This window comes from Pseudomonas sp. LJDD11 (genome assembly GCF_024584215.1).
In the GTDB taxonomy this organism is placed as follows: domain Bacteria; phylum Pseudomonadota; class Gammaproteobacteria; order Pseudomonadales; family Pseudomonadaceae; genus Aquipseudomonas.
Window position 1 is genome coordinate 434,429 of the sequence record NZ_JANJFL010000002.1, and the last position, 57,671, is coordinate 492,099.

At 61.5% G+C, this 57,671-nt stretch carries 46 protein-coding genes and 4 tRNA genes (2 of these 50 running past the window's edge); 26 read left to right on the forward strand and 24 right to left on the reverse strand.

Annotated features, from left to right (window positions below):
* The 4 genes from NRB16_RS04640 to NRB16_RS04655 all read right to left on the reverse strand — a co-directional run.
* A protein-coding gene (locus tag NRB16_RS04640; protein WP_045489063.1) for a PAS domain-containing hybrid sensor histidine kinase/response regulator crosses the window boundary here: on the reverse strand, positions 1-2,783 show its 5' portion. It extends 691 nt beyond the left edge of the window; the window shows 2,783 of its 3,474 coding nt (coding positions 1-2,783); it begins with the start codon at positions 2,781-2,783; its stop codon lies off the left edge, out of view.
* 211 nt (positions 2,784-2,994) lie between these two features.
* Positions 2,995-4,503, reverse strand: coding sequence for a tripartite tricarboxylate transporter permease (locus NRB16_RS04645; RefSeq protein WP_045489064.1), 1,509 nt, complete (start codon positions 4,501-4,503; stop codon positions 2,995-2,997).
* Complete coding sequence (locus tag NRB16_RS04650) at positions 4,503-4,964, reverse strand: tripartite tricarboxylate transporter TctB family protein (RefSeq protein WP_045489066.1); 462 nt, start codon at positions 4,962-4,964, stop codon at positions 4,503-4,505. Before NRB16_RS04650 ends, NRB16_RS04645 begins: the two co-directional genes overlap by 1 nt.
* Positions 4,952-5,905, reverse strand: a complete 954-nt coding sequence (locus tag NRB16_RS04655; RefSeq protein WP_045489069.1) for a tripartite tricarboxylate transporter substrate binding protein — start codon at positions 5,903-5,905, stop codon at positions 4,952-4,954. Before NRB16_RS04655 ends, NRB16_RS04650 begins: the two co-directional genes overlap by 13 nt.
* A 470-nt stretch (positions 5,906-6,375) precedes the next feature.
* On the opposite strand from NRB16_RS04655, the gene NRB16_RS04660 reads away from it, so the two are divergent.
* Together NRB16_RS04660 and NRB16_RS04665 are read left to right on the forward strand one after the other, a co-directional pair.
* On the forward strand, positions 6,376-7,686 hold the full coding sequence (locus tag NRB16_RS04660) for an OprD family porin (RefSeq protein ID WP_253115146.1): 1,311 nt from the start codon (positions 6,376-6,378) through the stop codon (positions 7,684-7,686).
* A gap of 299 nt (positions 7,687-7,985) precedes the next feature.
* Entirely contained in the window at positions 7,986-9,860 is a 1,875-nt protein-coding gene (locus NRB16_RS04665) for an MFS transporter (RefSeq protein ID WP_045489072.1), read from the forward strand.
* Here NRB16_RS04665 and tyrS read toward each other — a convergent pair.
* The 3 genes from tyrS to rdgC form a co-directional block, all read right to left on the reverse strand.
* On the reverse strand, positions 9,857-11,089 hold the full coding sequence (gene tyrS, locus NRB16_RS04670; RefSeq protein WP_045489076.1) for a tyrosine--tRNA ligase: 1,233 nt from the start codon (positions 11,087-11,089) through the stop codon (positions 9,857-9,859). The genes NRB16_RS04665 and tyrS overlap by 4 nt on opposite strands.
* A gap of 164 nt (positions 11,090-11,253) precedes the next feature.
* Positions 11,254-12,216 carry a bile acid:sodium symporter family protein gene (locus tag NRB16_RS04675; RefSeq protein ID WP_253115143.1) on the reverse strand — a complete coding sequence of 321 codons (963 nt, stop codon included), beginning with the start codon at positions 12,214-12,216 and terminating at the stop codon, positions 11,254-11,256.
* A 70-nt stretch (positions 12,217-12,286) separates the two neighbouring features.
* Complete coding sequence (gene rdgC / locus NRB16_RS04680) at positions 12,287-13,207, reverse strand: recombination-associated protein RdgC (RefSeq protein WP_045489083.1); 921 nt, start codon at positions 13,205-13,207, stop codon at positions 12,287-12,289.
* A gap of 157 nt (positions 13,208-13,364) precedes the next feature.
* On the opposite strand from rdgC, the gene NRB16_RS04685 reads away from it, so the two are divergent.
* Both NRB16_RS04685 and NRB16_RS04690 read left to right on the forward strand, forming a co-directional pair.
* A tRNA-Val gene (locus tag NRB16_RS04685) sits at positions 13,365-13,440 on the forward strand.
* 12 nt (positions 13,441-13,452) lie between these two features.
* A tRNA-Asp gene (locus NRB16_RS04690) sits at positions 13,453-13,529 on the forward strand.
* Positions 13,530-13,635: 106 nt separating this feature from the next.
* Here NRB16_RS04690 and NRB16_RS04695 read toward each other — a convergent pair.
* From NRB16_RS04695 to NRB16_RS04710, 4 genes are all read right to left on the reverse strand, one after another.
* Positions 13,636-14,580 carry a LysR family transcriptional regulator gene (locus NRB16_RS04695; RefSeq protein ID WP_045489086.1) on the reverse strand — a complete coding sequence of 315 codons (945 nt, stop codon included), beginning with the start codon at positions 14,578-14,580 and terminating at the stop codon, positions 13,636-13,638.
* A 112-nt stretch (positions 14,581-14,692) separates the two neighbouring features.
* Positions 14,693-16,216: a tripartite tricarboxylate transporter permease gene (locus tag NRB16_RS04700; protein WP_045489088.1), complete on the reverse strand. Its 1,524-nt coding sequence runs from the start codon at positions 16,214-16,216 to the stop codon at positions 14,693-14,695.
* Positions 16,213-16,743 carry a tripartite tricarboxylate transporter TctB family protein gene (locus NRB16_RS04705; protein WP_257105565.1) on the reverse strand — a complete coding sequence of 177 codons (531 nt, stop codon included), beginning with the start codon at positions 16,741-16,743 and terminating at the stop codon, positions 16,213-16,215. Before NRB16_RS04705 ends, NRB16_RS04700 begins: the two co-directional genes overlap by 4 nt.
* 69 nt (positions 16,744-16,812) lie before the next feature.
* Entirely contained in the window at positions 16,813-17,823 is a 1,011-nt protein-coding gene (locus NRB16_RS04710; RefSeq protein ID WP_045489095.1) for a tripartite tricarboxylate transporter substrate binding protein, read from the reverse strand.
* A 260-nt stretch (positions 17,824-18,083) separates the two neighbouring features.
* On the opposite strand from NRB16_RS04710, the gene NRB16_RS04715 reads away from it, so the two are divergent.
* From NRB16_RS04715 to NRB16_RS04780, 14 genes are all read left to right on the forward strand, one after another.
* Positions 18,084-19,409: an MFS transporter gene (locus NRB16_RS04715; RefSeq protein WP_045489098.1), complete on the forward strand. Its 1,326-nt coding sequence runs from the start codon at positions 18,084-18,086 to the stop codon at positions 19,407-19,409.
* Complete coding sequence (locus tag NRB16_RS04720) at positions 19,402-20,361, forward strand: amidohydrolase (protein ID WP_253140044.1); 960 nt, start codon at positions 19,402-19,404, stop codon at positions 20,359-20,361. Before NRB16_RS04715 ends, NRB16_RS04720 begins: the two co-directional genes overlap by 8 nt.
* Complete coding sequence (locus NRB16_RS04725) at positions 20,358-21,374, forward strand: 4-hydroxythreonine-4-phosphate dehydrogenase PdxA (protein ID WP_257105566.1); 1,017 nt, start codon at positions 20,358-20,360, stop codon at positions 21,372-21,374. Before NRB16_RS04720 ends, NRB16_RS04725 begins: the two co-directional genes overlap by 4 nt.
* Positions 21,375-21,462: 88 nt before the next feature.
* Positions 21,463-22,638, forward strand: a complete 1,176-nt coding sequence (locus tag NRB16_RS04730) for an L-rhamnonate dehydratase (protein WP_045489106.1) — start codon at positions 21,463-21,465, stop codon at positions 22,636-22,638.
* Positions 22,639-22,853: 215 nt separating this feature from the next.
* Positions 22,854-22,929: transfer RNA gene (locus NRB16_RS04735), tRNA-Val, on the forward strand.
* Positions 22,930-22,941: 12 nt separating this feature from the next.
* Positions 22,942-23,018 (forward strand) — tRNA-Asp (locus NRB16_RS04740).
* A gap of 666 nt (positions 23,019-23,684) precedes the next feature.
* Entirely contained in the window at positions 23,685-26,138 is a 2,454-nt protein-coding gene (locus NRB16_RS04745) for a TonB-dependent siderophore receptor (RefSeq protein WP_253140046.1), read from the forward strand.
* A gap of 44 nt (positions 26,139-26,182) precedes the next feature.
* Positions 26,183-27,154 (forward strand): amino acid ABC transporter permease, encoded by a 972-nt coding sequence (locus tag NRB16_RS04750; RefSeq protein WP_257105567.1) that lies wholly within the window; start codon positions 26,183-26,185, stop codon positions 27,152-27,154.
* Complete coding sequence (locus tag NRB16_RS04755) at positions 27,147-27,917, forward strand: amino acid ABC transporter ATP-binding protein (protein WP_045489111.1); 771 nt, start codon at positions 27,147-27,149, stop codon at positions 27,915-27,917. Before NRB16_RS04750 ends, NRB16_RS04755 begins: the two co-directional genes overlap by 8 nt.
* A gap of 70 nt (positions 27,918-27,987) precedes the next feature.
* The gene (locus NRB16_RS04760) at positions 27,988-28,941 is read left to right on the forward strand and encodes an ABC transporter substrate-binding protein (RefSeq protein ID WP_045489114.1); all 954 of its coding nucleotides are present in this window, start codon (positions 27,988-27,990) and stop codon (positions 28,939-28,941) included.
* Positions 28,942-28,956: 15 nt separating this feature from the next.
* A complete protein-coding gene (locus tag NRB16_RS04765; RefSeq protein WP_257105568.1) occupies positions 28,957-30,564 on the forward strand; it encodes an FAD-dependent oxidoreductase in 1,608 nt (535 codons plus the stop codon).
* 2 nt (positions 30,565-30,566) lie between these two features.
* Complete coding sequence (locus NRB16_RS04770; RefSeq protein WP_257105569.1) at positions 30,567-31,001, forward strand: RidA family protein; 435 nt, start codon at positions 30,567-30,569, stop codon at positions 30,999-31,001.
* A gap of 129 nt (positions 31,002-31,130) precedes the next feature.
* Complete coding sequence (locus tag NRB16_RS04775) at positions 31,131-33,470, forward strand: TonB-dependent receptor (protein WP_257105570.1); 2,340 nt, start codon at positions 31,131-31,133, stop codon at positions 33,468-33,470.
* A 3-nt stretch (positions 33,471-33,473) separates the two neighbouring features.
* Positions 33,474-34,691 (forward strand): dipeptidase, encoded by a 1,218-nt coding sequence (locus NRB16_RS04780; protein WP_257105571.1) that lies wholly within the window; start codon positions 33,474-33,476, stop codon positions 34,689-34,691.
* Between the two features lie 115 nt (positions 34,692-34,806).
* Here the strand turns inward: NRB16_RS04780 and NRB16_RS04785 are convergent, their stop codons facing one another.
* Complete coding sequence (locus tag NRB16_RS04785; protein WP_257105572.1) at positions 34,807-35,859, reverse strand: tartrate dehydrogenase; 1,053 nt, start codon at positions 35,857-35,859, stop codon at positions 34,807-34,809.
* Positions 35,860-36,446: 587 nt separating this feature from the next.
* Here NRB16_RS04785 and NRB16_RS04790 point away from each other — a divergent pair.
* The 4 genes from NRB16_RS04790 (at position 36,447) to NRB16_RS04805 (ending at position 38,810) form a co-directional block, all read left to right on the forward strand.
* Complete coding sequence (locus NRB16_RS04790; protein ID WP_045489127.1) at positions 36,447-37,208, forward strand: FKBP-type peptidyl-prolyl cis-trans isomerase; 762 nt, start codon at positions 36,447-36,449, stop codon at positions 37,206-37,208.
* 303 nt (positions 37,209-37,511) lie between these two features.
* The gene (locus NRB16_RS04795; RefSeq protein ID WP_045489130.1) at positions 37,512-37,961 is read left to right on the forward strand and encodes a YkvA family protein; all 450 of its coding nucleotides are present in this window, start codon (positions 37,512-37,514) and stop codon (positions 37,959-37,961) included.
* Positions 37,962-38,088: 127 nt separating this feature from the next.
* Positions 38,089-38,424: a helix-turn-helix transcriptional regulator gene (locus NRB16_RS04800; protein WP_257105573.1), complete on the forward strand. Its 336-nt coding sequence runs from the start codon at positions 38,089-38,091 to the stop codon at positions 38,422-38,424.
* Positions 38,421-38,810 carry a hypothetical protein gene (locus NRB16_RS04805; protein WP_045489136.1) on the forward strand — a complete coding sequence of 130 codons (390 nt, stop codon included), beginning with the start codon at positions 38,421-38,423 and terminating at the stop codon, positions 38,808-38,810. The genes NRB16_RS04800 and NRB16_RS04805 overlap by 4 nt, the downstream gene beginning before the upstream one ends.
* 178 nt (positions 38,811-38,988) lie before the next feature.
* On the opposite strand, the gene NRB16_RS04810 is transcribed toward NRB16_RS04805, so the two are convergent.
* The 9 genes from NRB16_RS04810 to NRB16_RS04850 form a co-directional block, all read right to left on the reverse strand.
* Positions 38,989-40,092 (reverse strand): hypothetical protein, encoded by a 1,104-nt coding sequence (locus NRB16_RS04810; protein WP_257105574.1) that lies wholly within the window; start codon positions 40,090-40,092, stop codon positions 38,989-38,991.
* A 111-nt stretch (positions 40,093-40,203) separates the two neighbouring features.
* Complete coding sequence (locus NRB16_RS04815) at positions 40,204-41,319, reverse strand: HBL/NHE enterotoxin family protein (RefSeq protein ID WP_253140050.1); 1,116 nt, start codon at positions 41,317-41,319, stop codon at positions 40,204-40,206.
* A gap of 13 nt (positions 41,320-41,332) precedes the next feature.
* Entirely contained in the window at positions 41,333-42,466 is a 1,134-nt protein-coding gene (locus NRB16_RS04820; RefSeq protein WP_144403268.1) for a hypothetical protein, read from the reverse strand.
* A 433-nt stretch (positions 42,467-42,899) separates the two neighbouring features.
* Entirely contained in the window at positions 42,900-43,265 is a 366-nt protein-coding gene (locus NRB16_RS04825; RefSeq protein ID WP_045489148.1) for a cupin domain-containing protein, read from the reverse strand.
* 30 nt (positions 43,266-43,295) lie between these two features.
* Positions 43,296-44,594, reverse strand: coding sequence for an FAD-binding oxidoreductase (locus NRB16_RS04830; protein WP_257105575.1), 1,299 nt, complete (start codon positions 44,592-44,594; stop codon positions 43,296-43,298).
* A gap of 105 nt (positions 44,595-44,699) precedes the next feature.
* A complete protein-coding gene (locus NRB16_RS04835; protein WP_253117914.1) occupies positions 44,700-45,461 on the reverse strand; it encodes an SDR family oxidoreductase in 762 nt (253 codons plus the stop codon).
* On the reverse strand, positions 45,461-46,249 hold the full coding sequence (locus NRB16_RS04840; protein WP_257105576.1) for an SDR family NAD(P)-dependent oxidoreductase: 789 nt from the start codon (positions 46,247-46,249) through the stop codon (positions 45,461-45,463). Before NRB16_RS04840 ends, NRB16_RS04835 begins: the two co-directional genes overlap by 1 nt.
* On the reverse strand, positions 46,242-47,066 hold the full coding sequence (locus NRB16_RS04845) for a molybdenum cofactor biosynthesis F family protein (RefSeq protein ID WP_045489159.1): 825 nt from the start codon (positions 47,064-47,066) through the stop codon (positions 46,242-46,244). The genes NRB16_RS04840 and NRB16_RS04845 overlap by 8 nt, the downstream gene beginning before the upstream one ends.
* A gap of 83 nt (positions 47,067-47,149) precedes the next feature.
* Positions 47,150-47,809 (reverse strand): helix-turn-helix transcriptional regulator, encoded by a 660-nt coding sequence (locus NRB16_RS04850; RefSeq protein ID WP_045489161.1) that lies wholly within the window; start codon positions 47,807-47,809, stop codon positions 47,150-47,152.
* Between the two features lie 168 nt (positions 47,810-47,977).
* Between NRB16_RS04850 and NRB16_RS04855 the strand changes: the two genes are divergently transcribed.
* Positions 47,978-49,150: a Bcr/CflA family multidrug efflux MFS transporter gene (locus tag NRB16_RS04855; RefSeq protein WP_257105577.1), complete on the forward strand. Its 1,173-nt coding sequence runs from the start codon at positions 47,978-47,980 to the stop codon at positions 49,148-49,150.
* A 135-nt stretch (positions 49,151-49,285) separates the two neighbouring features.
* On the opposite strand, the gene NRB16_RS04860 is transcribed toward NRB16_RS04855, so the two are convergent.
* From NRB16_RS04860 to NRB16_RS04870, 3 genes are all read right to left on the reverse strand, one after another.
* On the reverse strand, positions 49,286-50,686 hold the full coding sequence (locus NRB16_RS04860; protein ID WP_045494483.1) for a VOC family protein: 1,401 nt from the start codon (positions 50,684-50,686) through the stop codon (positions 49,286-49,288).
* 46 nt (positions 50,687-50,732) lie between these two features.
* Positions 50,733-51,983, reverse strand: coding sequence for an aspartate aminotransferase family protein (locus NRB16_RS04865; RefSeq protein WP_045489163.1), 1,251 nt, complete (start codon positions 51,981-51,983; stop codon positions 50,733-50,735).
* A gap of 197 nt (positions 51,984-52,180) precedes the next feature.
* Positions 52,181-53,080: a LysR family transcriptional regulator gene (locus NRB16_RS04870; RefSeq protein WP_045489166.1), complete on the reverse strand. Its 900-nt coding sequence runs from the start codon at positions 53,078-53,080 to the stop codon at positions 52,181-52,183.
* 213 nt (positions 53,081-53,293) lie between these two features.
* Between NRB16_RS04870 and NRB16_RS04875 the strand changes: the two genes are divergently transcribed.
* From NRB16_RS04875 to NRB16_RS04885, 3 genes are all read left to right on the forward strand, one after another.
* Positions 53,294-54,787 carry an aldehyde dehydrogenase family protein gene (locus NRB16_RS04875; protein ID WP_045489169.1) on the forward strand — a complete coding sequence of 498 codons (1,494 nt, stop codon included), beginning with the start codon at positions 53,294-53,296 and terminating at the stop codon, positions 54,785-54,787.
* A 234-nt stretch (positions 54,788-55,021) separates the two neighbouring features.
* A complete protein-coding gene (locus NRB16_RS04880) occupies positions 55,022-56,314 on the forward strand; it encodes an FAD-binding oxidoreductase (protein WP_045489170.1) in 1,293 nt (430 codons plus the stop codon).
* A gap of 258 nt (positions 56,315-56,572) precedes the next feature.
* Positions 56,573-57,671: the 5' portion of an amino acid permease gene (locus NRB16_RS04885; RefSeq protein WP_253140057.1), read on the forward strand. Its footprint extends 302 nt past the window's final position; only the first 1,099 of its 1,401 coding nucleotides appear in the window; its start codon is at positions 56,573-56,575; its stop codon lies off the right edge, out of view.

The window sequence follows — 57,671 nt, forward strand, 5'->3', positions numbered from 1 at the left end:
TTGGCATAACGGAAGGCGTTGGTCAGGAAGTTCTGCAAAACCCGGCGCAGCAGCTTGATATCACTGTCGACCCGCAACGCGCTGCCCCGCACCCTGAACTGGATGCCTTGGTCCTGAGCCAAAGCCTTGAACTCGGTGCCGAGTGTGTCAAACAGGCTGTTGAGGGCAAAGGGCTGACGATCCGGGGCAATCTTGCCGTTTTCCAGGCGCGAAATATCCAGCAGATCGCTGATCAGGTCTTCGGCTGAGCGCAATGAGCTGTCCAGGTGCTGGATCAGTTGCTGAGCGTCGCAGGAAATGCCTTCCTGCTGCGCCGACAGCGCGGCGGAAAACAGCCGCGCAGCATTGAGCGGTTGCATCAGGTCATGGCTGACGGCGGCCAGAAAGCGGCTTTTCGATTCGTTGGCCGACTCGGCATGTGCCTTGGCCTCGCCCAGTGCCTGGTTGAGCTGTGACAGTTCATGGGTGCGCTCGGTGACCCGTTGTTCAAGGCTCTCATTGACGTCCTTGAGGACCTTTTCCGCCTCGCGGTACGCGGTGATGTCGGTAAAACTCATGACGAAACCGCCGCCGGGCATCGGGTTGCCGATCAGTTCGATCACCTGACCATTGGGGAACAGCCGTTCGGAGGTGTGCGCACGGCCCTGGCGCATCCAGTGCAGACGCCTGGCCACGTGGACTTCGGCCTCGCCAGGGCCGCACAGGCCGCGCTCGGCGTTGAAGCGAATGATGTCGGCAATCGGCCGGCCGACCCCGATCAAACCCTCGGGGTAGTCGAACAGCTCCAGGTAGCGACGGTTCCAGGCCACCAGGCGCAGCGACTGGTCGACCACACTGATGCCCTGGGTGATGTTCTCGATGGCGCCTTGCAACAGGGCACGGTTGAACTCCAGCACTTCCGAGGCTTCGTCGGCGATGCGCACCACGTCCTCAAGTTGCATCTCGCGGCCTTCGATGGCTGCCTTGACCACCGCGCGTGCCGAGGATGTGCCCAGCACACCGGCCAGCAGGCGTTCGGTATGGGCGATCCATTCGCCGTTGGCGTTCTGGCCAGGGTTGAAGTCCTGGCCCTGGGTGAAGGCGAAGCGCAGGAAGCTTTTGTGCGCCCGGTCGTCACCGACGAAGCGCGACGACAGATGCAGCAGGTCTTCAACTTGCACCGACAGCAGCGAACGGCTGCCGGAGCGGGCCTGGGTCTGCTGGCCGATGAAGCGCCCGGCCTGCCAGTGTTCGGTGACCCGTGGGCGCGAGAGGATCGAGACCCAGGCGAACAGGATGCAGTTACCGGTCATCGACAGCACCACACCCTGGGTCAGCGGGCTGATCGGCAGATTAAAGGGGTTGTTGTGCAGCCAGGCCAGCAGCGGGAAACTCTCCAGTGCCCAGCCCATGCTGTGGGCAATCACCGGCAGCACCAGGGTGTAGAACCACAGGAAAATACCCGTGGCCAGGCCGGCGAACACGCCACGGCGGTTGGCCTGTTTCCAGTACAGCGCGCCGAACATCGCCGGCGCCAGTTGGGTGATGGCCGCAAAGGCGATCTGGCCGATGGTCGCCAGGCTGGCGGTGGAGCCCAGCATGCGATAGCTGACGTAGGCCAGCAGCAGAATCACCACGATGCTCACCCGACGCACGGTGAGCATCCAGTGGCGGAAGGCTTCGAACGGCCGCTCGGCATTTTTGCGCCGCAGCAGCCATGGCAGCAGCATGTCGTTGGACACCATGGTCGACAACGCCACGCTGGCGACGATCACCATGCCGGTGGCCGCCGAAGCGCCACCGATGAAGGCCAGCAAGGCCAGGGCAGGGTGGGCGTGGCCCAGCGGCAGGCTGATTACAAACGAGTCGGGTAGCACCCCGTCGGGCAGCATCATCTGCCCGGCCAGGGCGATGGGGATCACGAACAGCGCAGCCAGCGCCAGGTAAGCAGGAAATACCCATTTGGCCAGGTTCAGGTCGCCAGGCTCGATGTTTTCCACCACCGTCACGTGAAACTGCCGCGGCAGGCAGACAATGGCCATCATCGCCACCCCGGTCTGCACGATCATCGCCGGCCAGTTGATGGTCTCCTGCCAGTAGGCTTCCAGTTGCGGGGCCGTACGTGCCTGGCTGAGCAGGTCGTCGAAACCGTCATACATGCTGTAGGTGACGAACACCCCGACGGCCATGAACGCCAGCAGCTTGATCACCGCTTCGAAGGCAATCGCCAGGACCATGCCCCGGTGGTGTTCGGTGATGTCCAGATTGCGCGCGCCGAACACGATGGTGAACAAGGCCAGGACCAGCGACACCACCAGTGCGGTGTCCTGGGCGCTGGTGCCGGTCGAGTCGGGCCCGGCGCCGATCAGGATATTCACCCCCAGCACGATGCCTTTTAGCTGCAAGGCGATATAGGGCAGCATGCCAACCAGGCAGATCACCGCCACCATCACCGCCAGTGGCTGGGATTTGCCATACCGTGCGGCGATGAAGTCGGCAATCGAGGTGATGTTCTCCTGCTTGCTGATCAGCACCATCTTCTGCAGCACCCAGGGCGCCAGCAGCATCAGCACGATAGGTCCGAGATAAATTGGCAGGAACGACCATAGCTGCTCGGCGGCCTGGCCCACTGCGCCGAAGAAGGTCCAGCTGGTGCAATACACCGCCAGCGACAGGCTGTACACCCAGGCCCGCTGGGTCGGGCGCAGGGCATTGCTGTAGCGGTCGCCATAGAAGGCGATGGCGAACATGATCGCCATGTAGGACAGGGCGACGACCGCAATAAGGCCGCTGGACAACGACATGGAAACTCCGGAGCAGAAATGGAACGCAATCTGGTCTGAGAGTCTGGCACGTGGCTCGTGGCAAGTCAGCGCCGACCATGGTCGCAGTGGCTGTAAATCAATTGGCGGCGCAGTCAGTGCCGAGGGCTATGAAGGCAAACCTAAAAGGACGGGGCGAGGTTGCGCCGGGCAGCCTCGCCCCCGTGTCAGGGCTTTTGAGCTCAGAAGGCGGTCAGATTTCTTCGTCCTTGAACGCTTCTTCGCGTTTTTTGCGCAGCGCGGGCAGGATCATCAGCACCAGCAGGATGGCCGAGGCCGCGAACAGGCCGGCGCTGATCGGCCGCTCGACCAGCACCATCGGGTCGCCCTGGGAGATCAGCATCGCCCGGCGCAGGTTGGTTTCCAGCAGTGGCCCGAGCACGAAGCCCAGCAGCAGCGGCCCCGGCTCGCATTTGGCTTTGCGCAACAGATAGCCCAGCAAACCGAAGATGATCACCAGTGCCACATCAAAGCCGCGGTTGTTGACGCTGTAGACGCCGACACAGCAGAACAGCAGGATGGCCGGGAACAACAGGCGGTAAGGCACGCGCAGCAAGCGAACCCAGACCCCAATCAGCGGCAGGTTGATCACCAGCAGCATCACGTTGCCGATCCACATACTGGCGATCAGTCCCCAGAACAGCTCGGGCTGGTGATTGATCACCGACGGTCCGGGGGTGATGCCGTGGATCATCATCGCGCCAAGCATCATCGCCATGATCGAGTTGGACGGAATGCCCAGGGTCAGCAAAGGAATGAACGACGATTGCGCGCCGGCGTTGTTGGCCGCTTCCGGTGCGGCGACCCCTTCTATTGCACCGCTGCCAAAATTTTCCGGGGTTTTGGAGACTTTCTTTTCCAGCGAGTAGGCGCTGAACGCACTCAAGGTCGCGCCACCGCCCGGCAGCACGCCCAGGAAGGTGCCCAGTGCGGTGCCGCGCAGGGTGGCCGGCCAGGCTTTGCGAAAGTCCTCGCGGGTCGGCCACAGGCGGGTGATCTTGCCGGCCAGTGAGCCCCGTGCTTCGGGTGATTCAAGGTTAACGGCGATTTCTGCGATACCGAACAGGCCCACGGCGATGACCACAAAATCGATGCCGTCATACAGGTCGGTGGAGCCGAATGTCAGGCGTGTACTGCCACTGCTGACATCCATGCCGACCATGCCCAGCAACAGTCCTATGCAGACCATGGCCACCGCCTTGATCACCGAGCCGCTGGCCAGGATAGTGGCGGCCATCAGACCAAAGACGGTCAGGGCGACGTATTCGGCCGGGCCGAACGACAGGGCGAACTTCGACAACAGCGGGCCGGCCACCGCCAGTGCAACGGTGGCCACGGTGCCGGCAAAGAACGAAGCCAGTGCGGCAGTGGCCAGTGCCGCACCGGCCCGGCCGCGCTTGGCCATGGCATGGCCATCCAGTGCTGTCACCACCGCAGACGCCTCACCGGGCAGGTTGACCAGAATGGCTGTGGTCGAGCCGCCGTACTGGGCGCCATAGAAGATGCCGGCGAGCATGATCAGCGCCGCCAGCGGCGGCAGGAAGTAGGTGATCGGCAGCAGGATTGCCACCGTGGCGGTCGGGCCGATACCCGGCAAGACCCCAATCAGGGTGCCCAGCAGCGCGCCAATCAGGCAGAACGCCAGGTTGGTCGGGCTCATTGCGGCAGAAAAGCCCAGGTACAGCGCGTCGAAAAATTCCATCAGAACGGCCCCACTGGCATTTGGACGTCCAGTCCATAGATGAACACGACCAGCCCGAACAGGCTAAGCACGACACTGGAGATGAGGGCTTCACGCAGGCGCCACTCTCTGTCGGCCATGCTGCCGAACAGGATCAGCCCGGCCGACGCGATCAGAAACCCGGCCAGCTCGGCCGCCAGCGCGAACCCGCCAACGGCGGCCAGCAGGATCAGCAAGGGGCGCAAGCGCACCTTACCGATGGGCTCGGCGCCCTTGCACAAACCTGCCAGGCCAATGATCAGGCCCAGTATCAGCACCATGCTGCCAACCACCATGGGCATGAAGCCAGGCCCCATCATGGCCGCGCTGCCAAAGGCCAGGTCTTTGCTCGACCATAACGCCAGGCCGCCCAGCCCGATCAGGGTGGCGCTGGCCAGCAGATCGGGACGGTTGCCGCGTGTTGCCGCGCTTACTGCACCCATGGCGAGACGCTCCAGAGCTTCTGGTAGCCTTGCAGTTGGGCGGGCATTTGCGCTGCCCAGTCTTCACCTGACAGGTAGGCGATCGGCAGCATCAGGTCCTTGGCCTTCTTGAGAAAATCAGGGTCTTGCAGCACATCGCGGACCGCCTCGGACATGCGCTTTTCGATGTCGGCAGAGATACCTGAAGGCGCCGCAATGCCACGTTCGGAACTCATGACCAGGTCGACACCTTGTTCCCTGGCGGTTGGCAGGTCCGGTTGCTGCGGCATGCGCTCGGCCGAGAACTGGGCCAGCACCCGGAAGTCGTCATCGGCATTCAGTTCGCTGATGTTCTGCCCGGCGCCACTGATATGCCCGCCCATCAAAGCGGTGCGTGACTCGGACGCGCCGCTGAACGGGATGTGGGTGAGTTTGGTGCCGGTCAGTTGCTGCAACTGGACCATCATCAGGTGATCGTCGGTTCCTACGCCGGAGGTGCCGATCGACATTTTGCCCGGCGCGGCTTTGGCGGCTTCGATGAAGTCGGCCAGGTTCTTGTAGGACGACTCCTTGGGCACCGCCAATACGGTCGGGTCATCGACGATCCGCGCCACCGGACGGATCTTGTCGGTGTCGTAGCCGACCTTGCGCTGTACCCGGGTGCTGAGAAAACCCGGGGTATTGATAAAGGCAAAGGTATAGCCGTCAGGCTTGGCTTTGCTCAGCGCGGTGTAGGCGATTTCGCCGGCTGCACCGGGACGGTTGACAATCACGATGTCGGCGCCCAGGCGCTTCTCGATGAACGGCTCCATGGCGCGGGCCATCACGTCAGTGCTGCCACCGGGTGCATAGGCCACCAGAAACTCGATCGGCCGGTCTTGCGGCCATTGCGCATGGGCGTTGAATGAGTTGAGGGCAAGGGCGAGCAGGGCTGCACTCGAACAGAATGTGGGCTTGTTCATCAAGGTTCCTCGGGTTGTTTTTATTGAGGTACTGGCAGGTGAAATTCAGCGCAGTCGGCGCGACAGTGGACGGCGTGACAAGCAGTGACGCAGCGGCTGGGGATGAGCGGCAAGGCGGGGCATAGGCTGACCTGTATTTTTATTGTTCAGGTATGAGATGACGATAAAAAAGCTAACAGATTGAAATGATATTTTAAAAATAAGCTTTTGTGACAAGATGTTTCGTCGCGTTTCGCTAGCATTCAATAGCGCTGTAAGCGCTTTCTGAAAGCCGTGTAGGGCGCTTCCTGGTGTATTCATGAGGGGTTGACAGGAAAGGGGCTGTGAATTTTTATAAAAGGAACGCTATTTCAAAAAAAACAAGAAAAATGGAGCTGTATATGCACTGCGCTGCAAAACCTTCCCTGCGCCATCCGGTCCTGAACGCCTGTTTGCTTTTACGTGGTTTGTCACTGCCAAGGTCTGGCTCTGTGAGCCTTTCCATCTCTCGTCTGGCAATCGCAACAGGTTGCGCGATCGTCGGCTTGCAGGCGCATGCCGACTTGCTCAAGGACAGCCAGGCCACGCTGTCGATGCGCAATTTCTATTTCAATAACGACAACCGCGATGGCAGCGCCGATCCTTCGAAAACCGAAGAATGGGCGCAAGGCTTCATGCTCAACTACCGCTCAGGCTTTACCGAAGGGCCGGTCGGGTTGGGGGTGGATGCCACCGGTATGCTCGGCCTGACCCTCGACAGTGGTCGCGGTCGGCATGTCGGCAGCACGATGATTCCGTCTGACGGCGACCGCGCCGCCGATCAGTGGAGCCGCTTCGGTGCGACAGCCAAGCTCAAGGCCAGCAAGACCGAACTGCGCTACGGCCAGTTGATCCCCAAAATTCCGGTACTGGTGGCCACTGATGGTCGCCTGCTGCCGCAGACCTATCAGGGCGTGCAGGTGCAGTCCAAAGAGCTGGACGACTTCACCTTTCTGGCAGGTGGCCTGAACCGGGCCACCGGGCGCGGCTCGACCAACCGCACCGGTATGGCGGTGGCCGGTGGTTCGCAGCAAAGCGATCGCTTCTACTTCGCCGGGGTCGATTACCGGGTTGACCGCGACTTGCTGCTGCAGTACTACGCAGGCCAGCTCGAAGACTATTACACCCAGCATTTTCTGGGGCTCAATCACAAATGGACGCTGGGCGACGACAGCTCGCTGACCACCGACCTGCGCTATTTCCGCACCCTTGCCGACGGCGCCAACCGCAGTGCTTCCGGTCGCGCCCAAGGCTATCGCACCAGCGGTTATACCTCAGCAGGCAATGGCGAAATCGACAATAGCTTGTGGAGCGCGGCGTTTACTTACCGGCTGCGCGGTCATTCGGTGTTGCTCGGCTACCAGAGCGTTTCCGACGACAGCAACTTCGTCCAGCTCAATCAGGGTTCGATCGATGAGGGCGCCGGGGGGACCACCCTGTACCTGTGGACCCAGAAAATGGTGCTCAACTTCAGCCGTGCCGGCGAGCAGACCGCCTTTGCGCAATACGCCTACGATTTTTCCGCCAACGGCGTGCCGGGGCTCAAGGCCAGCGTGATGTACCTCAAGGGCGACAATATCCAGACCGTGAACGGCGCCGAACAGTCGGAATGGGAGCGTAACCTGGCACTGGAATACGTCGTGCAGGACGGCGCTTTCAAAGGCCTTGGCGTTGCCTGGCGGCATGCCGTGGCCCGCAGCGAAGCTGCGCGTGATGCCGACCAGACCCGGGTGATCATCAACTACACCTTGGCGCTGTTCTAAAATCGCAGGCATTGCGAACCGCTGTGGGAGATCACCCGCCGCCTCGGCACCGCGGATAAGCGCTGCATGCCTCTGTGGGAGCGACCTTGGTCTGGGCGGCATTCCGACGAAAGGGACGGTAAAGTCACAGCAGATGCAGTGTTTTTACTGGCCTCTTCGCGACCAAGGTCGCTCCTACAGAATGCCTGTCATCGCACAGAGATTTGCAATGCGGCTTGTCAGTCTGTGCCGTGAACGTGCAGATTAGCGGCTTTGGCGTGTTGCGCGCCTCTATTCAAAGCCTCTCAGGTGCACGGACGATGAGTCAGCAGTCACAATTCGATCTTCTGAAAAAGCGGCGCTTCCTGCCGTTTTTTATCACCCAGTCCCTCGGGGCTTTCAACGATAACGTGTTCAAGCAGGCGCTGATCCTCGCCATCCTTTACAAACTCAGCATCCAGGGCGATACCTCGGTGTACGTCAACCTCTGCGCCATGCTGTTCATTCTGCCGTTCTTTCTGTTTTCGGCGCTGGCCGGGCAGTTGGGCGAGAAGTATCCCAAGGATGCGCTGATCCGCCTGATCAAGCTGGCCGAGGTCGGCATCATGGCTGTCGCTGCGGTGGGCTTTGTGTTCAGTAATCTGCCGCTGCTGTTGCTGACACTGTTCGCCATGGGCACTCACTCGGCGCTGTTCGGTCCGGTGAAGTACTCGATATTGCCCCAGCATCTGCGCGAGAACGAACTGGTCGGCGGTAACGGGCTGGTGGAAATGGGCACCTTCCTGGCCATTCTGGCCGGCACCATCAGTGCCGGAATCATGTTGTCGTTCACCCATTACGCCTGGATCGTCTCGGCCGCCATCCTGCTCACAGCGTGCCTGGGACTGTTGGCCAGTTACGGCATTCCCAAGGCGGGCGCTGCGACGCCGGATTTGCGTCTGAACTGGAACATTTTCAGTGAAACCTGGGCAACCGTGCGGCTGGGCCTGACCCAGACCCCGGCGGTGTCGCGCTCGATCGTCGGCAACTCGTGGTTCTGGTTTGTCGGGGCGATTTACCTGACCCAGATTCCAACCTATGCCAAGGACCTGATGCACGGCGATGAAACCGTGGTCACCCTGATTCTGACGGTGTTCTCGGTGGGTATTGCGCTGGGCTCGCTGCTCTGTGAGCGGCTGTCCGGGCACAAGGTCGAAATCGGCCTGGTGCCGTTCGGCTCGTTCGGCATCACCCTGTTCGGCCTGTTGTTGTGGTGGCATTCGGCGCATCTGGTCGAGCCTGCCACGGTGCATGGCTGGCGCGAGATTCTCGGCTTGAGTGCCGGGCGCTGGGTGTTGCTGGATATCCTTGGTATCGGGGTCTTTGCCGGCTTCTATATCGTCCCGCTGTACGCCCTGATCCAGTCACGCACCGCCGAGAAGGAGCGCTCGCGGATCATCGCGGCCAACAACATCCTCAATGCGTTGTTCATGGTGATCTCGGCACTGGTCTCGATCCTGTTTCTCAGTGTGGCCAAGCTCTCGATCCCGGAGCTGTTCTTGGCCGTGTCGCTGATGAATATCGCGGTCAACGTGTACATCTTCCGCATCGTGCCCGAATTCACCATGCGCTTTTTGATCTGGCTGCTCAGCCATTCCATGTACCGCGTCGAACACCGCAACCTGGATCAGATCCCTGATGAGGGCGCGGCGCTGCTGGTGTGCAATCACGTGTCGTTTGTCGATGCATTGCTGATCGCCGGTGCCGTGCGGCGGCCGATCCGCTTCGTCATGTACTACAAGATCTACCAGCTGCCGGTGCTCAACTTTGTGTTCCGTACCGCTGGGGCCATTCCGATTGCCGGGCGCAACGAAGACATGCAGATCTACGAGCAGTCTTTTGCCCGCATTGCCCGTTATCTGGCCGACGGTGAACTGGTGTGTATCTTCCCGGAAGGCAAGCTGACCACTGACGGTGAAATCAGCGGCTTCAAGGCGGGCATGAGCCGGATCATCGAGGAAACCCCGGTGCCAGTGATTCCCATGGCGCTGCAAGGTCTGTGGGGCAGCTTTTTCAGTCGTGATCCGAGTAAGGGGCTGTTCCGTCGCCTGTGGTCAAGGGTGGTGCTGGTGGCTGGCCCGCAGATTGCCGCCGAAGCGGCAAAGCCGGTGGAGGTGCGTGAGGTGGTCAAGCAGTTGCGCGGCCAGGCCCGTTAGTCTGCAAGCACAATCAGTACATGGCGTTTCTTGCCCAGACTGACCTGCCACGGTGCCTGCTCGGCATCCAGTGGCAGGTCCGGGTTGTCCAGCCGCTCACCCTTGCAGCGCAAGCCGCCGCCGGCCGCCAGCCGGCGCACGGCGCTAAGTGACGGCTCCAGTCCGGCATCGACCAGCACGCTGGCAAGCGTAGCCCCGGCGTGCAGCGCTTCACGCTTCAGCGCAATCTGCGGCAGCCCGGCGCTGTCGTGTTCGGCGAAGATTGCGTTGGCCTGCCGCTGCGCCTGGTCAGCCGCGTCCTGACCGTGGGCCAGGGCAGTAACCTGATTGGCCAGCACGATCTTGGCCTGGTTCAGCGCCGCACCGCCTGCGGCTGTCAGGCGCTCGATCTCGTCCAGCGGCAATTCAGTGAACAGCTTGAGAAAGCGGGCCACGTCGCGGTCATCGCAGTTGCGCCAGAACTGCCAGAACTCGAACGGCGCCAAGCGCTCGCCATTGAGCCACACTGCGCCGTTAAGGGATTTGCCCATCTTCTTGCCGTCGCTGGTGGCCAATAACGGCATGGTCAGGCCGAACAGTTCGCGGCTGTCGCGGCGCCGACCCAGCTCTACACCATTGATGATATTGGCCCACTGATCGGCGCCGCCCAGTTGCACGGTACAGTCAAAACGTTTGGCCAGCTCGGTGAAGTCATGGGCTTGCAGCAGGGTGTAGCCGAATTCCAGAAACGACAATGAATGCTCACGATCCAGGCGTTGGCGCACGGCATCGAAGGTCAGCAGGCGATTGATCGAGAAGTAGCGGCCCACCTCGTCGAGAAATTGCAGGTAGCCGATACCGTCCAGCCACTGGGCGTTATCCACCACACGCCCGGCGCCGTCACCCAGTTCGACATAACGTGCGAAGGTCTTGCAGATACCGGCGATGTTCGCCTCGATCTGCGCCTGGTTCAGCAGCGGGCGGCTCTCGTCACGAAAGCTCGGGTCACCGATGCGCGTGGTGGCGCCACCGATCAGCATCAACGGTCGATGCCCGGCCTTTTGCAGCCAGCGCATCAGCATCAGGCCTTGCAAGTGCCCCACGTGCAGGCTGTCGGCGGTTGCATCGAAACCCAGATACACGGTGCGCGGTGCCTCGGCCAGATGCTCGCGCAGGCCATCCAGGTCGGTGGATTGATGAATGAAGCCGCGTTGTTGCAGGGTTTCGATGATGTCGGTGTTTGCGCTCATGGTGGCTCGGCCGTTGTATAGATGAAAAACTATAAAACCTACCGATAGGTAGGCTTGCTGGGCCGATCATAGACAAGCTTGCCCGGCAGGGCAATGACTCGATAAGTCAGGAGCAGAGGAGGGGCGTGAACCAGCCTGTATCGGCCGGTCCACGAAAGGCGCGCTTAGTCTTGCAGCTTGTGGCTTGCCACTTGCGGCTGCTCGTCTTTCATCTTGCGGAAATACGTCGACAGCAACGCACCGGAGATGTTGTGCCAGACGCTGAACAGCGCACTGGGCACCGCTGCCAGTGGCGAGAAGTGTGCGGCAGCCAGGGCAGCGCCGAGGCCGGAGTTCTGCATGCCGACTTCCAGCGCCAGCGACTTGCGCTGTGGCAGGCGCAGCTTGAACAGCTTGCCGGTGAAGTAACCGAGCAGGAAGCCGAAGCTGTTATGCAGAATCACCACGGCCATGATCAGCAGGCCTGATTCTGCGATCTTCGCCTGGCTGGCCGCCACCACGGCGCAGACGATCATCACGATACTGACCACCGACACCAGCGGCAGCACCTCTACCGCATAGCTGATCCGGGCGCCCAGCAGACGTTGGGCAAGTACTCCGAGGATGATCGGCAGCATCACCAGTTGCAGGATCGACATGAACATGTCGGCGAACGAGACCGGCAGCCAGGCCGAGGCCAGGAACCAGATCAGCGCCGGGGTCAGCAGCGGGGCGAGCAGGGTGGTCACCGCAGCGATGGCCACTGCCAGGGCCAGGTCACCCTTGGCCAGCCAGGCCATGACGTTGGACGAAGTGCCGCTGGGGCAGCAGCCGACCAGGATCACCCCGACGGCGATTTCCGGCGGCAGGTGGAAGACCTGGCAAAGCAGCCAGGCCACGCCGGGCATGATCACGAAGTGGGCGACCACGCCGAGTGCCACGCGCCAGGGGTTGCGCGCCACTTCCGAGAAATCTTCAAGCTTGAGGGTCAGGCCCATGCCGAACATGACCAGCCCCAGCAGCGGGACGATCCAGCCTTTGAGGCCAATGAAAACCTGCGGGAACAGGAACGCCAGGATGGCGAACAACAGCACCCAGTACGCGAAGGTGTTGCCGACGAAGCGGCTCAAGGCTGCCAGTGCGCGCATGGCCTTATCCTTTTGTGATTGCTTAATGAAAAGCGCCGCCAGCGAGGGCGGCGCGATGGCGCTGGGCTGATCAGATGCCTTGTGGCTGCTCTTCGCCGCCCAGGGCTTCGAACAGCTCGGGCAGGAACTCGCCGAAGGTCAGCATCATCAGGGTGAAACTGGCGTCCAGTTGGCCCAGGGCTTCGTCACCGCCGTCCTGCTCGGCCTGCTCTTGCAGCAGGTCTTCGAACTTCAGGCGTTTGATTACCAGCTTGTCGTCGAGCACGAACGACAGTTTGTCTTGCCAGGCCAGCGACAGCTGGGTGACGATTTTGCCGGTGTTCAGGTGCAGCTGGATCTCATCGCCGGTCAGGTCCTGGCGCTTGCAACGCACGATGCCGCCGTCTTCGTGGGTGTCGCGCAGTTCGCATTCATCCAGCACGAAGAAATTGTCGGCGGCTTTCTGGGTCTTGACCCAGTCGGTGAGGGTGGCGCTTGGGGCGACCTTGACCGTCAGTGGGCGCACCGGCAGCGAGCCGATCACTTCACGCAGGGTCGACAGCAGGTCTTCAGCGCGCTTGGCGCTGGAGGCGTTGACCAGAATCAGGCCCTGTTTCGGCGCGATGGCGGCGAAGGTCGCCGAGCGGCGGATGAACGCGCGCGGCAGGAAGGCCTGGATGATTTCATCCTTGAGCTGGTCGCGCTCCTTCTTGTAGACCTTGCGCATCTGCTCGGCCTCGATCTCTTCGACCTTTTCCTTGAGGGCATCGCGCACCACGCTGCCAGGCAGAATGCGCTCTTCCTTGCGCGCCGCGATCAGCAGGAAGTCCTGACTGACATGCACCAAGGGTGCGTCTTCGCCTTTGCCGAACGGCGCCGTGAAGCCATAAGTGGTCAACTCCTGGCTGGCGCAGGGGCGGGCAGGCTTGGTCGCCAGTGCAGTTTCCAGCGCTTCGGCGTCAAAGGGCACGTCCTGGGTCAGTCGATAGACAAGCAGGTTTTTGAACCACATGGGCTGAGTCTCTCCTCATATACAAAGTGGGGCATTATTCGCTGCCCGGCTCCCTTGGACCAGCCCTGAGCTAAGTCATTGGAAAATTTATAAATTTTTTTTCAAAAAGTGCTTGTCAGAGTTTGGGGTGCTCCGTAGAATGCGCGCCACACCGAGAGGGTGATTAGCTCAGCCGGGAGAGCATCTGCCTTACAAGCAGAGGGTCGGCGGTTCGATCCCGTCATCACCCACCATCAGTGTAATGCGCAGCGGTAGTTCAGTCGGTTAGAATACCGGCCTGTCACGCCGGGGGTCGCGGGTTCGAGTCCCGTCCGCTGCGCCACTTTCGATTCAAGCTCACTGAACGGCTTGAATCACTGCCAAAAAGGCGACCCTTGGGTCGCCTTTTTGCTTTTCCGGCTTTTGTTCGGCGCTTCAGGCGCAAGCCTTCAATCGTCTTCACGGGTCCTTTCAGCCCGCACTGCGTCCATGAACGCCTGCATGGCCGATGACTGGATGCGATGGCGGCGGGTGATCAGGCCGTAAGGCGGCAGACGCGGTTCGAAGATGATCGGCAGTACCGCCAGCAGGTGCTTGCCTGGGTAATCATTGATTACCGACACCGGCGTCACACCAATCATGTCGGTCTGCTGCAGCAGCGACAGCAGGGTCATGATCGAAGTGGTTTCGACGATGCTGTTGGGGATATCCACCCGGGCGTTGTGGAAGGCCTGATTGATGATGGTGCGCATCGGGCTGGGGTGCTGTTGCAGTACCCAGGTCATGTCCTGCAGTTGCTCCCAGCTCAGTTCGGTGGCGCCTGCCATCGGGTGTTGGGCGCCGGCAACTACACACAGGGTTTCTTCACCCAGACTGTCGAACAGCAGATCATCGGTGCGGGCGCCATCTGGAATACGGCCGAGCACCACGTCCAGTTGATCCTGTTGCAGGGCCTGCACCAGTACATCGCTGGTATCGACCTGAATACTCATCGACAGCCGTGGATGACTGTTCTTGAGGGTGGCGATGGTGCGGGTCAGGAGCCCGCAAGCCAGCGCCGGAATGGCGCCGATGGTTACCCTGCCAAGATTGCCGGACTCCAGCGCCACGAACTCCTCACGCATGCCCGACAGCTCGGCGAAGATCATCTTCGCGTAGTAGATCGCCGTCTCGCCAAACGCGGTGGCGCGCATGCCGCGCGGCAAGCGCTCGAATAGTTCGACGCCAAGCAGGCTTTCCGCTTCATGAAGCATCTTGGTGGCTGCCGGCTGGGTCATGCCGATTTCTTCGGCCGCGCGGCGCAATGAGCCGAACTCCTGAAGCGCCAGCATCAGGCGCAGTTGCCGCAAACGCAGGCGGCTGTGGATGATGCTGGCGTCTGGAATACGGGACATGGCGCGACTCTTGGCAGGAGAACCGGCCAAGGGTGACAACAAATCGCGCCGCTCGCCAGTCATAAGCGAGCGGCCCCTGGCAACGCCCGGAAACAGCCCGGCCTGGGTCCGGTCATGAGACATGCTTGGTCTGCCCGCAGCCTTGACGCGTAAACAGTGCTTTTATGGCGCGAGCCAGCAGTGGCCAGAACAGCATCAGCAGGGCTGCCGTGGTCAGGCTGCCAACCAGTGGATTCGACCAGAAGATCGATAATTGCCCGTCGGAGAACAGCATCGACTGACGAAACGCGTCTTCGGCCTTGTCGCCCAGCACCGCCGCAAGAATCAATGGCGCAATCGGGTAGCCGAGCTTTTTGAACAGATAACCGAGCGCGCCAAAGATCAGCATCAAGCCGACGTCGAACATCGAGTTGTGCACCGAGTAGGCACCAATCGAGCAGATCATGATGATGATCGGCGCAATGATCGAAAACGGGATGCGCAGGATCGAGGCGAACAGTGGCACGGTCGCCAGCACCACAATCAGGCTGACCACGTTGCCCAGATACATACTGGCGATCAGCCCCCAGACGAAATCGTGCTGCTCGACAAACAGCGTCGGCCCTGGATGCAGGCCCCAGATCATCAGCCCGCCGAGCATCACCGCGGCGGTTGCCGAGCCCGGAATCCCCAGGGTCAGCATCGGGAGCAGGGCGCTAGTGCCGGCACTGTGATCGGCGGTTTCAGGGGCGATAACACCTTCCACTTCACCTTTGCCGAAGTTGTCCCGGTTCTTCGAGAAGCGTCGCGCCAGGCTGTAGCTCATGAACGAGGCGGCGGTCGGTCCGCCGGGGGTAACCCCCATCCAGCAACCGACCAGCGCGCTGCGCAGCCAGGTCAGCCAATAGCGTGGCAATTTGGCCCAGGTGCGCAGGATGGTCATTGGCGTGATGCGCGCCCGTTCGCCGCGAAACACCAGGCCTTCCTCGACCGTGCAGAGAATCTCGCCGATACCGAACAGGCCGATCACCGCCACTTCAAAGCTCAGGCCGGAAAGTAGCCAGGTCTGGTCGAAGGTCAGCCGCAGTTCGCCAGACACCGTGTCCATCCCCACGGCAGCCATGGCAAAACCGATCATCATCGCGACCACGGTTTTCAGTGGCGGGTTCTTGCTCATGCCAATGAAAGTACAGAACGCCAGCAGGTACACGGCGAAGAACTCGGGCGAGCTGAACGCCATGGCGAATTCGGCGATACGGGTCGACAGGAAGGTCAGCAGCAGCACGCCCACCAGTGCCCCGAGCAGCGCCGAGGTGAAGGCGGCGGTCAGTGCTTCGCCGGCCTGGCCGTTGCGCGCCATCGGGTAGCCATCGAAGGTGGTCGCCACCGACGAGGGTTCGCCGGGTATGTTGAACAGGATCGAGGTGATGGAGCCGCCGAACAGTGCGCCCCAGTACATGCACGACAGCAGGATGATCGCTGACACCGGCTCCATGGTGAAGGTCAGCGGCAACAGCAGCGCCACGCCGTTGGGCGCGCCGAGGCCGGGCAGTACGCCGACCAGAATGCCAAGCAGCACACCGATGACCATCAGGCCGATGTGATGCGGGGTCAGGATCAGCGCCATGCCCTGCATCAGAGAGTCGATTTCGCTCATTGCGGCTTTCCTCCGGCCAGGGTCAGCAGATCACCCAGCAGGCCGCTGTCCAGCGGCACTTTGAACCACAGGGCGAAGATCAGATAGCTGGCCAATGCCGCGCCGCAGGCTATGGTAGCGATCAGGGCGATGCCGTAAGGCTTGTTGTGCTGGCGGTCGCGCCACATGAACCAGGCGATGAACACCGCCGAGGCCAGGTAGATACCGGCAAACGGCATGGCGATTACATACAGGGTAATCGGCACGAATACCGCCAGCACCTGGCGAAAGGCTTGGCGGCCGACGAACCCGGCGCTCATCGCCGGGCTGCGCAGCAGCGCCAGAATCAGGTTGCCGAGACTGGCGGCGGTCATCAGCAGACCGATGTAGAAGGGGAAGTAACCGGCCTGGGGGCCGGCATCGCCCCAGCCGATACCGATATCAATGGCGCCATACATGACGATGCTGCCAAGTGCGGCGGTAAACAATGCCAGGCCGATTTCCACCCGGCGGGTGGTCACCAGCGGCGTGTCGGTGGTGTTGGACATGAGAGTTCCTCGCTGTGGGCTGGGCAGCCCGGCGGCTTCGCTGCGCGCCGGGAGAGGTCGAGGCGAGGCTTACTCGCGCAGCCAGCCGGCCTGCTTGAACACGGGGATGACGCGCTCGCGATCCTTCTCGATGTAGCTGACCAGTTGCTGGCCGGCGAGGAAGGTCGGGGCCAGCGCCGAGCGCTCGACGTAGGTTTTGAATTCCGGGGTCTGGCTGACCTTGCGCAGCAATTCGACATAGAACTCGCGCTGCTCGTCGCTGACCCCGCCAGGCAGGAACACCGTACGCGGGAAGCGGTACTGGTCGATGCCCAGGCCCTGTTCCTTGCAGGTGGGTACGTCGGCCCAGGACTGCGTGTCGGTGACTTTCTGGGTGTAGCTCATGCGTTGCTGGCTGAACACGCACAGTGGTACCACCTGGCCGCCGCGCCACTGGCTGACGCTTTCGGCCGGGTTGTTGAAGTTGGCTGCGATGTGCTTGCCGGCCAACTGGGTGGACGCTTCGCTGCCGCTCTTGAACGGTATGTAGGTGAGCCGGGTGTTGGTCTGCTGACCGAGCAGCAGGGTCAGGGTCTGGTCGACATCCTTGGACTGACTGCCGCCGATTCGCATCTTTGCCGGATCCTGGGCAAGGGCGGCCTTGAACGCGGCGGCGTCCTTCCACGGTGAGTCCTGATAGGTCCAAAGGATGAAGTCATCTTCCGCGACGGCGGCTACCGGGGTCAGGTCGGTCCATTGGTAGCCCAGCTTGGCGACCAGTGGCAGCAAGTAGATGTTATTGGTGCCGATCACCAGCTTGTGGGCGTCGCGGTTGGCCAGCTTCATCTCCAGAAAGGCTTCGGCACCGTTGCCGCCGCCCTTGTTGAGCACCACAGTATTGACGTCGAGCAGCTTGTGCTGAGTAATCGCCGACTGGATCACCCGGCCCAGTTGATCGGTGCCGCCGCCGGGGCCGCCGGCCACAACGATCTCTACGTTTTTCTGCGGTTTCCAGTCGGCCAGGGCACTGAGCGGAGCGCTGCAAAGCAGGCAGCAGGCGCTGAGCAGGGCGGGAATGTGACGCGAGCGAACGATGCGCATCGGGGCTACCTCATTGTTGTCATTGTTATGTGGGATGCCCGGAGTGTGCGAAGCATCTCGATAAGCGTCTACTCAAAATAACTGATACTCCGATAGCCTCAGGTTATGTCGACCGCGTCGGTCGAGTGATAACCCCAGGCTATGTCCATATGAGAATCTTTGATTAGACGGTTATCGTTTCGCGGGCCGATAGTGCGCTCAGCCCGGACGGTCCCCTGCCGTCCCGGAATTACAAAAACAACAATGCAGAGGTACTTTCAATGGCTCAGGCTCACCCTGTCGCCCGACAAGTGCGCGCCTCCTCGGACCAGGTTCTGGCTGCCAGTCCCAGTCGAGTGCGCTGGCGCATTTTCGCAATCATCTTCGCGCTCACGGTTATCAATCTGGTCGATCGGGTATCGCTGTCGATCGCCATGCCGATCATCGCCAAGGAGTTCACCCTCAGCCCGAGCATGCAAGGGCTGATTCTCAGCAGCTTCTTCTGGGCCTACGCGTTGCTGCAGATTCCCGGCGGTTGGCTGATCGACCGCTACGGCCCGCGTCGGGTCATCGGTTGGTCAACCGGGCTGTGGGGGACTTTCCAGACGCTGGCCGCATTTGCCACCGGAGGGCTCTCGCTGATGTTCGCGCGGGTCGCTCTGGGCGCTGCCGAGGCACCGTTGTTTCCGGCAGGCGGCAAGCTCAACTCGTTGTGGCTGGGCTCTGGCGAGCGCAGTCGCGGTGCGGTGCTGATGGACTGCGGCGGGCCGTTGGGCGTGGCGCTGGGTGGCTTGTTGATCGCCTACATGATTGCCGTGCTCGACTCCTGGCGGATCGCGTTCTTCATCGCCGGTATCGCCACCCTGGCGATGGGCTGGCTGGCCTGGCATTACCTGCGTGACGATCCAGCGGCGCATCCAGGTGTCAATGAGGCTGAGCTGGCGTCGATCAATGAGGGGCGCAGCGTGCCGATGGCCGAGGCCGCGCAGCAGGCCGTGAAGGGCCTGGGCATCGCCGCCCGCTCGTTGACCGGCATCATGCTTGGCCGGGCCAGTTGGGCCATGGTGTTCTTCGGTCTGCTGACCTGGGGGCCAAGCTATCTGGCGCAGGCGCGTGGCTTCGACATAAAGGGCATTGGCGCGGCGACGTTCGTGATCTTTCTGTGTGGCGCCGCCGGCTCGCTGACCGGTGGCTTTCTCTGTGATCTGCTGATCCGCAAAGGCATGCGCCGGGGGCTGGCCGCCAAAGGGCTGCTGACGTTTTCCGGGCTGATCGCGCTGTGCGCCTTCTTGCTGCTGCCCGGCCTTGGCGACCCCTACCAAGCGGTCGGGCTACTTTCGCTGACGGCATTCTTCCTGATGTGGGGCAGTTTGTACTGGAGTTTTCCAGGCCTGCTGGCATCGCCGGCAAGGGTGGGCCTGATCGGTGGCGTGATGAATCTGGCGGGTAGTCTGGGCGGTATCGCGGTGCCGATCCTGGTCGGCCTGCTGTTGCAACATGCTGGCGGCTACAGCGCGGTATTGGGCTTCTTCGCCGTGTGCTCGGGGCTTTTTATCGCCGGCACGCTGTTGATTTCTCTGGACCAGGCCGAGGTGGCCCATGGCTGATCTGTATGACGGGCCGATCACTGATGCCCACCATCATTTCTGGGACCCACAGCGCAATTACCATCCGTGGTTGTCGGGCAAGCAAAACATCCCGTTCCGTTACGGTGACTACAGCGCGATCAAGCGTCGTTACTTTCCGGATGATTACCTGGCCGATGCCGGTGAGCATCAGGTGGTGGCCACTGTGTATGTGGAGACCGAGTGGGATGCCCGCGACCCGATTGGTGAGACGCGCTTCATTCATCAGGTCGCCGCGCAGTATGGCGCGCCCAATGCGGTGGTCGCCCAGGCCTGGCTGGACGCCCCGGATGCTGCTGAGGTGCTGGCCGCCCAGGCAGGTTTTGAGCGAGTACGCAGCGTACGCCACAAGCCAGGGGGGCCGGCTGCGCCGGATCACGTCGGTCAGCAGCGGACGTTGATGAGTGATGAGCAATGGCGCCGCGGCTATGCCGAGCTGGCGCGCCATGGCCTGCACTTCGACCTGCAAAGCCCGTGGTGGAACCTGCATGAGGCAATCGAACTGGCCCGCGACTTTCCACAAACCCAACTGATCCTCAACCACGCCGGGCTGCCGTCGGATCGCAGCGAGCAGGGGCTGGCAGGCTGGCATGCCGCTATGGCGCGCCTGGCCGACTGCGCAAACGTCGCGGTGAAGGTCTCTGGCATCGGCCTGCCCGGCAAGCGCTGGTGCGTTGAAGACAACGCCTGGATCGTGCGCGAAACCATCGCCATGTTCGGCGCCGCGCGGGTGATGTTCGCCAGCAATTTTCCGGTCGACAGCCTGTGTGGCTCGTTCGACGACATCTACGGCGGCTTCAAACGCATCGTCGCCGACCTGCCGCGCCAGCAGCAGGAGCAGCTATTTCACACCAATGCGCGGCGCCTTTATCGCACCGTGCCGGATGTCATCCGCCTTGCGGACGTCTCTGCCGACCTGAGGACCATTGCATGAGTAACTCGACTCTTCCCCGTCTGGCCATGGTGCTGGGTGATCCGGCCGGCATCGGTCCTGAACTGATCGCCCGGCTGCTCAGCGAGCCGGAGGTGCTGGGCAAGGCCCATGTTTTGCTGATCGCCGATGAAGCAGAAATGCGCCGCGGTATGGACATTGCGGGGCGGTCGTTTCCCTACCGCATCATCGACTCGACCGAGGCGCTGCAATTCACCGACGACACACCCTTGCTGTTGCCATTTCGCGGCCATGCCGAGGGCGAGTTTGTGCGCAGCCAAGCCAGTGTCATCGGCGGCCGCTACAGCCTCGATACCCTGGAGCAGGCACTGCGTCTGACGGCGGCCGGCAGCACCGACGCGATACTGTTCGGGCCGTTGAACAAAACCTCACTGCACATGGCTGGCATGGGGCACAGCGATGAGCTGCACTGGTTCGCCGAATACCTGGGGTTCGAGGGACCGTTCTGCGAATTCAACGTGCTCGATAACCTGTGGACCTCGCGGGTGACCTCCCACGTGGCGCTGGCCGATGTGCCTGGCATGCTCAGCCAGCAACGGGTGTTGGAGGCCATTGGCCTGATCGATACCGCGCTCAAGCGCAATGGTCTTGATAAACCACGCATCGGCGTCTGCGGGCTCAACCCGCATAACGGCGACAACGGCAGCTTCGGTCGGGAAGAGTTGGACATCATCGGCCCGGCAGTGGAACTGGCTCGCGAGCAGGGCATCAACGCCGTCGGCCCATATCCGGGCGACACCATCTTTCTCAAGGTGCAGGGCGATAGCCAGGCCTTCGATGCGGTGGTGACCATGTACCACGATCAGGGCCAGATCGCGATCAAGCTGATGGGCTTTTCCCGAGGGGTGACGGTGCAGGGCGGCTTGCCGATCCCTATCACTACCCCGGCCCACGGCACGGCGTTTGATATTGCCGGGCAGGGCAAGGCCAATGTCGGCGCAACCCGGCAGGCCTTCGAGATCGCTTGCCGTATGGGCGCTCGACGTCAGGCCTGACGCCAGACCGTATTGCTGATTTTTTCTCTGCCGGCTCGCGCTCGCCAGCCGGTCAGGTTGACTCATGCTTTGAAACAGGAGCTAGACCATGAAAATAAAATCCATCCGCACCCGCGTTTTCGAATGGAAGGGCAAGGTCGTACCGCCCCAGGCACATTTCTGCACCAACGCCAGCGACATTCTTTTCGAGCGTGGCGATGCCATGGGCTCGTTCCGGTTCCACGGTTGGCTGGTGGTGGAAGTGGAGACTGACAACGGCATCGTCGGCATCGGTAACTGTGCCTTGGCACCGCGGGTCGCCAAGCAAATCATCGACACCTATCTGGCCCCGATTGCGATTGGCGAAGACCCGTTCGACAACGAATACATCTGGCAGAAGATGTACCGGCAGAGCCATGCCTGGGGGCGTAAAGGCATCGGCATGGCGGCGATTTCGGCAATCGATATCGCCATCTGGGACATCATGGGCAAGGCGGTCGGCAAGCCGGTGTTCAAGCTGCTCGGCGGCCGCACCAAGGAAAAGATCTGGACCTACGCATCCAAGCTGTATGCCAACGACAACCTCGACCTGTTCCTCGAAGAAGCCCAAGGCTACCTGAATCAGGGTTTCACTGCCTTGAAGATGCGTTTCGGTTACGGCCCCAAAGACGGCCCGGCCGGCATGCGCCGCAACATCGAGCAGGTGCGTGCCCTGCGTGAGCTGGCAGGTCCGGATGTCGACATCATGCTTGAGTGCTACATGGGCTGGACCCTGGAATACGCCCGGCGCATGTTGCCGAAGCTGGCCGAGTTCGAGCCGCGCTGGCTGGAAGAGCCGGTGATCGCTGATGACCTGGAAGGCTATATCGAGCTGAAGAAGATGGGCATCATGCCAATCTCCGGCGGTGAGCACGAGTTTACCTCCTATGGCTTCAAGGACCTGCTCGAACGCCGGGCCGTCGACGTGATCCAGTACGACACCAACCGGGTCGGAGGCATCACCGCTGCACGCAAGATCAACGCGATGGCCGAAGCCTGGTCGGTGCCGGTCATCCCGCATGCCGGGCAGATGCACAACTATCACCTGACCATGTCCACCACCGCCTCGCCAATGTCCGAGTTCTTCCCGGTGTTTGACGTTGAGGTGGGTAACGAACTGTTCTATTACGTGTTCAAGGGCGAACCGGCGCCGGTTGATGGCTACATTCAACTCGATGACAACAAACCGGGCCTTGGTCTGGAAATATCGACCGAGTACTTGAGCGAGTTCAACATCATCGAGTGACGGCCTGGCTCAAGCATAACGCTCTGGCCCCTGCTGCCCTCGGTCAAAGAGGGCAGTATGCCCATGCACACGTATGAGGGAGGGCGCTGGCCGCGCAAGCGTCACGAAGCAGCCGAATGCTGAGGGTTTTTCGGGTTATCGATTTTTTTCAATTATTTGCAGCTAAGTGCTTGCCAGCTATGGAATTGCTCCGTAGAATGCGCGCCACACCGAGAGGGTGATTAGCTCAGCCGGGAGAGCATCTGCCTTACAAGCAGAGGGTCGGCGGTTCGATCCCGTCATCACCCACCATCAGTGTAATGCGCAGCGGTAGTTCAGTCGGTTAGAATACCGGCCTGTCACGCCGGGGGTCGCGGGTTCGAGTCCCGTCCGCTGCGCCACTTTCGATTCAAGCTCACTGAACGGCTTGAATCACTGCCAAAAAGGCGACCTCAGGGTCGCCTTTTTGCTGTGCGTTGAAAAAAGCGCTCGGCCTGTCGGCGTCGGGCCGATGCGGCACGGAGCATGATTGTTTATTCCAAAATTAAATCTCTGTTATTGATTTAGATCATTTTTATTAATATTAACTTATAGCCAAATAGAATTATCTGCGCTGGTCAAATTCCGTTATGTTTGGTTTCGACAGCCTACCCCTCACCTCGGATGGTACCCAATGTGATTCAGATTCTGCGTCGCAGACCGTAACCACCCAGGCCAAACGCCTGATTCGGCACGGTCTGCCAGGGTGATCGACCACTGATCCCTGAAGCAGAAATGTTGGAAGGGAGTTTGACCCATGCTGCATATCCAGTCCCCCCAAGCGAGTTCTTCACCTCGTTTGCCTGTACGACGCTCCTTGAGCTGCCAATCCATTCACCAGTGCCTCGCGCCACCCGGCCTGAGCGGCTGAAGCTCGCCTTTGCGCTGATGCTTGCTGCTCTGCATGGCTGAGCTGCGCCGCTTTATTAATACCACCCCTAAAGGTCACGTTGCCGTGTTGGCGGCGTGACTTCCCGACTGCGCAATTTGGCAACACAGGCGGCAGTGCCGTTTGTTCTGGAGCGAATATGGAGCAAGTGATTCAAGGCAACGGCAAGCAGGGATGGCGCCGTTCAGTTGTGTTCAACCCGTTGTACCTGGCGGTCAGCAGTGTGCTGCTGGCTGGCAATGTACAGGCTCAAGAGGTGCCGGTACGCCAGACCGATGCGCTGTCTACCGTGGTGGTCACCGGTAACCGTGGCACTGAACAACGCACCGTGACCAGTAGCCCGGTGCCTATCGACGTGGTCAGTGCCAGGCAACTACAGGCCACCGGCAAACCGGGGTTGATGGAGGCCCTGAGTGCGACCATCCCGTCGCTGACCCTGCCGGAAAAGACCGGTTGGGACGGCGCGGGGATGTCCCGCGCACCGAACCTGCGCGGCCTGCCGGCTTCGCAAGTGCTGGTGCTGGTCAATGGCAAACGCCGCCATACCAGTGCGACCCTGAACATCAACGGCATCAACATCGGCGCCGCGCCGGCGGATCTGGACCTGATTCCGATCAGCGCCATTGATCATGTTGAAGTGCTGCGCGATGGCGCGGCGGCGCAGTACGGCTCCGACGCGATTGCCGGGGTGGTCAACGTGATCCTCAAGGCCGACACCAGCGGCACCTCGGTGACCAACGCCGGTATCGGCTATGACGGCAAGAAGCAGACCGTGCAGCAGAGCCTGAACAAGGGCTTTGAAATCGGTGATGGCGGGATCGTGCAACTGGCCCTCGACGCGCGCAGCCAGAACGACGACAACAAGGCCAGCGCCAACGGCTACACCTATGAGCAGGCCTTTGACCGCGCCGGCAAATCCACTTACGGCGGCTACGGCACACCGAAGAACAATCTGCTGACCCTGGCCTATAACGCCGAGCTGCCGGTCACTGATGAGCTGACCCTGTATTCGTTCAGCACCTTCTCGCGGCGCAAGACCGAGCAGGGGCAAAACTTCCGCCTGCCGACCATTACCAACACCATTCGCACCGGCCCCAACGGTTACCCGGCCGGCTATGTGCCGACCTGGTACATCGACGAAGAGGATTTTCAGGCCGCGTTCGGTGGCAAGGGCCAGCTCGGCGAGTGGGATTGGGACCTGTCGACCACTTTTGGCCGCAACGAGGCTGAGCAGGGCACCTGGAACAACCAGAATCCGTCGCTGGGCGAAGCAACACCCAACTCGTTCAAGTCCGGGACCTGGATCGCCAACGAGCTGACCACCAACCTGGATTTCAAGCGCGGTTTCGAGGTAGGCCTGAGCAAGCCGCTGGACCTGTCGCTGGGCCTGGAGCATCGCCGCGAAGCTTATGAGGTCGAGGAGGGCGACTGGGCCTCGTGGGCCAACGGCGGTTATTGCGTCGCGCCGGGTAACTGCGCCGCGTCCGGCGCCCAGGTCACCAACGGTATTTCGCCGGACCAGACCGACAAGGCGGCGCGCAACAGTGTGGCCAGTTATGTCGATGTCGGCTTCAACCCGTTACCGCAATGGTATGTCGGCAGCGCGTTTCGCTATGAACACTACAACCAGGGCGTAGGCGCGACGCGCAGCGGCAAGCTGACCACCCGCTATGAATTCACCCCGCAACTGGCGGTGCGTGCCACGGTGAGTAATGGCTTCCGTGCGCCGTCGCTGGCCAACAGCCTGTTCAGTGCGCGCTCGACCACTTATGGCGTAGTCGACGGCGTGTATCAGTCGATCAACTACGGCGTGCTGCCGGTGGATTCCGGCGCGGCGCAGGCGCTGGGCGCGTCATCGCTGAAGCCTGAGCGGTCGACCAACTACAGCCTGGGCCTGACCTTTACGCCCACTGACCGGCTGAGCCTGACCGCCGACGCCTACCTGATCAATGTGCGTGACCGCATCACCCTGACCAACACCCTGCTCGGCAGTGAAGTGACCCAGGTGCTGCTCAATAACGGCATCGACTCTACCTCCGGCGGCCAGTACTTCATCAACGGCGCCAACACCCGCACCAAGGGCATCGATCTGGTCGGTAATTACAGCCAGGACGCTGACAGCTGGGGCGCGTTGAAGTGGACCGCCGCGTTCAACTACAACGACACCGAAATCCTCAGCTACCGCAACTCGACCAGCATCCTCGGCACCCAGTACGCGCTGATGGATCGCCAGGCGCGCAATTTCATCGATGGCGTACAGCCCAAGACCAAGCTGATCCTGAGCGGTGACTGGCAGATCGAGCGCTTCAACATCAATCTGACCCTGACCCGCTACGGCAAGTACACCGAGGTCAACTCAGCCGCCGACCGCTCGCTGGATCGCACCTACCAGGCCAAGTGGATCACCGATCTGGACGTCGGCTACGACATCACCCAGGACCTCAACCTGGCCGTCGGTGCCAAGAACCTGTTTGACGTCTACCCCAAGAAACAGGGGGTGCCCAGCAGCACCATGGTCAGCAGCTGGGGCGCCTACTCGCCGTTCGGCTTTACCGGTGGCTACTACTACACGCGCCTGACGTATGCCTTTTGACGCGCCCCTGACGACACGCACTCATTGCCTGCGAGGAATCGAACATGCCTACCATCGCCAAACCCTTTGATCTGCAAGAACAGGACAGGGTTGCCCGGGCCTCTGCGCCCCACCGCACCACGCCGTCCATCGCGTTGCAGATTGTCCCGGCGCGTCATCCCTGGCGCTGGGTCGGCAGCCTGTTTGCCGCCGTGGTGCTGCTCGGCATCGGCCATTCACTGGTCAGCAACCCGCGTTGGGAGTGGGCGGTGTTTGCCGAGTGGTTCTTTGCCCCGTCGGTGCTGCGCGGCCTCGGCCAGACCCTGCTGCTGACCCTGCTGAGCACGCTGTTCAGCATTGTGCTCGGCACTGGCCTTGCGTTGGCGCGGCTGTCGAAGTCGCCGCTGCTGGCGACTCTGGCCTGGGGGTACATCTGGTTCTTCCGGTCAATGCCGGCGCTGCTGGTGCTGATCATCCTCTACAACTTTGCCTATCTGTATGAGCGCATCGTGCTCGGCGTGCCGTTGACCGACCTGGTGCTGGCCGAGTGGTCGACGGTGGACGTGCTCAGCCAGTTCACCGTGGCGGTGCTGGGCCTGTCGATGATGCAGGCGGCCTACACCGCCGAGATCATTCGCGGCGGCATTCTTGGTGTCGATCAGGGCCAGCATGAAGCAGCCGCAGCGCTGGGCCTGCCCGCCCACCGGCGGATCTTTCGGATTATCCTGCCGCAAGCCCTGCGCTCGATCCTGCCGTCCGGGTTCAACGAGATCATCGGCCTGGTCAAGGGCACCTCGATTGTCTACGTGCTGGCCTTGCCCGAGCTGTTCTACACCGTGCAGGTCATCTACAACCGCACCCAGGCAGTGATTCCGCTGCTGATGGTGGCCACGGTCTGGTATCTGATCATCACCACGCTGCTGACCATCGCGCAGTATTACATCGAGCGTTACTTCGCCCGTGGCACCAGCCGGGTGCTGCCGCCCACGCCGTTGCAGCGGCTGATCAACTGGGTCGAGGTGCGCCGCCATGGCTGAAGCGAGCGGGCATATCCGCATCCACAACGTCGGCAAGTCCTACGGCGCCCAGCAGGTGCTCAAGGACATTGATCTGGACATCGAAGCGGGCAAGGTCACGGTGATTCTCGGACCGTCCGGTTCGGGCAAATCAACCCTGCTGCGCACCATCAACCATCTGGAAAAGATCGACAGCGGGCACATCACCATCGACGGTGAGTACGTCGGTTACCGGCGCAAGGGCGACCAGCTGTTCGAACTCAAAGAGCGCGAGATTCTCAAGCGCCGTGCCGAAGTCGGCTTCGTGTTCCAGAACTTCAACCTGTTCCCGCACCTTAGCGCCTGGCAAAACATCGCCGAGGCGCCGCTGGCCCATGGTCGCTGGAGCAAGGCCCAGGCCCGCGACAGGGCGGTGGAGCTACTGGCCCGGGTCGGTCTGGCCGAACGCGCCGAGGCCTACCCACGGCAACTGTCCGGCGGACAGCAGCAACGGGTGGCCATCGCCCGGGCGCTGGCCCTCGACCCCAAGGTGCTGCTGTTCGATGAGCCGACCTCGGCGCTGGACCCGGAGCTGGTCGGCGAGGTGCTGGAGGTGATCAAAAACCTCGCCAGCCTCGGCACAACGCTGGTGGTGGTGACCCACGAGATCGGTTTCGCCCGTGAGGTGGCCGACCATGTGGTGTTCCTCTGCGACGGACAACTGGTCGAGCAAGGCCCGCCGCAGCAGATCTTCCACAACCCGCGCCACCCACGCACCGCCGCCTTTTTCGGCAAGGTTTTATGAGCTTGCTTATGCCGCGTTGCACGCGCAGCAGCGGCTTGAGCCGCGAACCCCATCTATCAAGGAGCGCTTTATGAAGTTCACCAACACCGCGCGCATCGCCCTGCTGGCCCTGGCTGTCAGCGCTGGCCAGCCCGCCCTGGCCGTGACCGACAATGCCGCCGGCGTCAAGGTGGTCAAATTCGACCTGAGCCCCAATCGCGAACGCATTCATGCGCCGCGCAACGAGGCTGCGATTGCGCAGATCCCGCCGGGCTTCAAGTTCGCCCAGCCGGGCAAGTTCACCGTTGCGGTGTCTGGCACCGCCAGTCCGCCGCTGGCCCTGCTGGCCTCCGATGACAAGACCACGATTGGCAGCGAGGCCGACACCGCGCAGTTGATTGCCGACAGCCTGGGTCTGCAACTCAATGTGGTGCAGAGCAGTTGGGAAGACTGGCCGCTGGGGGTCAGCTCCGGCAAATACGATGCGGTGATCAGCAATGTAACGGTGACCGAAGCGCGCAAAAAACGCTTTGACTTTGCCACCTACCGCCGCGACGTGGTGGGCTTCTATGTGAAGAGCAGCAGCAAGATCCAGTCGATCAAAGAGGCCAAAGACATTGCCGGGCTGAAGATCATCGTCGGCTCCGGCACCAACCAGGAGAAGGTCTTGCTGGCCTGGAACCAGGCCAATGAAAAGGCCGGGATCAAGCCGGCGCTGTTGTTGTACTACGACGACAACGCCTCGGCGCAACTGGCGGTGCAGTCCGGGCGCGCTGACGCGACCTTTGCGCCCAATGCCACCGGTGCCTATTCGGCGGCGTTGACCGGTGGCACGCGGCTGGTGGGGGTGGTCAACGGCGGCTGGCCGTTGCAGGCCGACATCGCCGTGACGACCCGCAAGGACAACGGCCTGGTAACGCCGATCCACAGTGCCTTGCAAGGGGTGATTGCCGGCGGCCAGTACGCGCAGGTGCTGGCGCGCTGGGGGCTGGATGTCGAGCGGGTCGACGAATCACTGATCAACCCACCGGGCCTGCCGGACTGATAAAGGAGCGCACACATGACACTGACTCGACGTGAAGCCTTGTCGACCATTGCTGCGGTCGGCGGTGACAACGCCGCCCGTGAGGCGCTGGCGGCGCTGGGCCTGGGACCGTCTTCGCACCGCCGGCCGCAACCGCTGCAGCTCAAGCCGGACGCCGGGCAGGGCGCCAGCGTGCTGGTGCTCGGCGCCGGGATCGCCGGCTTGGTGAGCGCCCTGGAACTGCGCCGCGCAGGCTTTCGGGTCAAGCTGCTCGAAGCCCGTGAGCGGGTCGGCGGGCGCACCTGGACGCTGCGCAACGGCGACCGGGTCGATTACCGCGATGGCCGCAGCCAGACGGTACAGTTTGATCAGGGGCTGTATTTCAATGCAGGCCCTGCGCGGATTCCCAGCCAGCATCGCACGCTGCTGGATTACTGCGCCGAGTTGGGTGTGCCGCTGGAAGTGCTGGTCAACAGCAGCCACGGTGCTCAGGTACGCCCGGACCTTGCCCTGCCAGCATTCACCGTCGGCCAGGCGATCAACGATGCCCGCGGTCATCTGGCCGGGTTGCTGGCCACGGCGGTCAAGCGTGACGCCCTGGACGATGTGCTCAGCGCTGAGGAGCGGACCCGCTTGCTGGGGTTCTTGCAGGTGTATGGCGACCTGTCGCAGGAACTGGCCTATGAAGGCAGCCTCCGTTCCGGACATGGCGAATCGCAAGCGCATCCCGGTGCCTTGCCAGGCAGCCTGAGCCCGGTGAGCCTGGAGCGGCTGTTGCACCCTGAACTGTGGGGCGCCTTGCTGCACAGTGAGTTCCCCGAGTTTTCGGCAACCATGTTCCAGCCGGTCGGCGGCATGGACCGCATCACCGATGCGTTTTACCAGCGCCTGCGCGAGCAGGTGCAACTGGGGGCTGAAGTGCGCCGGATTCGTCAGCTCGACGATGGCGTGGCGGTGACCTGGCACGACCACCAGAGCGGCCTGGAGCAGGTCGAGCGCGCCGATTATCTGGTGGCGACCATTCCACTGCCGCTGCTGGCGCGGCTCGACACCGACTTCAGCGAGCCGGTCAAAGCCGCGTTGCGTGAAGCGCCCAACGGCAAGGCGACCAAGGTGGCCTGGCAGTCGCCGCGCTTCTGGGAAACCGATTACCGGATCTACGGCGGCCTGTCGTGGGTCGAGCACCCGGCCCGGCTGCTCTGGTACCCGAGCAACGACCTTAATACCCGCGAGGGCCTGGTGGTGGCCGGTTATGTCACCGGCGACGATGCCCAGGCGTTCGGTGAGCAGCCGTTCGATGCGCAGTTTCGCGCCTCCAGCGAGGCCGTGGAGCTGTTGCATCCGGGTTACTCAACCCAACTGCGCCACCCGCTGGCGGTGTCCTGGGAACAGATTCCGTTCAGCGAAGGCCCATGGCTGGAACGCGACCGCTTTGCCGCCCAGGCCAGCGCCTTGCTCGAAGAGCCCCATGGCCGGGTGTACTTCGCCGGCGACGGGCTGGTGCAGAGCGGCGTCGGCATCTGGCAGGAGTCCGCCGCCAACTCGGCCCGCCATGCGGTTGCGCGACTGGCCGAGCGGGTTATCGAGCAGCGCCAGAAGGCCCAGGCCGGTGTACTTAACGAACACATCAATCCAGGAGCATGACCATGAGCGACAGCATTCAACGCACCTCCGTTGGCACCTTTCCGATCTCCCAGACCGTCACCGTGCCGGCCTCGGCCAGCCTGATCTTCGTTAGCGGCACCTTGCCGGACGTCGCCAACCCCGACGCACCGCCGGGCACCCCGGCAGCCTATGGCAACACCGAAGTACAGACGGTTTCGGTGTTCAACAAGCTGCGCAACATCTTGCGTCAACAGGACCTGGACCTGGGTGACATCGTGCAGTTGCGGATCTTTCTGCTGGGCACCGAAGAAACCGGCGGCCGCCTGGACTTCGCCGGCTTGCAGGCCGGCTATACGCAGTTTTTCGGCACTCAGGAGCAGCCCAATAAACCGGCGCGCACCGCCTTGCAGGTCGCCGGCCTGCCGTTGCCTGGCGCGCTGATCGAAGTTGAAGCCGTCGCTGCCAGAGCCGTCTGACGCCGCTTCGCTGAATCGGGCGCAGCGCCGCCCGATTCCTGTTGATCCCATTCCAGCCACAGACCGACCACCGGGGACAGACCCTGGCGCGGGTTCGTGCACCTGCAATAAAGCCGACAAGGAAACGTTATGAGCAGACAGCGTGCAGCAGTACCGGGCCGGTTCGCATCATCGCGGCCGTGGGTTTTGAGTTCACTGAGCAGCGCTTTGCTGCTGGCGATGAGCGCCCAGGCGGCGCCGCCCGGTCAGGGCAGCGGCAGTGATACGCAACTGGACAAGGTTCAGGTGGTCGGCGCCCGGGTGACCGAGGCCGACGAGGCGATTGGCACCGATAAAATCAGCAACACCGTGTCGATCTCCCATCAGGCATTGCTCTCGGCGCCGGCCGGCACCTCGGGGCTGAAGATGCTCGAGTCGCTGCCGGGTTTCAATGTGCAGGTCAATGACGCACTGGGCCTCTACGAGTTCGGCAACTCGGTGTTTGTGCGCGCCTTTAACTTCCAGCAGATCGGTTTTTCCATCGATGGCGTACCGTTGGGCCGCACCGATCAGTTTGGTGGCAGCCCGATTTATCGCTACGTGGATAACGAGAACACCCAACGGGTGACAGCCTCCACCGGCGCAGGCGATGTGTCGCAACCGGGCTATGCCTCGCTGGGGCCTTACGTGGATTACGTGACGGTCAATCCGAGCAAGGAGGCAGGGCTGAGCACTTCCTACACGCTGGGCAGCGACAGCCTGCGGCGCAGTTTTATCAAGGTCAATACCGGCGAATACAACGGCCTGTCGGCGTACCTGAGCCGTTCGAAGATCGACGGTGACCTGTGGCGCGGACCGGGCACCATTGACCGGGAGCACATCGAAGCCAAGCTGCGTTATCAGTTCGGCTACGGCAATGACCTGCAGTTTCGCGTGGTGCATAACGACTTCTTCGACTACGACTCGCCATCGATCACTCAGGCGCAGTACCGGGGCACGGCCGGTGACGCTTTTGGCCGGTCGGGGCGCGACTTTGCCTATCTGGGCCAGTTGCCGAACCTGCCGCCGAGCACGGCGGGGGTGCAGTACAGCAATGCCGGTTACAACCAGTACTACAAGACTGCGATCAACCAGCGGCGTGACACGCTGTACAGCCTCAACGGGCGCTTTGCGCTCAGCGACAACCTGGACAACACCACCAGCGTCTATTACGAAGACAAGAAGGGCTTTGGCGTGTCGCCGGAGGCCTACGCCACCTCCCTCGCGCTGCACAACGCTCAGGTCGCCAGCGTGCCGGGATTGTCGGCACCGCGAGGTATCCAGTACGGCCTGTCGGCCTTGAGCGGTCACCGCTATGGGGCCAGCAGCAACTTCACCTGGCATGTCGGTCAGCACGCCATCGAGGCTGGTATCTGGGCTGAAAAGGACGTGTTCAACCGCTTGCAGGCGCGCTACAACCTGACCGATGGCAGCCCGGCCGGTTACCGGTTGATCAATGAGCCGGTGCATCTGCAAGGCGACTTCAGCTCGACCCGCGACTCGCTGCAACTGCATATCAAGGATACCTGGACCTTGTTCGACGACCGTCTGCGCCTGCAGTATGGCTTCAAGCGTCTGGACCTGGATTATCGGGTCGAAGGCTACCGCAATGCCGGCGATTACATCGCCAACCGTCAGCCCCGGCTGGGCACCACCTGGCGCGACAACTTTCTGCCCCAGGCCGGTATCGTCTATGACCTGACTGCCAGTTCGCAGCTGTTTGCCTCGTACTCGGAAAACCTCGCCCTGCCACGTGGCGCCGATGATGTATATCGCGCCGCCAGCCCCAACGTTCCGGCCCCCGAGGCCGAGACGTCGAAGAACTACGAGGTTGGCTACCGCCTCAATTACCCGACCTTCAACGCTGCCTGGGCGCTGTACCGTACCGAGTTTGACAACCGCCTGCAGTCGTTTGCCGCCATCGTGCCGGGCAGTACCACCACCGAGACGTTCTACCAGAACGTCGGCAAGGCCGAGGCCTACGGCACCGAGCTGAGCGGCCAGTGGAAACCGCCGGTCCTCGCCAACAAGGTGGTGCTCAACGGCAGCGTCAGCTACAACGTGGCGCGTTTCAAGGATGACGCTGCCGGCCTGGCGCTGAAAGACAACGAGGTGCCCGATAGCCCGCGCTGGCTGGCGCAGGCCGGTGTCACCTACGAAATCACCCCTTGGGCGGTACTGAATCTCACCGCCCGGCACATCGGCTCGCGCTACAGCAACTTTACCAACAGCGAATCGGTGCCCGGTTACACCCTGTACAACGCTTATCTGGACCTGGGCCGCGACGACCTGCATTACGGCCCGCTCAAGGGCGTCAAGCTGCGCTTCAACGTCGACAACCTGTTCGACAAGGATTACCTGGGCTACATCCTGACCAGTACCACCGGGCCGGCTTCCTACCGTCCCGGCTCGCCGCGCACCTTCCAGACCACCCTGAGCGCGGAGTTCTGAACCATGAATAGATTTGCTGCCGCTTTATCGGGTCTCGCACTGACCCTGTTCAGCCTGAACCCGCAGGCCGACGAGCAGGTCCGTGCCTCGACCCTGGCCCTGCATCAGCGCTTGCTGGTGCTCGACAGCCATCTGGATACGCCGCTGAATTTCCTGCGCCCTGGCTGGGACATCCTGGCGCGCCACAGCTACAAGGACGACGGCAGTCAGGTCGATTTGCCACGCATGATCGACGGCGGCCTGGATGGCGGTTTCTGGGTCATCTATACCCCGCCCGGACCGCGTACCGAAGCCGGGCGGGCCTACGCCAGCAACTACGGCCTGTCGGTGCTGGCGCGGATCAAGGACTTGATCAGCCGTGCGCCGGAGCGCTTCGAGCTGGCACTGACTGCCGCCGATGCCCGGCGCATCGCCGCCGAGGGCAAACGGGTGGTGTTCATCAGTATGGAAAACGCCGACCCGCTGGGCTCCGATCCGCAGTTACTGAACACCTACTATCGACAAGGTTTGCGCATGCTCGGGCTGGTGCACTTCAGTACCAACGAAATCGCCGACTCGGCCACTGCGCTGCCGGAATGGAAAGGTCTGAGCCCCAAGGGCCGCGAGCTGGTCGCCGCCGCCAACCGGCTGGGTATTTTGCTGGATGTTTCGCATGCTTCCGATGCCGTGTTCGATCAGGTCCTGGCCTTGTCCAAAGCCCCGGTCATCGCCTCACACACCAGCGCCAAGGCGGTCAGCCCGCACCCGCGCAACCTCGACGATGAGCGCCTGCGTGCGCTGGCGGCCAAGGGCGGGGTAGTGCAGGTCAATAGCTACGGCGACTATCTGATCCCGCTCAAGCCCAACCCGGAGCGGCAAAAGGCCTTGGCGCCGCTGTACGCCCGCTACAACAACCTCGCCGCGCTGAACCCCGATGAGGTCAAGGCGCTACAAGCCGAGATCGCTGCGGTCAAGCAGCGTTACCCCCAGCCAAGGCCGGACCTGGATGTGTTCATGAACCACGTGCTGCACATCCTCAAAGTGGTCGGCCCCGAACACGTCGGCATCGGCGCCGACTGGGACGGTGGCGGTGGAGTGGAGGGGCTGGAAGACGTCAGCCTGCTGCCGCGCATCAGCGAGCGACTGCTGCAGGCTGGCTACAGCGAGCAGGATCTGGCCAATATCTGGGGCGAGAACCTGCTCAGGGTGCTGCAAGCGGCGCAGGATGCGGCACCGCACTGAGGTGCCGCCGACGCGGGGCCCGTGGACCGGTGGGAGCTAGCTTGTTGGCGAAGGCGGCGGCACATTCACCGCAGATGTAGTGTCTTTACTGGCCTCTTCGCGACCAGGGTCGCTCCTACTTGATCAGCGCCAGCACTGCGTCAGTTACCTGGCGCGTGGTGGCGGTACCGCCCAGGTCCGGGGTATGCAGGCCACTCTCGGTCACCGCCTCAATGGCCGACATCAGGGTCCTGGCCGCCGCTGCCTCGCCCAGATGCTCCAGCATCATTGCGGCGGTCCAGAACGTGGCGATGGGGTTGGCTACACCCTTGCCGGTGATGTCGAACGCCGAGCCATGGATCGGTTCGAACATCGACGGAAAACTGCGATTGGGATTGAGGTTGGCCGTCGGCGCAATCCCCAGGCTGCCAGACAACGCCGCGGCCAGATCGGAAAGAATGTCAGCGTGCAAATTGGTGGCGACGATCACATCCAGGGTGCCGGGCTTGAGCACCATGCGGGTGGTGACGGCATCGACCAGTTCCTTATCAATCCGCACATCCGGAAAGTCCTTGGCCACCTCAAAGAACACTTCATCCCACAGCACCATGCCGTGACGCTGGGCATTGGACTTGGTGACCAGCGTCAGGTGCTTGCGCGGGCGGCTGCGGGCCAGTTCGAAGGCAAACCGGTGAATCCGCTCGACACCGACCCGGGTAAACACCGACACCTCGGTAGCGACCTCTTCCGGCAGGCCGCGGTGTACCCGACCGCCATTGCCGGAATACTCGCCCTCGGAGTTCTCGCGCACCACCACCCAGTCGATCTCATGACCGTTATGCAGCGGACTTTTGACCCCCGGCAGCACCCGCGCTGGCCGTACATTGGCGTACTGATCGAAACCCTGGCAAATCGGCAGCCGCAGCCCCCACAGCGAAATATGATCGGCCACATTCAGCGCGCCCACGGCGCCGAAGAAGATCGCATCGAAAGTCTTCAGCGCGTCCAGACCGCCTTCAGGAATATAAAAACCGTTCTTCAGGTAATTGTCCGAATTCCAGTCGAAATGCCCGAACTTCAACTCAAAACCGGATTTTGCTGCCAACGCCTGCAACACCTCGACCCCGGCGGCAATCACCTCCACGCCAATACCATCACCCGGTACCGCTGCAATCTTGTAAGTGCTCATGACTCAACTCCACGCTGGATAATCAATCGTGCCTGCCGCCACCGAATGGCCGACAAGGTGTGGAACCGAGTGTAAGTGGTGAACAGAGTTTTATGATTAACTCAAAATAACAACATAGTTAACTTTATTTCATGAGTTTCAAGCGCTCATCGGCACCTGCCGTTAGGGCAGAGCGCGCAGCCCGATCAGCTGCGGGATTAATCCATGCAGCGCATCAAGCGCCATACTGTCCAATTAGCCGCCGATTGCCACTGTAGGAGCGACCTTGGTCGTGAAGAGGCCGGTAAAGTCACAGCATCTGCTGCGAATGGGTCGTCGTCCTGGTTTGTAACCGGAGCGCTGGCCGGCTGCTCCCAGCGGTCTGACTGACCCGTATTCAGGCTAAAGCAGGCCCCACCGCAGCCATCAAGCCCGGCGACAGTTCTGAACAACCCCTGAACAGTCATCACCCAGCGCCGAGCTTGTCCCTACCTCCCTGAACTTATTAGGGTTTTGCGCCTCTGATGCCGGTAGCCATTGATCGCGGCGGCCTGATAAGCTCGCGGCTTTACTCGTTTGCCCTTTCGGCGCATGAACAAGGAAACAGCATGAAACAGCATCGGTTGGCAGCGGCGATTGCCCTGGTTGGTCTGGTACTCGCAGGTTGTGACAAACAAGCCAGTACCGTCGAGCTGAAAACCCCGGCCCAGAAAGCCTCCTACGGCATCGGCCTGAACATGGGCAAAAGCCTGGCACAGGAAGGCATGGACGACCTCGATTCCAAGGCCGTAGCCCTGGGTATCGAAGACGCCATCGGCAAGAAAGACCAGAAACTCAAAGACGAAGAGCTGATCGAAGCCTTCGCTGCCCTGCAAAAACGCGCTGAAGAGCGCCTGGCCAAGCAGAGTGAAGAAGCCGCAGCAGCCGGCAAGAAATTCCTCGAAGAAAACGGCAAGAAATCTGGCGTGACCACCACAGCCTCCGGCCTGCAATACGAAGTCGTCAAAAAGGCCGACGGTGCTCAACCCAAACCAACTGACGTGGTGACTGTTCACTACGAAGGCAAACTGATCGACGGCAAAGTGTTCGACAGCTCTGTAGAGCGCGGCAGCCCGATCGACCTGCCGGTCAGCGGTGTGATTCCAGGCTGGGTCGAAGGCCTGCAACTGATGCACGTTGGCGAAAAGATCAAACTGTACATCCCGGCTGAGCTGGCTTACGGCGCCCAGAGCCCGAGCCCGTTGATTCCGGCCAACTCGGTACTGGTCTTCGACCTGGAACTGATGGGCATCAAGGACCCGGCCGCAGCGCCGGCCCTGCCTGACGAAGAAGAAGAGGCCGCACCGGCTGAGGCACCTGCCAAGAAGTAATTGCGGCATGTCAGCAAAAACGCCCTGCATCGCAGGGCGTTTTTGTATCCGGTCGAACGCTTTATCCTGTGTGAAGTCTCACTATCAGGCCGGGCAGTGAGCTTTGTCGGACAATCAGGTGAGCGCTACACTGCGCCAAGTCACCGATTTAACAGGAGTTTTCAGGTGGCCAAAAAACGCCCGATTTGAGTCAGGCCCCCGTGGCACGGGGCGCTCAGGCCTGAAAAGCGCGGCTGTTCACAAGGTTATCCACAATTTATGTGGATAACATGACTGCCATAAATCTTTCGTATCGGAGTGATCATGAAAGCCCCCTGGACTTTTCTCCGTTTCCTGCCTGGTGCCCGCCGCCTATTGGCCGCAGGGCGTTTACCGGCATTGCTGTTTGCCGTTGCCCGCAAAGGCTCCAGCGAGGGCAGCCGGCTGGGGCGCATCAAGGACGATCTGCGTCTGCTGCAGGCCCTGTGCCTGGCCTACTGGCGTGGCGAGTACCGCGACATAAGCCCCAAGGCCATTTTGTCTATCGTCGCCGGCCTGATGTACTTTCTCAGCCCGTTGGACGCGATCCCTGACTTTATTCCGGGCCTGGGGATGTTCGATGACGTTGCGGTACTGGCCTGGGTCATGAAAAGCCTGACTGACGAACTCGATGCGTTCCGTGCCTGGCGTGAGTCTCAGCCGGTGGAGAAACTGGTAGTCGTCGAGCGGCTGCCTGCCAGTGAAGCATTGCTGGAGCGCGAAAAAGGCATCTGATCCCGCAAATCGGCCGACTTTAAGCGAATCTGCCGGCCTTGCAGGTGGGCAACGACCCATAAAGCACTGTTAAGATAACGACATCATTGTTTTTCGAAATAAGTCCTTATCCAGTACAGGGGGTCGTATGGATCTTCAAGTCATCTCACGTGACGGCGAACCCGAGTACGCCGTACTGCCCTGGGGCCAGTACCAGGCACTGTTGAAAGCCGCCGGGCTGGCTCAAGCACCGGTCCGCCAGGTGGTCGAGACCCCGCAGGAGCCCCAACCATTGCCCGGTTTCGACCAGCTTGCTGCGCTGCGTCAGGCCAAAGGCCTGGAACTGGCGGGGCTGGCCCGTTCGGTGGGGGTCAGCCCTTCCTATCTGGAGCTGATCGAAAACGGCACCCGTGAGCCGGACGCAGCCATCAAGCGCAGCCTGGCGTGGCATCTGGGGGTAGCCGGTTGGCGGGGTGACTCATGAGCGTGCGTATCAGCCGCCAGCACTGGGAACAGCTGCTGAGCGAGCTTGATCAGGCCCGTCGTCAGCGTCATCTGGTCACTTACCGTGCCTTGCTCGAACGCCTGCAACTGCCGACCCCGGCGATGCAAACCTTGAGCGCCGCGCTGGAATACCTTGCCACCCTGGACGCCAAGGCCGAGCAGCCATTGCGCAGTTCACTGGTCATCAGCCAGGGCGCCAGCCGCCTGCCACGCCCTGGTTTCTTCGAATGCGCCGAGCGTCTGGGGCGTTTTTCCGGGCCGTCTGACGGCACCGCTGCGGCCGCCTGGCATGCCTCGGAAGTGGTCCGGGTTTTCGAGTTCGCCTACTCGCAGCCTGAGCGCGAGCAGTTGGCGGCCAAAGGTTAGTAGGGTTAATGCCGATCAGTTAAGGTCGGCGCGGTCTTTGTGGGAAGTTCTGCTGGCGAATGCAGGGGACATCCACAGCAGATGTGCAGGTTTTACCGGCCCGGTCGCGAGCCGTTGCTGCCTGCCACGGGCATTTGCTGGGGCCAGACCTTGACGCTGTTGAGCTTGAGATCTGGCATCAGTGCTCTGTAACCGCGTCGTTTAAAGGGTCGACCCTGACAGCCCTGCTTCTGTCGATCTTCCACGACATCAACTCGTTGACCGTGGCTTCCAGGGCGGACCAGCTGTTTATCACAGCAGTGAAGTTCGCCAGGTAAAGATGATTGCTGGCATCAATGCCAGCCTGCAAGGTCTGGATAACCTGTTTTACCGTGGTACGTTGCTCGCTCCAGAAATGCCCAAGCGCTTGCTGGCAATCGAGCAATTGGATCAAGCAACGCTTGGCATTTTGCATGTGAGCAACAACCGCGCTGGCAATCGCCAGTTCTTGTACCGGTATGCTCTGCCTGCTTTGAAGCTCCCGAACGGCTTGCATGGACTGCGTTATGGCTGCCAGGTCCCGTTTGTGCTCCTCAGCTGGCCACGCACCCAGAAGCGGGAATGTAAGCTCAAGAACGGGCTCTGCCAGAAAGTTTGTGTCGGCAATCTCACTGTCACTTTCAACTGATGAGTCGCCGTGTTGCAGTGCACGTCGATAAACCATGCTGACACGCTCAATGATCAAGTGCCGATCCGGATCAAGGCCTGTGAACGGTTCCCCGCCGCTGGCGCGCAGCGCGTCTTCGAGTTGTTGATATTTCTGGGCCAGCTCATGGGCCTGTTCGCGTTGCGCCTGAGATGTTTGCAGGGCATCGGCGATTGAACCTGCCAGGCGCTCAAGCGGCCCGGTGATGAGGTGTGACAGCTGTTGCGTGCGACGCTGATATTCAACGGCCTGGCTGCAAGCCTCATCAAGCTGCGATACCAGCACTTGCTCAAGTACCGCGGCCCATTGCCCGGGGTCGTGCGCGAGCGCTGCCCGCACGGCGTCGACCCCCGCCACGCACGTCGAATAGGTGATGAACGGCCTAAGCATCTGCGATGCCAGGGTCGCCTTGAGTGAGGTCCATTGCTGGGCTGTTTCGATCAGCGCGTTGGTGACTTCACTCACCGCCTGCAGCGACGGGGACGAATGAGGCGTATGGGGCCTCGACAGATCCGTCAGCGCACTGGCGTAGCCATCAAATGCCAGGAACGAGATATAAGCGTCGACAAGATTCTGCTGACCTGGAGAAGACATCATGATTGCTTGCTCCGAGAGCAGCGGCTCCTCGTTCCAGGAGCCACCATTCTGTTCTGAAATGCCCGGTGCTGTTCAACGATGTTCGGCAACCGGGCACTGGCTTTTGCCGATTCAGGCTGCCTGGATGTTGGCAACTTCACCGCCAACTTTCATCTCGCCTACTGCAACCTGGACATCGGCCATGGCTAATTGCTCGGCCATTTTGGTTGCCGCTTGCCATTCCTTGCTGGCCGAGGACGCGAAAGCCCCCTGGATAATTGCACTGACGCTCAGCTCTGCCTTTTCGAGTTTTTCACTGACGCCTTTGAGCTCTCCAGCGAAAATGCTCCAGATGGTCCTGAGGTCGGACAGTGCGTCCAGCGATGTCTTGACATGCTCTTTGGCCTGCGTCGTTGCCATGGACAGAGCATGCAAAGCTACGATTTGTCTTTGATCAGCCGAAAGTTGCGCCTGCTTCCTGGTGATCTCTTTCATTTGATCGTTGATCTTGCTCTGGGTTAATGCCCACAGGGTAATGCTTGCACCTGCTCCAATGAGGGCAGGGATGCCGACGGTCAGGGACCAGCCTAAGCTGATCGGCGCCAGTGCCAGGGCGATGACCCCGACAAACAGCGAGACGCCAAGGCCGCCAGCTTCATAGGCGATCTGCCGGTTCTCGGCTGCGATCATGGCGTTCAATCCACTGATTGCAGCATTCAACTCTTGTACATGACCCAGCAGCTCGGTTTCCGCGTTTTGAATGCTGCTGACACTTGATACCAATTCATTGTGCGAACGCTGCATCTTGTTACCCCAGGCGCGCAGACGCTCGGCGGTTGTATCCGCTTTGTGAATAGCCTCCTGAACTTCGTCGTTGAGCATTTTCACCAGCAGCGAAATCTTCACCACTGTTGGATCGCTGGCCCCCATCGCTGAAGGGTTCGACTCGACCTGCTTGACGATAAGCCCCATCACCGAGTCGAAGGTGGTTCCAAAGTCGATGACTTGCAGCGGCACACCGCCGGTGAGTTCGGGAGCCAGATCGTCGATCCACTCCTGAGCGTTCAGTTTGGCTTGATCCAGAGACTTGGACAGGCCATTGAACCAGCTGTAGTGCTTTTCCGGAGTTTCGATGTGCGTATTGAGCACGCCGTGACAGGCCTGGGTAATCAGATTGAGACTGAAAAAAGCGGCTTGGGTCTTACCCGATACAGCCTGGGTATTTTTCACCAGCGATTGCGTAGCCATGTAAGCACCCTCTTTAACCTGCAGTTAATGAAATGTTCTGACTCAAAGGCTCAATGACAACGGTTTGTCCACGATCAATTTTCAATCCCGCCAAATGGCTGGCATAGGCTTCCAGCTTCTTCCAGGAAGCAGCCACCAATTGGTAATTGGATAAATACAAGTGAGCGTCGGGGTCGGCACCTGCATTAAGTGCTTCAATGACCTGGCGCACCGTATTGGTCTCTTCACGCCAAAGCTGAGTGATGGCTGGAAGTTTGTTTTCAATGCTCAGAAACTCGCGTTCGAGCCGATAAAGAAGACTCAGCACATTCTTGGTGGCCGCCAGGGCCTGCGCGGTTTGATCCAGGCTGACTTGTAACTGGCTGATGTCACGCAGTAACTTGTAGATTCGCTCCGAGCGCGCCCAGTTTTCGTACACCGCGTAGCTGGCCGTGAGCACTGCAAGCGTCAAACCCACGTACGAGATCCCGTTGGCTATCGCGGCCCCCATCATGATGCCTCGGGTCGCTGCATCAATATTGGATGTTTGAATATCCACCAGTTTGTAAATGACCTTTCCGTGGTTGGTGACCAGGGTGCTGGTCTTGCTCAGCGTACCGACGGTGAGTTTTTCCTGTTGGGAGATCAGGGCGTCCTGTAGTTCTTGCATTTTTTGCGCAAGCTCATTGGACTTGGCCTCTTGTGCTCCCAGCGAGCGCCAGCCAGCCTGGATACTCTCATCAAGGCGATGGTGCGCGGCACTGAATTCCTTGCGTAACGCTTTGATTTTATCTTCGCACTCAATGGCCTGGCGCAAGCCTTTGTTCAGTTGTGGCATCACAACCTGGTTCAGCACAGCCACCCACTGCGTGCGCTCGTTCTCGACAGCCAGCCGCATCATGTCTTCCACGCCGGAAACACACGAAGCGTACTGGATGAACTGCTTTAATAGTCCTCCCAGAAAGTCAGGTTTTAATGTCGGCCATTCCTGTGCGGTATGATTGAGCAGTTCCAGACGATTTCTTACATCGCTCAGCCAGTCCGGATCATTGATCAGCTTTCCTACTGTCAATGTCGTAACCGTATGGCTGTAAGCATCCAGCTCAATAAAAGAAACAAAAGCATCAGTCAATGTTTGCTTCAACAGATCGACACGAGGATAGATCACAGCCTTCACTCCCGGACCTAAAAGATTAAAAAGAGTAGTTTCGATTCCGGCAAGCCGAACACTTCAGGCCTGAACACTTCGCCAGGACCGGCAAGTGCCGCACATTTATAAACGATGATTTCGCAGGGCGATAACGCAGGGGCGTGAAGTGGGTTTGGTCACGGCGAGGGAGAGAAAGGTTGCATCCAGCATCGTCGTATCATCCTTTGCATATCGAAATTATGATATGTGGCGCAATAACATCGCTTCGCCAGCCTAAGCGATCTCGATTCGATAGTGCAATAGGCTTGCGTGATGTTCTGGCAGGGATAATTCGATTCTGTTTATTGTCCTGCGCGAGTGGCCGACAACGCGGGCGGGCGGGAGCTCCCCGCAAGCCGTTGCCCGACAGCGCTGTGCCGGGCGGCGGGCGGGTTTTGATCGGCGATGCGTATCAAGCCACCGCGAAGTAATGCTTCACAAAACTTTCGCTGAGCACTTCCCACAGCACCGGCGTGCCCTTGGTCACGAACCAGCTGTCGCCGGCCTTGTAGCGGCTGACCTGGCCGGTGCTCTCGTCGGTCAGTACCAGCTCGCCGGTGACCACGGTGGCGTGCTCGTTGAACGGGTAGACCATGCGGAATTTGCCTTGGGTGGTGCCGAAGTAGGCGCTGCTGACCGGGTCGGTCGGGGCGCCGAAGGTCATCTTGCCGAAGGCGTTGACCTCGCCTTCGAGAATCTGCGAACCCAGATCAGCCACGGTGCCCCAGGCATCAAGCTGGCTGAGTTGAACATCTTTGTTGATTACGGTCAGGGTCATGCGGCAGTACTCCTAGAGGATGGAATGAAATCAGCGGCGACCATTGAAGTAGCCGGACAACTGGTGAAAGGTCTTGCCGCCGCTGAGCAGCAGCGGGCGGATCTGGTCCTTGCCGATGATGTTGGGATGGCGCACTGAACTGAGCAGCTCATAGCGCGCCGAGCCTTCGCTCATGCCTTCAGCAAGGATCTTGCAAATGATGTGGCTGGGGGTGACGCCAAAGCCTGAATAGCCCTGCACATAGAACACGTTGCGCCGGCCGTTGAGGGTGCCCAGTTGCGGGAACAAGGTGGCGCCGGTGGCCATCGGGCCGCCCCAGGCCAGGTCGATTTTCACGTCTTTGAGGTACGGGAACACCTTGAGCATCAGGCGCCGGTTCCAGGCTTTGAGATCATTGGGGATATGCTCGACAAACGGGGTGGCAGAACCGAACAGCAAGCGGTTCTCGCGGGTCACCCGGTAGTAATCAATCACCGGCCGGATATCGCTGTATGCACCCCGAATCGGGCTGATGCGCTGGATCAGTTCTTCCGGCAGCGGCTCGGTCACCATCTGGAATGCGTACGTATTGATGGTCTTGCAGTGCAACTGCGGTTCGAGCTTGTTGAGGAAACTGTCGCAAGCCCAGAGCAGTTTGCTGGCCTTGACCGAGCCACGGCCGGTGCGCACAGTGATGCGCTCGCCGTACTGCACCTCCAGCGCCGGGCTGTGTTCAAAGACCCGCACGCCCAGCTCGCTCAGGGCCTTGGCCTCGCCAAGCAGCAGGTTCAGCGAGTGCACATGGCCACCGCCCATGTGCAGCAGGGCACTGCTGTAAACGTCGGAGCCGATGATCTGTTTGACTTCGGAGCCTGCCAGAAAGCGAATCTCGTCTTTGCTGTTGATCGACTTGAAGTCGCGCTCCCAGTTGCGCAGGGTCTGTTCCTGACGTTTGTTGAAGCCCATGTAGCCATAGCCATGGCTGAAGTCGGCGTCGATGTTATAGCGGGCGATACGCTCTTTGATGATGCCGGCGCCCAGCTCGCTGATCTCGAAGATCTCGCGGATGCCGCTTTCTCCGACGCTGTTGCGGATCTTCTCCAGGTCGTGGCCGATGCCGGCCATGATCTGCCCACCGTTGCGCCCGGTGCCGCCGAAACCCAGGTAGCGGGCTTCGAGCACCACGATGTTGGTGATGCCTTTCTCGGCCAGCTCCAGCGCGGTGTTGATCCCGGAGAAGCCGCCGCCGATGACCACGACATCGGCGTCTATGTCCTCCTCCAGGGTCGCAAAACTCAAGTTGTACTTTTTGGTTGCTGAGTAGTACGTGGGCGTTTCGATATTGATCATGGTGGCGACCGGCTCATGATTCTTGTCAGTTGCTTCATTAAACGCCCGGTCGCCGCATGTCGTCTTGCCTTTGTGTGCCGCCGGACTTGTTCGGCACTGCCAGTCTCAAGTGAGCGAGGCGAGGGTCTCCGGCAGGGTGGCACCGCCATCGACAATAATCGTCTGGCCGGTGACATAGGCTGCCAGCTCCGAAGCCAGGTAGAGCATCGCCCCGGCGATGTCCGCCGGTTGCCCGAGACGGCCCAGCGGCACGCCTTGGGCGATGCGCTGGCTGAGGCCAGGATCGCCCAGGTTGCCCATCGCCGGGGTGGCGATCATGCCCGGTTCCACGCCATTGACCCGCACCCCCAGCGGCGCCAGTTCCAGCGCAGCGCTGCGGATGAAGCCGTTGACCCCGGCCTTGCTGGCGGCGTAGTGACTCAGGCCCGGAAACGCCACCCGCGGGCCGGTCACCGAAGACGTCACCAGCAGGTTGCCGCGACCTTGCTGCCTGAACAGCGGCAAGGCGGCCTGGGTCAGCCAGAACAGCGCTGCCAGGTTGACGTCCAGAGTCCGTTGCAAAATGGCCGGGGTGATCTGTTCCAGCGGCGTCAGTGGAAAGTAACCGGCGTTGTGCACCAGTACATCGAGGCGCGACAGGTCGCCGATCATGGCATTGATCGCGTCTCGGTCGGCCAGATCGATGCCCACCGCCTGCACATCCCGATTGAGCCGACTCAGCTCGCTGGCCAAGGCTTGGGCTTCAGGCAGGTTCAGGTCGGCGATCAGCACCCTGGCACCACGCTCGCTGAATGCCTCGACGATACCCCGGCCAATGCCTTGGGCGCCGCCGGTCACCAGTACGGTTTGTCCGTTGAAATCCAGCATCAGGCACCTTCCAGTTGTTCAAAGGCCAGGGTGGGCACGTCGACAATGCTCGATCCGCCATCGGCGACCAAGGTAGCGCCAGTGACGATGCTGGCCTCAGTGCTGATCAGAAACCGGCACAGGTTGGCGATTTCGTCGGGCAGCGCGGGCCTGCGCAACGGCACCGCGGCGGTGACCCGTGCATAAGCGGCGTCCAGGTCTTCTGCGTAATGCGCCATCAGTGGCTGCATCTCGGCATCGGCCATGGGCGTGCGCACCCAGCCGGGGCACACGCAGTTGACCCGTACACCCAGCGGGCCGTAGTCCTTTGCCAGTGAGCGGTTCAGGCCCAGCAGCGCGTGTTTGGCGGTGGTGTAGCCGCACACTTGTGGGCCTGCGGCCAGGGAGGCGATGGAGCCCAGCAGTACGATGCTGCCGCGCCGCTCGATCAGCAGCGGCAGGCAGGCTTGGGCGCTGAAAAAGGCGCTGTCCAGATTGCTGCGCAGCGCCGCCTGCCAGTCTGCGCTGCTGGTTTCGGTGGCGCTGCCCAGGCCATGCCCGCCTGCGCAGGTGAGCAGGGCATCAAGGCCGTCAAAGCGCTCGCGAACCTGCTCGATGAATTCGGCCCAGGTGTCGGCACAGGCGGCGTCGCCGACCAACACCAGGCCGCCGGTCTGGGCCGCGACCCGCTCCAGTGGCTCGCGGCGCCGGCCGACCAGCACCAGATTGGCGCCGTCGACCGCCAGGCGACGGGCGCAGGCTTCACCGATTCCGGTGCCGGCGCCGGTAATCAGTACGGTCTTACTCATCGCTGTCGTACTCGGTGACATTCAATACGCGGCAGTAGGAGGCCACCGGAAAATTGCTCAGCTCTTCGAAGCCGTCACCGGCATAGCCGAAGATCTTGCCGTCGCTGCGGTGCTGTTGCAGATCGATGACGATCAGGCCCAGGGTCGGCACGATCTTCTCGCGCCAGACGAACAGGTAGAGTTGTTCGGCGAGTTTGTAGTAGTGGGCCCGGTCGGTGTCGCACAGGCCCTGTTCCACCCCGCGCAGGCACTGCCAGCTGTAGTAGTCGCGGTTCAGATAGACATGCTCGTAAACTTCCGTGGGGCTGTAGCGGTACAGGTTGCGCAGGCCGACCAGTTCCTCGGTTGGCGCATGCGGGCAGGCGCCGTCTTGCCAGGGCTGGTCCAGGCTGCCGTGCAGGAACTCGACCTGGACACCGGTCAGTGGCTGGCCGGCCAGGGCACGATGATAAAGACCTTCATGGGTCTGGGCCTCGCCGGGCAGGCGGCCGATGACGGCCGTGAAGGCGCTGTTGAGTGTGTCGAGCACCAGGCTGATCGACCAGGCCTGGCCGGCTTCGTGTTTGACGAAATCCACCAGATAAATGCCGGCACGCAGTGACGTGGCGCGATAGGCTGCGCTGCCGCTGCTGTGGCCATCGGCGGCCTGCCAGTGCACCTGTTGGGCATCGAAGCGATGGCTGATCTGCCAGCCATTGGCAAAGTTCAGCTCGAAGCGCCGGTCTGCCAGATCGGCCAGGTTCGGCAAAATGAAAGACTCGGGGGCAAAACCGTCGGCCAGGGCGCCTACGGTGATCCAGTCGGACTGCTTGCTCATCGGGGTGTGCTCGTGTTGTGAGTGATGAGCACGATGGTGCGGCGCGGCGCGCCTGAGCGGTATCAACCAGATGGTTGAACCGGCTATAGAAACAGCCGGCTGACCAGCTCGGTACGGCTGCTGACCCCGACCTTGCGAAACAGGTTGATCAGGTGGGTCTTGACCGTCGGCAGGCCCAGGTCGAGCTGGCGGGCCAGTTGTTTGTTGCTGGCGCCGTCCTGCAACAACAGGGCGATTTGCCGTTCACGAGCGGTCAGCGTTTGCAGGCGGTCTGTTGGCGGCGCTGTCTGCAAGCCGGCGGCAGCCATTTGCATCAGCCCGTGTAAGGCCAGCAGGCTGTGCAGCTCATCAGGCTGGAATGGCTGCTGGCCCCGGCAGCGCAGCAATGACACGCCCAACGCCGGACGGCCGCCGAGGTGAGCGATGACCTCGACCACATCCACCACCTGATGGCGCTGCAGAAACCGGCGATATTCCTGGCTGCTGCCCGGGTCTTGATGCGCCAGCCCGTCGCGCAGAGCAATCACCGGCTGGTCGATGGCAGCGCAGAGTTTCGGTTGCAGAGGGTCGAGCCAGCGATAGTGCTCAAGGTAGGCGTCATGCATCGACGCCTGCATGCCCTGTAACTGGAAGTCGCAGGCCAGTAGCCCGGCGTCGATCCGGTAGAAGGCCGCCAGTGCGGCGGGGACCTGATGAGTGAAGGCACTCAGGCAGTGCCGGGCCAATTGATTGCTGTCGAGCATCACCACAACCTGCGTCTTTGCCCAATGGCTGCTCAGTATTGTCACGCAGTGCGTCCAGGTCTTGTCTGTGACTGCCAGCGATTGAATTGTTCCGGGTTGGTGGTTAACTTGTTAACGATGGCTTTTCAGCCTGCACACTCGATGTCTGTCGACCCTTTGGAGCTTGCGATGCCCGCCCCGCAACGTCTGATTGTCCTCTTGGCCATGCTGGTCGCATTCGGCCCACTGTCTATCGATATGTACCTGCCGAGCCTGCCCGCCATTGCCAATGATTTGCAGGCCAGCGAAGCGCAGGTGCAGATGACCATTGGGGTGTTTCTCGGCGGTCTGTGTCTGGGCATGCTCGTGTACGGCCCGCTGTCGGATCGCTTCGGACGTCGGCGGCTGTTGCTGGGCGGTATCGTGCTGTACCTGCTGGCCAGTGTCGGTTGCGCGCTGGCGTCGGCTGTCGAGCAGTTGCTGGTCTGGCGCTTTGTCCAGGCCCTGGGTGGCGCGGCGGCGGCGGTGCTGGCGCGAGCCATCGTACGTGATCTGTTTGCTCTGGAGGAGGCGGCCCGGGTGCTGTCACTGATGCATCTGGTGACCATGCTGGCAACGCTGGCGGCACCGTTGCTTGGCGGTTACCTGATGCTGCTGGCCGGCTGGCGCTCGCTGTTCGCGGCGCTGATCGGCTTTGCCGCTGTGTGCCTGATCGCGGTGGCCTGGAAAATCCCCGAAACCCTGGCACCGCACAAACGTGGCGAGTCGCTGGGCCAGGCACTTCGTGCCTACGCCCACATGGCAGTACAGCCGTTGGTGATCGGCTACAGCCTGTGCATGGGGCTGTGCTTTGCTGGCATGTTTGCCTTCATCACAGCATCGCCGTTCGTGTACATCGACTATTTCGGCGTTTCGCCGCTGGCTTACGGCTGGCTGTTTGCCCTGAATATCTTCGGCATCATCGTCACCACGCTGATCAATGCGCGGCTGGTCAGGCGGCTGGGGCCGGGGCCATTGCTCAACGCGGGCAGTGCCGTGGCGGCGCTGGCCGCAGTGTTGTTACTGCTGGTCGGGGCCAGTGGCTGGGGTGGTTTGCCGGCGGTAGTGGTGGGGGTGGTGCTGTACGTCAGTGTCACTGGGTTGCTGGGTGCCAATTGCCTGGCCAGCCTGCTGGCGGTGTATCCCCGCCAGGCCGGGGCGGTGGCGGGGTTGGCGGTATCAGGCCAGTTCGGCCTGGGGATGCTCAGCAGCGCCCTGGTGGGCCTGCTGTATGACGCCAGCCCCTTGCCGATGTGCCTGATCATGGGCGCTTGCGGCATCGGTTCGTGGCTGGCGCTGCGCTTTGCCCGCAGCCGCAATTAGTTTCCACTGATCTGGAATGGACCCCGTAGGAGCGGCCGGGCGGCGATCCGCTTTAGCTGCGAAGCCTTCGCAGCTAAAGCTGCTCCTACGGGGAATGCGGCGCCGGTCTAACTGATCACTTTGCTATCAATGACCTCAAACTAACGGCGGCACACGCAACTGATTCGAGCACTCCAGCAACGAGCGGCGCTGGGTGTCGGCGTACAGTTGCAACTCGTTGATGGTTTCGCGGCCCAGGTCGTGCTGGAACTGCTGCTGGTTGGAGCTGGCGTTGTAGTGCGACTGCGCATCGTCACCGAGGTTGGACTGGAAGATCCCGGCAGCGCTGACCGGCAGGAAGTCTTCATAAACCAGCGGCTCGAAGTCGATGTGGCCCGCCTCGATCAGGGCTTCCAGATCCTTGAGCGGCAGCTCGCTGCTGCGCGCGGCGATGCCTTTATCGGTCGGCAAGTAACGGAAGTAGGCCAGGCCCTGCTGACGCATTGCCTGCAGGTCGTCCGGGAAGTCCTTGAATACCGCTTCCAGCAGTTCGGCGTAACGTACCGCGTTGGCTTCGTTGGGAAATTCCCCCAACTGCTCGCGGGCCGTGTTGAGCAATTGGTCATACAAGGCCCGGCCTTTGGGGGTCAACGCTGCGCCACGTTGTTCGATCTCGCCAAAGCGCGCCGAGTGGCTGCCCGATTCATTGGCGCCCTGGCCGACAAAGGTGATCGGCTCTTGCAGCGCCTTGAAGCTGGTCTGGCGCAGCAGGATCGGATGCTGGCGCCGTGGCGGGCCTTCGACCACCGCCTTGGGGGTAATGCCGCGCAGCGGCATGTTGCTTTGCACCGTATCGATGTCCAGCGTGCGCGGGGTCAGGTGGTTGATGTGCGGGCCACGGAAGGCCACCACATCGGCAATCAACCGGTGCTGGGCCAGCAGTTGCTGGTACTCGGCCAGCGACACCGTGGCGGTGTTGTGCCAGCGGAAGGTCTCCAGCGCCTGTTCGACGAACTCGTCGGCGTCGGCCTGGTTGAGTCCGCCATCACGCTCGCTTTGCTCAATCAGCTCCAGCACCCGTGGGGTGAAGATCGAGCGCTTGGCCAGTACTTGTTCGGCGAAGGCGCGCAGCGCGGCGTTGTCGATCAGTTCCAGGCGCAGCAGCGAAGTGAACACCCGGAATGGGCTGACCTGCAGCGAGTCTTCATGGACCGCGCGAAACGCCGTGGAGTGCACCGGCACGCCGGCCGGAGTCAGGTCGTAGTAACCCACCGGCTGCATGCCCATCACCGCAAACAGTCGTGCCAGGGTGGCCAGTTCCAGTGGTGTACCGACGCGAATCGCGCCATGACGTTCCATGTCCAGGCGTTCGATCTCGCCGGTTTTGTTCAGGCTGTCGAGCACCTGCGGGCTGTGCTTGAACACGCCCTCGTTGGTTTCGGCGACCAGTTCCATCAAGGTGCCGTACAGCGGGACTTCTTGCTGATACATGTGGGACATGGCGCGGGAAAAGCCGGCGCGAATCTGGTCGCGATTGGCGAAGCTTGCAGTGCTCATCTGGATCGGTTCTCCGAACAATTTCCAGTCAATCAACGGTGTCTTTTCAGTCCAGCGCGGCCAGGCAGCGCTCGAAAATATCCAGGCCCTGTTCAAGAATCTCGGGCTCGGTGGTCAGTGGTGGCAGCAGGCGGATGATGTGCCGCGACTTGCCGCTGGGCATCAGCAGCAGGCCGGCATCCCGGGCGCTGCCCAGCAGTTGCGCCAGTTGCCCAGTGGCCGGGTTGCCTTGCGGGGTCATCAGCTCGATGCCGCGCATGCAGCCCACTCCGGTCAGACGCCCCAGATAGGGCGACAGGCGGGTTTCCTGCCAGTGCCGGTAACGGTTGACGATGGCCTTTTCCTGACGCTGACCCCAGTGGGCGAGATTGTCATCGCTCATCTGCGCCAGCGAAGCGATGCCTGCCGCACAGCCGATCGGGTTGCCCGAATAGGTGCCGCCCAAGCCGCCTTTAGGCAGGGTGTCGAGCAGCGTCTTGCGACCGACTACTGCGCCCAGCGGAATGCCGCCAGCGATGCTTTTACCCAGCAAGATCAGATCCGGCTCGATGCCCAGCCGGGTAAAACCGAAGCGTTGGCCGGTGCGCCCAAAACCGGACTGGATTTCGTCGGCGATCAACACAATGCCGTGCTGGTCGCACAGCGCGCGCAGCGCCACGGCGAACTCCGGCTCAAGCGCCAGGAAGCCGCCTTCGCCCTGTACCGGCTCGACGATGAAACAGCCAACCTCGTTAACGTCGATCTCGACGCTGAACAGCCGCTCGATGGCCTTGAGCGCTTGCTCGGTGGTCACCCCGGTGTCCTTGCTCGGGTAGGGCACATGAAACACCGGGCCCGGCAGCACGCCGATGCGTTGCTTGTAAGGCGCGACCTTGCCGTTGAGGTTCAGGGTTGCCAGAGTCCGACCGTGAAAGCCGCCATCGAAAGCGATCACCGCAGTACGACCGGTCGCGCCCCGGACGATCTTCAGGGCATTTTCCGCCGCTTCCGCACCGCTGTTGGTGAGCATGCCACTGAGTGGGTAGCTGACCGGCATGAAGGCTTCCAGGCGGTCCATGAACTGGATATACGGGTCATGGGGCACGGCATTGAAGGCATAGTGGGTGAGCTTTTCGGCCTGGGCCTGGATGGCCCTGACCACCGCCGGGTTGCAGTGCCCCAGGTTGAGTACGCCGATGCCGCCCATGAAGTCGATGTAGCGTTTGCCCGCAGTGTCCCAGACTTCAGCGTTACGGCCGTGGGACAGGGTGATCGGATGCACCGCCGAGATCGACTGGCTGATGTTCTCGCGGCTCATGGACGGCACCCCGCTACACGGCAGGGCAAAGGTTGCGAAGCAAAGGCACACGGGCCGGTCGGCAGAGGCATGGGGGCATCCTGAGGGGTGGACGTTTTGCACTATCTAAACGAACAACCGGTGCCCCCCGCAAACGAAATAAAATCGCCGTGTCATTCCATTAATTCTGGATGTGGCGTTGTGCCGGGTAGCAGGAATCAGGCGTTGGTCTGGCTCAGGCGCCCCTTGATCCATTCCACAAACGCTTTGACCTTGGGGACTTGTGCGGCATGTTCGGCGTGCGCAAGAAAATGCGAGCCGTCGCTTTGCAATGGATGATTCCATGGAATCACCAGCTTGCCCTCGGCCAGTTCTTCGTTGACCAGATACCGTGGCACCAAGGCAATGCCGCAGCCGGCCTGGGCGGCGCGGATGCACATATAAAAGGTGTCGAAGCGCGGTCCGTGGTAGCTGTTGTGCGAGTGCAGGTCCTGCTCCAGAAACCACTCATGCCAGGCTTCGGGGCGCGAGGTGCATTGCAGCAGGATATGCCCGCTCAGCGCCTCGGCGTTCTCGAATACGTGGCGGGCCATGATTTCCGGGGCGCAGACCGGCACCACCTGTTCCTTGAACAACTCGATGCAGGTAGCGCCAGGCCAGGTGCCCTGGCCGAAGAAGAACGCCACGTCGGCTTTGGCCCGTACCAGATCGAAGGGCTCCAGCTCGCTGCGGATGTCCAGGTGAATGCCTGGATTCATGGCGCTGAAACCCTTGAGGTTCGGCACCAGCCAGCGATCGCCGAAGGTTGGCTGAGTGGCGATTTTCAAGACTTCGGTTTCACCGCCATAGGTGAGGATGTAGCGGCTGGAAATGTCCACCTGGGTGAGGATCTTGTTCACCTCGGTCATGTACAACTCGCCGGCCGGGGTCAGGTGCAGGCGGCGGCGGATGCGCTGGAACAACGGATGGCAGAGCATCTCTTCAAGTTGCGCGACCTGTTTGCTGACTGCGCTCTGGGTCAGGTGCAGCTCCTGGGCGGCGCGGGTAAAGCTCAGATGCCGGGCGGCGGCCTCAAAGCATTGCAGGGCGGTGGTCGAAGGCATCAGTCGCTTGGACATCGTGAGATTCCTGCCAGGATCGATAGAGGTCGAGAAAAAAACTACAGAGCCTATGCTGGTATTGGAACGTCGTCGAGCCTGCACGCTGATGCGCTTGATACATTCCAAAACGGAATCATGTTTTTCTAAATCGTCGTTTGTGGGGCTGGCCGATGCAGGTCAATACTGACCGGCATCAATGTTTTGAACCCGTATAGACGCAGGAGAATAAAAGTGGTTGCCAAACTGTTGGAAAGCCTGGGCGTAGACAAGAGTGCTTATACGGGCGGCAACCATGCCGTCTACACCCCCATCGATGGCAGCCAGATCGGTGCCGTCACCCTGGAGAGCAAGGAACAGGTCGCTGCCCGTGTGCAGAGCGCCCATCAAGCCTTCCTCAAATGGCGCAGCGTTCCGGCCCCGCGCCGTGGCGAGCTGGTGCGTATTTTTGGTGAAGTGCTGCGTGAGCACAAAGCCGAGCTGGGCGAGCTGGTATCGATCGAGGCTGGCAAGATCACTCAGGAAGGTCTGGGTGAAGTGCAGGAAATGATCGACATCTGCGACTTCGCCGTTGGCCTGTCGCGTCAACTGTACGGTCTGACCATCGCCTCCGAGCGCCCTGGTCACCACATGCGTGAAACCTGGCACCCGCTGGGTGTGGTGGGGGTGATCAGCGCCTTTAACTTCCCGGTCGCGGTCTGGGCCTGGAACACCGCCCTGGCGCTGGTAGCCGGTAACGCCGTGCTGTGGAAACCGTCCGAGAAAACCCCGTTGACCGCCCTGGCTTCCCAGGCGCTGTTCGACAAAGCCCTGAAAATCTTCGGCAGCGATGCCCCTGAAGGCCTGGCGCAGTTGATCATTGGTGACCGTGAGGCCGGCGAGGTACTGGTCGATGACCCGCGCGTACCACTGGTCAGCGCCACCGGCAGCACCCGCATGGGCCGTGAAGTCGGCCCGCGTGTCGCGGCACGTTTTGGGCGCAGCATTCTTGAGCTGGGTGGCAACAACGCGATGATCCTGGCGCCGAGTGCCGACCTGGACCTGGCCGTGCGCGGCATCCTGTTCAGCGCCGTCGGCACCGCCGGCCAGCGTTGCACCACGCTGCGCCGCCTGATCGTGCATCGCTCGATCAAGGACGAGGTGGTGGCTCGGGTCAAAGCTGCGTACGGCAAAGTCCGGATCGGTGACCCGCGTGAAGGCAACCTGATCGGCCCGCTGATCGACAAACAGGCTTTTACCGCCATGCAAGACGCGCTGACCAAGGCTCGCGACGAAGGCGGCCAGGTGTTCGGCGGCGAGCGGCAACTGGCCGAGCAATTTCCGAACGGCTACTACGTCACTCCGGCCATCGCTGAAATGCCTGGGCAAAGCGATGTGGTGCGTCACGAGACCTTCGCACCGATCCTTTACGTGCTGGCCTATGACGAGTTTGAAGAAGCGCTGCGCCTGAACAACGAGGTGCCGCAAGGCCTGTCGTCGTGCATCTTCACCACCGACATTCGCGAAGCCGAAGCCTTCCAGAGCGCGGCCGGCAGCGACTGCGGCATTGCCAACGTCAACATCGGCACCAGCGGTGCAGAAATCGGCGGCGCGTTCGGTGGCGAGAAAGAAACCGGTGGCGGCCGCGAGTCCGGCTCCGATGCCTGGAAAGGCTACATGCGCCGCCAGACCAACACGGTCAACTACTCCCGCGAACTGCCGCTGGCCCAGGGCATCGTGTTTGATTGACAGGTGCTGGCTGTTCGCGGCTAACGCCGCTCCTGCCTTGCAGGAGCGACCTTGGTCGCGAAAGGGCCGGTAAAACCACACCCTGTGCTGTGACTCTACCGGCCTCTTCGCGAGCGAGCTCGCTCCTACAGTATCTCGCCGGGCCCGCAGGCGCGGCCGGGCGACAATTTGTTCCAGCCACGAAATCGATCACCTGATTCGTGCTTTTTCCAGCCATCGTTCTGGAGTTCTTGAATGGCGCAATTACAACAAGGGTGTCTCTGGGAACAACTCACCCCACAGCGCCCGATTCATCCGCCATTGATTGGCGAGCGCAGTGCCCAGGTGTGCATCATCGGTGCCGGCTTTACCGGTCTGTCCGCTGCCCTGCAATTGCTTGAAGGCGGCAAGTCGGTGGTGATCGTCGAGGCCCATCAGGTCGGCCATGGTGGTTCCGGGCGCAATGTCGGTCTGGTCAATGCCGGCACCTGGGTCGCTCCCGATGAACTGGAAAAGGTCCTCGGTACTGCCGAGGCGACCCGGCTGAATACCGCGTTGGGCGCAGCCCCGGCACTGGTGTTCGCGACCATCGACAAGTACGGCATCGATTGCCAGGACACCCGCACCGGCACCCTGCACATGGCGCACAACGCCAAGGGCCTGGCGGACCTGCGCAGCCGGGTCGAGCAGTGGCAGCGGCGTGGCGCGCCGGTTGAACTGCTGACCGGCAAGGCCTGTGCAGACGCCTGCGGTACCGACAAGGTCGCCGGCGCCGTGCTTGACCATCGTGCCGGTACGGTCAACCCCATGGCTTATGCCTCGGGCATGGCAGTCAATGTGGTCAACAACGGCGGCGAGCTGTACGGCGAGTCGCCGGTGACCGGCCTCAAGCGTACCGCCGATGGCTGGCAGGTGACCACCGAGCGGGGCAGCGTACGCGCCGAGCAGGTGATTATCGCCTCCAACGCCTACACCGAGGGGCAGTGGACCGAGGTCAAGGATCACATCTTTGCCGGCTACTACTACCAAGTGGCGTCGGTGCCGCTGTCTGGCGCCGAACAGGCCGAAATCCTCAAGGGCGGTCAGGGCTCCTGGGACACCCGAACCGTGCTGAGCAGCATTCGCCGCGATGTACACGGGCGTCTGATCCTGGGCAGCCTGGGCAATGCCGGTCACTACCCGCTGTGGTTCATCCGCCAATGGGCCGACCGGATCCAGCAGCACTACTTCCCGCAACTGGGCAACAAGGTCGAGTGGGAATGCACCTGGACCGGCCGGATCGGCTTCACCCCCGACCATCTGCTGCGCCTGCTGGAACCGGCACCGGGTTTGCTGGCCGCGACCGGCTTTAACGGTCGGGGCGTGACCACCGGCACGCTGGTGGGCAAATGCTTCGCCGATTACCTGCTCAGTGGCAACGATGCCAAGGCCTTGCCGGTGTCGTTTTCCACCAGTGCGCCTGCGACCGGTAATGGCCTGCGCAGTCTGGGTTATGAGGCGGGTTTTACCCTGTATCACGCAGGGCAATGCTTGCGTGTAGTGCTCTGAGCGATTGAAAAACGACCTGCGTTGCCATTGCTACGTTAAAAACGGGCTCACAATGCTCATTGACCACTAGTCAACTCCGCTTGCTCGCTCGTTTTTGTGGGGCCGCCGTCGGTATTGCACTGGCTGCCTCGCCAACGTTTTTCAAAGGCTGGTTTTGGGCACTCACAACCCGGCCATACAACAATAAATCTCCATAACGTCGTTTTGAGGCGCGGCCTCGTGCTGCCCGCAAGATGGCGTTGACCTTGAGGGACACCCATGGCTACAGACAAGAAAAACGAGCACCGCTCACTCAAGCACGGCCTGACTTCACGTCAGGTATCAATGATTTCCATCGCCGGGATCATCGGCGCAGGACTGTTTATCGGCTCCTCCAATGCCATCGCCAAGGCAGGTCCCGCGATCCTGATTTCCTACCTGATTGCCGGTACGCTGGTCCTGCTGGTGATGCGTATGCTCGGCGAAATGGCCATCGCCAACCCGGACAGCGGTTCATTCTCGACCTACGCCGCGCGCGCCATCGGGCCACGGGCAGGCTTTACCATTGGCTGGTTGTACTGGTGGTTCTGGGTGCTGATCATTCCGGTGGAAGCGATTGCCGGCGCTGACATCCTGCACGCCTGGATGCCTTCGATACCGTCCTGGGCGTTGGCCTTTTTGATCATGATCGTGCTGTCGGCCACCAACCTGATCAGCGTGAAAAACTTCGGCGAGTTCGAATACTGGTTCGCGCTGGTCAAGGTCGTGGCGATCCTCGCGTTCATCGCTGTATGTTCGGCCGCCGTGCTGGGCTTCTGGCCACTGGCCGAGGTCTCGGGCGTGCAGCACCTGTGGAACAGCGGCGGCTTCATGCCCAATGGCTTTGGCGCGGTGCTCGGTGGTGTGCTGGTGACCATCTTCTCGTTCTTTGGTGCCGAGATCGTCACCATCGCCGCCGATGAAACCGCCAACCCCAAGGAAAAGATCCGCCGCGCGACCAACCTGGTGGTCTACCGGATTGCGATTTTCTACCTCTTCTCGATCTTCTTCATCGTTTCTCTGGTGGCCTGGAACGACCCGCAACTGGTCAAGGTCGGCTCGTTCCAGCGCGTGCTGGAAGTGCTGAACGTGCCAGGTGCCAAGCTGGTGGTCGACATCGTGGTGTTCGTGGCGGTGACCAGTTGCATGAACTCGGGGCTGTATACCGCCTCAAGGATGCTTTACTCGCTGGCCGCCCGTGGCGAAGCGCCGGAGCCGGTGCGCCGGGTGTCCGGCAGCGGCGTACCGACCATCGCTGTGCTGCTGTCGACCCTGGCCGGCTTCGTGGGCTGCTTCGTCAACTACGCCTTTCCGGGCCAGGTATTCGGCTTCCTGCTGT

Bases quoted from the DNA above. Each gene is read 5' to 3' on its own strand.
- NRB16_RS04645 (WP_045489064.1), bottom strand. From the start codon at position 4,503: ATGGAATTTTTCGACGCGCTGTACCTGGGCTTTTCTGCCGCAATGAGC.
- NRB16_RS04650 (WP_045489066.1), bottom strand. From the start codon at position 4,964: ATGGGTGCAGTAAGCGCGGCAACACGCGGCAACCGTCCCGATCTGCTG.
- NRB16_RS04655 (WP_045489069.1), bottom strand. From the start codon at position 5,905: ATGAACAAGCCCACATTCTGTTCGAGTGCAGCCCTGCTCGCCCTTGCC.
- NRB16_RS04665 (WP_045489072.1), top strand. From the start codon at position 7,986: ATGAGTCAGCAGTCACAATTCGATCTTCTGAAAAAGCGGCGCTTCCTG.
- tyrS (WP_045489076.1), bottom strand. From the start codon at position 11,089: ATGAGCGCAAACACCGACATCATCGAAACCCTGCAACAACGCGGCTTC.
- NRB16_RS04675 (WP_253115143.1), bottom strand. From the start codon at position 12,216: ATGCGCGCACTGGCAGCCTTGAGCCGCTTCGTCGGCAACACCTTCGCG.
- rdgC (WP_045489083.1), bottom strand. From the start codon at position 13,207: ATGTGGTTCAAAAACCTGCTTGTCTATCGACTGACCCAGGACGTGCCC.
- NRB16_RS04695 (WP_045489086.1), bottom strand. From the start codon at position 14,580: ATGTCCCGTATTCCAGACGCCAGCATCATCCACAGCCGCCTGCGTTTG.
- NRB16_RS04700 (WP_045489088.1), bottom strand. From the start codon at position 16,216: ATGAGCGAAATCGACTCTCTGATGCAGGGCATGGCGCTGATCCTGACC.
- NRB16_RS04705 (WP_257105565.1), bottom strand. From the start codon at position 16,743: ATGTCCAACACCACCGACACGCCGCTGGTGACCACCCGCCGGGTGGAA.
- NRB16_RS04710 (WP_045489095.1), bottom strand. From the start codon at position 17,823: ATGCGCATCGTTCGCTCGCGTCACATTCCCGCCCTGCTCAGCGCCTGC.
- NRB16_RS04715 (WP_045489098.1), top strand. From the start codon at position 18,084: ATGGCTCAGGCTCACCCTGTCGCCCGACAAGTGCGCGCCTCCTCGGAC.
- NRB16_RS04720 (WP_253140044.1), top strand. From the start codon at position 19,402: ATGGCTGATCTGTATGACGGGCCGATCACTGATGCCCACCATCATTTC.
- NRB16_RS04725 (WP_257105566.1), top strand. From the start codon at position 20,358: ATGAGTAACTCGACTCTTCCCCGTCTGGCCATGGTGCTGGGTGATCCG.
- NRB16_RS04730 (WP_045489106.1), top strand. From the start codon at position 21,463: ATGAAAATAAAATCCATCCGCACCCGCGTTTTCGAATGGAAGGGCAAG.
- NRB16_RS04745 (WP_253140046.1), top strand. From the start codon at position 23,685: ATGGAGCAAGTGATTCAAGGCAACGGCAAGCAGGGATGGCGCCGTTCA.
- NRB16_RS04750 (WP_257105567.1), top strand. From the start codon at position 26,183: ATGCCTACCATCGCCAAACCCTTTGATCTGCAAGAACAGGACAGGGTT.
- NRB16_RS04755 (WP_045489111.1), top strand. From the start codon at position 27,147: ATGGCTGAAGCGAGCGGGCATATCCGCATCCACAACGTCGGCAAGTCC.
- NRB16_RS04760 (WP_045489114.1), top strand. From the start codon at position 27,988: ATGAAGTTCACCAACACCGCGCGCATCGCCCTGCTGGCCCTGGCTGTC.
- NRB16_RS04765 (WP_257105568.1), top strand. From the start codon at position 28,957: ATGACACTGACTCGACGTGAAGCCTTGTCGACCATTGCTGCGGTCGGC.
- NRB16_RS04770 (WP_257105569.1), top strand. From the start codon at position 30,567: ATGAGCGACAGCATTCAACGCACCTCCGTTGGCACCTTTCCGATCTCC.
- NRB16_RS04775 (WP_257105570.1), top strand. From the start codon at position 31,131: ATGAGCAGACAGCGTGCAGCAGTACCGGGCCGGTTCGCATCATCGCGG.
- NRB16_RS04780 (WP_257105571.1), top strand. From the start codon at position 33,474: ATGAATAGATTTGCTGCCGCTTTATCGGGTCTCGCACTGACCCTGTTC.
- NRB16_RS04785 (WP_257105572.1), bottom strand. From the start codon at position 35,859: ATGAGCACTTACAAGATTGCAGCGGTACCGGGTGATGGTATTGGCGTG.
- NRB16_RS04790 (WP_045489127.1), top strand. From the start codon at position 36,447: ATGAAACAGCATCGGTTGGCAGCGGCGATTGCCCTGGTTGGTCTGGTA.
- NRB16_RS04795 (WP_045489130.1), top strand. From the start codon at position 37,512: ATGAAAGCCCCCTGGACTTTTCTCCGTTTCCTGCCTGGTGCCCGCCGC.
- NRB16_RS04800 (WP_257105573.1), top strand. From the start codon at position 38,089: ATGGATCTTCAAGTCATCTCACGTGACGGCGAACCCGAGTACGCCGTA.
- NRB16_RS04805 (WP_045489136.1), top strand. From the start codon at position 38,421: ATGAGCGTGCGTATCAGCCGCCAGCACTGGGAACAGCTGCTGAGCGAG.
- NRB16_RS04810 (WP_257105574.1), bottom strand. From the start codon at position 40,092: ATGATGTCTTCTCCAGGTCAGCAGAATCTTGTCGACGCTTATATCTCG.
- NRB16_RS04815 (WP_253140050.1), bottom strand. From the start codon at position 41,319: ATGGCTACGCAATCGCTGGTGAAAAATACCCAGGCTGTATCGGGTAAG.
- NRB16_RS04825 (WP_045489148.1), bottom strand. From the start codon at position 43,265: ATGACCCTGACCGTAATCAACAAAGATGTTCAACTCAGCCAGCTTGAT.
- NRB16_RS04830 (WP_257105575.1), bottom strand. From the start codon at position 44,594: ATGATCAATATCGAAACGCCCACGTACTACTCAGCAACCAAAAAGTAC.
- NRB16_RS04835 (WP_253117914.1), bottom strand. From the start codon at position 45,461: ATGCTGGATTTCAACGGACAAACCGTACTGGTGACCGGCGGCGCCCAA.
- NRB16_RS04840 (WP_257105576.1), bottom strand. From the start codon at position 46,249: ATGAGTAAGACCGTACTGATTACCGGCGCCGGCACCGGAATCGGTGAA.
- NRB16_RS04845 (WP_045489159.1), bottom strand. From the start codon at position 47,066: ATGAGCAAGCAGTCCGACTGGATCACCGTAGGCGCCCTGGCCGACGGT.
- NRB16_RS04850 (WP_045489161.1), bottom strand. From the start codon at position 47,809: ATGCTCGACAGCAATCAATTGGCCCGGCACTGCCTGAGTGCCTTCACT.
- NRB16_RS04855 (WP_257105577.1), top strand. From the start codon at position 47,978: ATGCCCGCCCCGCAACGTCTGATTGTCCTCTTGGCCATGCTGGTCGCA.
- NRB16_RS04860 (WP_045494483.1), bottom strand. From the start codon at position 50,686: ATGAGCACTGCAAGCTTCGCCAATCGCGACCAGATTCGCGCCGGCTTT.
- NRB16_RS04865 (WP_045489163.1), bottom strand. From the start codon at position 51,983: ATGAGCCGCGAGAACATCAGCCAGTCGATCTCGGCGGTGCATCCGATC.
- NRB16_RS04870 (WP_045489166.1), bottom strand. From the start codon at position 53,080: ATGTCCAAGCGACTGATGCCTTCGACCACCGCCCTGCAATGCTTTGAG.
- NRB16_RS04880 (WP_045489170.1), top strand. From the start codon at position 55,022: ATGGCGCAATTACAACAAGGGTGTCTCTGGGAACAACTCACCCCACAG.